The following is a 57,671-nucleotide window of genomic DNA, read 5'->3' on the forward strand; positions in this document are numbered from 1 at the left end:
TTTTACAAAAATAACAAGTATTTTTAAATTATGAGTGCTTGCGGACAATCAGATTCTATAAAAGCACAATGAAAATAAAATATATTTTTTTGATTATTAATTTGGTCTTGTTTTCGTGCAAGGAAATTAAAGAAGAAATTAAAAAAAAAGAGCCTGTTAAAGCGTTCAAAACCGTTAATAAGCCTATTCCTGATTACGATAATGGTGGTTTATTTTTGCCAAATGGTTTTGGAGCATTAGTGGTTGTGGACAGTATTGGTTCTTCAAGACATATAGCCGTAAATAAAAATGGGGATATCTATGTTAAGTTAAAAAAACCCAATGGACCATTAGGGAATATTGCCTTAAGAGATACCACTAATAATGGAAAAGTAGACATTTTAAAACGATTTGGTAATTATCCATATGACGGAGCTTTTGGGACCGAAATGCGTATACATAACGGTTATTTATATTTTAGTTCTGAGCTGGTTATTTACCGTCAAAAATTAAGTGAAACTAACCTTATACCAGATGGGAAATTAGAGGTTATATTAACAGATCAATACCCTATTCGTTGGCATAATGCAAAATCTTTAGCATTTGATGGTAAGGGAGGTATGTACGTTACTTTTAGTGCTCCAACAAATGCATGTGAGGACCCAAATTCTGTAGGTAAAATAAATGGGCTCAATCCATGCCCTATGTTAGATGTCTTAGGAAGTATTTGGCGATTCGATGAAGATAAACTTAACCAAACTCAATATGACGGAGAAAACTATGCTACTGGTATAAGAAGCATTGTAGGAATTTCTTGGAATGATACGGACAATTCTCTTTATGCCGTTCAACATGGTAGAGACTATTTACACAATCATGCTCCTAATATTTATTCTAAATGGGAGAATGCCATTTTGCCTGCTGAAGAGTTTATGAAAATAGAAAAAGGAGATAATTTTGGTTGGCCGTATTCTTATTATGACCCTTTTAAAGAAAAAAGATTAATTGCCCCAGAATATGGCGGAGATGGAAAAACAATTACAGAAGATTACAAAAATCCATTAATGGGTTTACCTGCACATTGGGCTCCAAATGACCTTTTGTTTTACAAAGGTTCAATGTTTCCAAAAAGATATAAAAATGGGGCATTTGTTGCATTTCATGGTTCCACCAATAGAACTCCTTATCCACAAGCAGGTTATATTGTTGCTTTTTTACCTTTTAAAAATGGAACCCCAACCGGTGAATTGGAAGTTTTTGCTGATGGATTTACCGGTACAGATATGGTTGTTGATATGCAAGATGCAAAATACCGACCTATGGGACTTGCAGAAGGGTCTGACGGTTCGTTGTATATTTCAGAATCAAAACAAGGAAAGATATGGAGAATTCTATTTGAAGGTGATAAACTGTCGTTTAACAAAACCAACCTTTTAGAAATGGAAAAAAGAAAAACAAGAAGTTATATTAAGACTCCAAATAAAGAAAATGACCTATTAATCATGAAATAATTTAAAAACTATTGTTATTTTTTATAGTATTTAATTATCTCAACATATTGTTAATCAGCGTATAAAATTTGTAATTGTCATTTTTTTTATTATCTTATTGAGTATGTTAAAGTTAGAAAAATTAGATAATACAGCATTTTTAGAAAAGTCAATTCAACATTTAGAAGCAACAGGTTTCGAGAATATAAAAGCTGATATGGAGGGTTATGAAACTCCAAAATCATATTCAAGAAAAGGTAAAGAAGATTGTATTACCCCAGATATTGTTGCTATTAAAAATGGTAAAAAATACTATTTCGATATTAGCCTTAAATCTCCAAAAACGAGGTTACTCAAATCTAAATGGTTGTTTTTAGATACCTTAAGTCGTATGAATTCTAACCGATTTAGAATTATAACAACCAAAGGGCATTATAAGTTTACGGATAATATGTTAGAGGATATAAATTTGAGCAATAAAACTCCTATTAAAATATAAACATATATAAATGTAAAAATGCATATTATTAGTGTGCATTTTTACTCTTTTAGCATTGCAATATGCGGAATTCCATCTTCTAAATATTCTTTACCAATAGCTTTAAATCCTAGTTCAGTATAAAATTTACCTAGATAGGTCTGTGCTGAAATTTTAATTTGTTGTTCCTTAAATGTTTCTTTAACCGCATTAATTGAAGCTTGCATGATTTCCTTTCCATAACCATACTTTCTGTGATCTTTATCTACGGCAACCCTTCCTATACTTGCTATATCAAAATAATCGCCTGGTTTAAAAATTCGGGTATATGCAACAATTTCATTCTTAGTTATTCCAAGTATATGAAGTGCTTTAGCATCTTTACCATCTAAATCTTGGTACACACAATCTTGTTCAACAACAAAAATTTGACTTCGTAACTTGAGCAAACTATACAGTTCTTGAAGAGTTAATTCGTTAAATTTTTTCACTTTAATATCTAACATAAATTAGTATAATTAAATGGTTATGTTTATAACTAATACAGACTAAATGTTTAAATTCTAATAAGTTACGTAAAGCATATAAAGGTTATTAACATATATATAATAGTTCTTTATTAAAGAGGAATTTTTTCAACTCTGCGCTCATGTCTTCCACCCGAAAATGGGGTATTCAAAAATGTGGATATCATTTCAAGAGCTTGGGGTAAGGATATATACCTTGCAGGTAAGCTTATTATATTAGCATCGTTATGCGCTCTAGCTAGTTGTGTTATTTCCTTAGTCCAACATAAGGCAGCTCTTACATTTTGTTGTTTATTAGCTGTCATACAAGCCCCATTTCCGCTACCACAAATTAAAACACCAAAATCAACTTTACCTTTTTCAATATCTTGGGCAACTGGGTGAGCAAAATCTGGATAATCAACACTATCAATACCATCGGTACCATAATTTGTTACCTCAACTTGCATTGATTTCAGTAAACCAATAATAGCTAATTTATATTCGGTCCCTGCATGGTCATTACCAATAGCTATTTTCATTAGTGTATTCTTTATAGGTTAATTATTCATTATTTATCGTATAGAGGATCTATAAATTAGATGTTAAAGTTACGATAATCAAGCATTCACAACAAAATTTAAGTACTTGACAACAATTGTTTTATACTAAACTATAATAGTTGTTAATTACTATGTTATAAGCTAATTTACTTCTTGCATAAATTGTTTAAAAATAAAGGCTTAAAAATTTGCTTTTTAAAATTAACATCTGCTTACATTTTTAATATTCTAAAGAAGAATTAAAATATTAGAAAGTATGAGTTAATTTTCATCAAATAAACTCCTCTAGTTAACATTAAAATTACATTTAGTTATTAATAAATTCATGTTAATAGAGCTTATGAACCATTTTTGATAACTTCTCAAAATACTGATTTCCAATATCCAATTAGGCTAAAGTTCTGTCAACAACTTTTGGTATCTCATAAAATCAAACAAAAATGAAATAAGTTATACCTGTTATTAACAGACTATAATAATCATCAAAATTTAATTTAATTTAAAAGAAAAATATTAATTATGATATATATGTTGATAACAACTCATTAGCTTAACTTTTCAATAAAAAGTTGATTAATAGGTAGTGGATTATAATTCGTAATTTTCCAACAAATAAAAAGTTTAATGTCGAAGAGAAATAAGAAGGCGAATAATCATAGAAAGAATGAAATAACAAAAGGAATTTTTACTGTTCTTGAAAAGGAACCTAGTAAAAGTTTTAATTATAAGCAGATTGCCGCAAAGTTGGATATAACCGATGCTCAAGATAGAAATATCCTAATTAAAAGATTAACTGAGCTTAAGGAAAAGAAACGTATACAAGAAGTTGACCGAGGTCAATATAAAGTATTAGAAAATACAAAATCGTACCATGAAGGTACTGTAGATATTACAGGTAAGGGAAATGCTTATATCGTTGTGGAAGGCATGGATGATGATATTTTTATTCCATCGAATAAGATAAATAAAGCCTTTCATAAAGATAAAGTAGAGGTTTATATTTACCCAAGAAGTAAAAGTAAAAAATTAGAAGGGGAAATAGTTAGAGTTCTTGAACGATACAAAACAACATTTGTTGGTATTGTTGATATGCAAAAAACATTTGCCTTTGTAAGGCCTACAGATTTTAGAATGTACACAGATATTTTTGTTTCTAAAGATAAATTGGGCGATGCAAAGAATGGTGAGAAGGTTTTGGTTGAAGTTACAGATTGGCCAGATAATGTAGATTCACCTTTTGGTAAAGTGATAGAGGTATTAGGTATACCAGGCGAGCATGATACTGAAATACATTCTATACTTGCGGAATACGGATTACCTTATTCTTTTCCTGCAGAAGTTCAACGTTTTGCAGATGGATTAGATACGAGTATTAAAAGTGAAGAAATTTTTAAACGTAGAGATTTTAGAGATGTTTTAACATTTACTATTGATCCTAAAGACGCTAAGGATTTTGATGATGCCCTTTCGTTTCAAAAATTTGAAAATGGAAATTATGAAATAGGTATTCATATTGCAGATGTTTCCCATTACCTTCAAAAAGATACTATTTTAGATGATGAGGCTTATGAGAGGGCTACATCTGTTTATTTAGTTGATCGTGTGGTTCCTATGTTGCCAGAGGTACTTTCAAATAATGCTTGTTCCTTAAGACCTAATGAAGAAAAGTATACATTTTCTGCCATTTTCGAGCTTGATGATACTTCTATGATAAGGAATCAATGGTTTGGAAGAACTGTAATCAATTCTAATGAACGTTTTTCATATGAAGAAGCTCAACATATCATAGAAACTGGTAAAGGTCTTATTCCTCAAGATATATCTATTAGAGATACGTCTTACACTGTTTCTAATGATGTGGTAGAAGCTACATTGATAATGGACCGATTAGCTAAGGTTATGCGTAATAAACGTATGGATCAAGGTGCGTTATCGTTCGATAAAGTGGAAGTACGTTTTAATCTAGATCAGAATAGTGAACCAATTGGGGTTTATTTTAAAGAATCTAAGGATGCTAATAAACTTATAGAAGAGTTTATGCTTTTAGCAAATAGAAAGGTTGCGGAATTTATTGGTAAACAAAAACCAAAAAAAACTTTTGTATATAGAATTCATGATGATCCAGATCCAGATAAATTGATTGCTTTAAACGGTATTGTGTCTAAATTTGGACATAAATTGGATTTTAAGGATAAGAAATCTATTAGTTCTTCTTTAAATCAATTATTACAAGATGTTAAAGGTAAAAAGGAGCAAAATATGGTCGATACTCTTACCATTCGTAGTATGAGTAAAGCTATTTATACTATTGATAATATTGGTCATTATGGTTTAGCTTTTGATTATTATACACATTTTACCTCCCCTATTCGTAGATATCCTGATGTAATGGTGCATAGGTTATTACAACATTATTTGGATGGTGGTGGTTCTGTTAAGGAAGAAGAATTTGAGAAGAAATGTAAACATTCTTCCGATATGGAATATTTAGCTTCTAGTGCAGAACGTGATTCAATTAAGTATATGCAGATCAAGTTTATGCAGGATCATAAAGATGAGGAGTTTCGCGGTGTAATCAGTGGTGTTACCGAATGGGGTATCTATGTTGAAATTATATCAAACAAATGTGAAGGTATGATTCGTATTCGAGACATAAAAGGAGATTATTATATCTTTGATGAAAAACAATATGCTATAATTGGTGAACGTACCAAGAAGAGATATACACTTGGTGATGAGATAACTGTTATGGTTAAAAATACCGATTTAATAAAGAGGCATTTAGATTTTGCTTTGATTCCTGATGATAATAAATAATTTGGAACAAAATTTGGTATAAGATGAAGGTATTAGAAGGGTAAAATTTTATTTATATGCTTTTCTATAAAACAAATTTATACGTAAAGAATGAAACAAGTTATATTTTTAATGTTTCTCTTCGGTTGTATTTTGGTCATTGGCCAGGATAGTAAGGTTACCCTTAATTTAGAATCCTTTAAGGAATTAAAAGTTTTTGACGGTTTATCTATTAATCTTATAAAATCTACGGAGAACAAAGCAGTTATTTTTGGTGAAAATAATAGCAGTGTAGTTATTGTTAATATTGATGGGATATTAAAAATTCGTATGCAAATAGGTAAAGTATTTAGTGGTTATAAAACTTTTGTTGATGTATATTATTCAGATAGAATTTTAGTTATCGATGTTAATGAAGATGCGCGAATAGTAACTAAAGATATTATTACGCAGGAAGTTTTGGAATTAAAGGCACAAGAAGGTGGTGAACTTATTGTTAATGCTGATGTGGAACAAATGTTAATAAGGTCTGTTTCAGGTGGAGTTATTAAAGCTACTGGTTCGTCTAATTTGCAAGATGTTCAAATCAATACTGGAGGAATTTATGAGGGTAAGAATTTTAGGACTAACTTTTCTACCATAAATGTTAATGCTGGTTCTAGAGCGGAGATTCATGCTAAGGATTACGTAAAGGCTACAGTTAAAGCTGGTGGTGAAGTACTTATCTATGGCAATCCTAAGAAATTAGAAGAAAAAACCGTTTTCGGTGGTACAATAAAAAGAATGTAAGATTTCATGTTAGAAGATATACAAGCAGCGATTCCTTTAGGCTTTTTTTTAAGTTTTATGGTAGGTCCTGTTTTTTTTGTTCTTTTACAAACTAGTGCGGTTAAAGGTTTTAGGGCAGCAATAACCTTTGATATAGGTGTATTATTAGCTGATATACTTTTTATTTTAGTCGCTTATTTTAGTAGTTTTCAGCTTCTTGAAAATTTGAGTAATCAACCGGGATTATATTTTTTTGGTGGTGTTATACTTTTAATTTATGGTTTAGTTACTTTCTTTAAGTTTGATAATAAGGAATTACCTGAAGTTTCTAAAAAAATTAGAAAGTCTGATTTCTTAAGCTTATTTATAAAAGGTTTTTTATTGAATTTTATTAATATTGGGGTGCTAGTTTTCTGGTTGGGAATAATCATTATCGTTGGACCTAGTTTAGACAATTTACCTAATCGATTCTTTACTTTTTTTGCAACGGTACTTCTCTCCTATTTTGTAACGGATATTTTTAAAATTTTATTAGCAAAACAGTTAAAGAAAAAACTTACTGTAAAGAGAATATTTTTGGTTAAAAAGGTGATAGGTATTATTCTTATTATTTGTGGCATAGTGCTTATTATTAAAGGTTTTCTTCCAAAGGATCAGTTTAATATTGAACATGAACTAGAACGTTTTGAACATAATATTATAGAGTAAATTTCCGCAGGGCTAATCTATTGCGTTTATTAAAGTAATAGGTTTTAAAACTATAAATAAATATGTTGGCCTTTGGGCAGATTACTTCTTTGAACAAAAAAAGCCGGCTATTAGCCGGCTTTTTTTATTTTTATTTAAAGTATTATTTTTTATACTTATCATTAAGTAGTTTAACTATTTCATCTGTTAGATTATTTTTTTCGGTTCCGTAAAGAACACTACCACCATCACCACCACCTAATATGTAGGAATAACCGTTAGTTTTACCATATAATTTTATTTCTTCCTTAACTTTAGAAACAATGCTATCCATCTCAGTTTGTCCAGCTAATTGAAGTTGTTGGTCTTGTTGTTGTAATTGTTGACCTATGATCTGTCCTTTTTGTTGCATTGCTGCATACTCTTCTTGTGCTTTACTTTGAGACATTGACTGTGCTTTAGCTTGAAAAGCTTGTGCTTCAATTTGAAAGGCTTGAGAAATACTATCTCTTTTTGAAGCTAGTGCGTCAGCTTGAATTTTAAATTTTGACTCAACATCAATTTTTTGTTGATATTCATCCATCAATTTTATATTATCTACATATCCAATTTTTTCTTGTTGACATGAAGTTAAAACAGCAATTGCTAATAATACTATAAGGTTTTTCATTTTTTCATTTTTAAGTTGTGCAAAAGTAGTAAAGCTTTTGATATTGAATTTAGTTTTAAATAGTAATATAATGTTGTTTATTATAAGTATTGATTTTTTTTATATAAATGTGTTATTATATAAATAATCCTTATTTTGTTTACTTGTTTTAAGCTTATTTAAGAAGAGATTAAAATTCTTTAAGCACTTAGATAATAAAATTATTTAAAACCTCCCATATCTTCTTAATTCTCTTTTTACTCTTTTTTTAGTACATAAATTAGAGAAGAATACTCAGTTGTACGTTTTGCTTTATAATTTGACAACCATCCGCGGTAAATTGCTTTTAAGTAATTTTGTTTCCCATTTTTATATTTTTCTGATAAAAGTGAAACATAGTATGAATCGAATTTCATTGGTATCGTTTTGATTACTTTGAAATTTTTTTCTTTGAATAAGTTAATAATGGATTGTTGTGAAAAATGCCATAGGTGTCGTGGAGTATCATATGCAGCCCAATGTTCTTTGTAATATTTCGCATCATATGATTTGAAATTTGGAACTGCTATTATTAGCGTTCCTTTTGTTTCTAATAGATTAGTTATTTTTTTTATTTGATTCGGTAAATCTGGTAGATGTTCTAAAACATGCCATAAGGTAATTACATTAAATTTTTGTTGATTTAATTCTTCGAAGTTAGCTGTTACATCTATATTTTTTAATTTAGCTTTTCTTCGTGCATTTTCATTTGGTTCTATACCGAATGATGTCCAATTTTGATTTTTGGTTAGAGCTAAAAATTCACCTGTTCCACATCCAATATCTAAAATTGATTTTCCTTTTTTAGAATATTCATTTAATAATTTTATTTTTTTTGTTAGGGTATATTTTTTTACTGTTTGATAAATTTTATCAATAAAGGTTTTAGCTTGGTCTGTATGTGAAATGTAATTTATTGTTTGGTAATATTTATCTAAATTTTTTGGTTGTGGTTTTGTAATTAACATGTCATAATTATTATCTATTTCAAGTGAAAACTCTTCTTTGGTAATCAGATAATCTTTAGTGGTAAGATGTATTTTTTTTTCGGTCATACTAAAATTTAATAGTTTAGATATAGTATAGTTACATTGTTCCACGTGGAACAATTTCCCCTACCTTCCAAGATAAACTAAAAGAACACTGATGTCGCTCGGAGTAACACCACTAATTCTCGATGCTTGTGAAATAGTTATAGGTTGAATTTTACTTAGTTTTTCTCTAGCTTCGAAGGATAGTGATTTTAGTTTTGAGTAGTCAAAGTTTGTTGGGATTTTTACGGCTTCAAGTCTGTGTAATTTATCGGCATTAACCTTTTCCTTAGCTATATACCCTGAGTATTTAATTTGAACTTCTGCTTGTTCTAAAATTTCACTATCAAAATTATTTTCTTTAATGAAACAAGAAACTTTTTCAAGTTGTAACATGTGGTCCATAGTTACATTTGGTCTTGAAAATGCTTTATACATTTTATCAGATTGTTTTACTAAAGCAGATTCTACACTTTTTAATATTGGGTTTATTTCTTTTGGTAGTACACTTGTTTCTCTAAAGAAATTAACAAGTGAATCAGATTGTTTTAGTTTGTGTTCCATTCTTTTTACACGTTGTTCACTTGCTAAACCTATGGAATAACTTAGCGGAGTTAATCTTAAGTCCGCATTATCTTGTCGAAGCAGTGTTCTATATTCTGCTCTGGAAGTGAACATTCTGTAAGGTTCTTCCGTTCCTTTTGTTATTAGGTCATCTATTAAAACACCGATGTAAGCTTCGTCCCTTTTTAAAATTAATGGATCTTTTTCGTTTAATTTTAAGTGTGCATTAATCCCGGCCATTAATCCTTGTGAAGCTGCTTCTTCATAACCTGTAGTTCCATTAATTTGTCCCGCGAAGTATAAATTTTCTACTAGTTTTGTTTCTAAGGTGTGTTTCAATTGTGTTGGTGGAAAGTAATCATATTCTATAGCATAACCTGGTCTAAAAAATTTAACTTTTTCAAAACCGACAACAGATCGTAGTGCTTTAAATTGTATATCTTCAGGTAATGAAGTCGAGAATCCGTTTACATAAACTTCTACCGTATCCCATCCTTCAGGTTCTATAAACATTTGGTGACTGTTTTTATCAGCGAATCTATTTATTTTATCTTCTATTGATGGGCAATATCTAGGGCCATTACTTTTTATTCTACCATTGAACATTGGGGATCTATCAAATCCTTCTCTTAATAGATTATGAACTAATGCACTTGTGTGAGTCATATGACAATCACGTTGATGAGATAAAGGTTTTGTATTGGTGTATGAAAATTTTTCTGGAATTGCATCTCCAGGTTGAACAATCATTTTAGAATAATCTAGAGACCTACCATCTACTCTTGGAGGTGTGCCAGTTTTCATTCTTCCACTTTGAAAACCATAATGGAGTAATTGTTCTGTTATTCCGGTTGCAGCTTTTTCGCCAGCTCTACCTCCTCCAAATTGTTTTTCACCAATGTGAATTAGTCCATTTAAAAATGTTCCGTTGGTTAAAATAACTGCTTTTGATTTTATTTCAATACCTAAAGATGTTTTTACTCCAATAATTTTGTGCTCTTGGACTAATAGTCCAGACACCATTTCTTGATAAAAATCTACGTTTGGTGTGCGCTCTAACATTAATCGCCATTCTTCGGCAAACCGCATTCTGTCGTTTTGTGTTCTTGGACTCCACATTGCTGGACCTTTTGATTTGTTCAGCATTTTAAATTGTATAGCCGATTTATCGGAGACAATACCACTATATCCGCCAAGGGCATCTATCTCTCTAACAATTTGTCCTTTTGCAATTCCACCCATGGCGGGATTGCAAGACATTTGACCTATAGTTTGTAAGTTCATGGTGATCAAAAGTGTTTTTGACCCCAAATTTGCTGCTGCTGCTGCAGCCTCTGCGCCGGCGTGACCTCCACCAACTACGATAACATCATATTCTTCTCCAAACATATCTTCTATTGTTCCACGTGGAACAGCTTTATTTTTTCTTCTTCTTTAGCGCGCATTTCGGCAGTAGCTGCTTCCGTTTTATCCGAATAACCCATAAGATGTAAAACCCCATGAATCATTACGCGCTTTAATTCATTGTCAAAGGAGACATTAAATTCCTCTGCATTTTCTTTTATACGTTCTATTGAAATGTATAAATCTCCAGATATATTTTTTCCTGACACATAATCAAATGTGATAATATCAGTTAAATAATCATGTTGAAGATAATCTTGATTGATTTTAAGTAAGTAATCATCATCACAAAAAATGTAGTTTAATTCATTTATAAAGAAACCTTCAGTTTTACAAGTTTCTGTAATCCACGAACTATAAGTGGTTTCTGTGGGTAATTTGAAATCAATTAGGTAATTGTAGTTAATCATTTGCTTTAAAGTACTCTTTAACCTTGTTTTGGAAATTTTGGCGCAAAGGTAAGCTTTGCCTATTTAAAATTTCAACTTCATTATGATAATTATCTAATAATGAGGGTTTAGTAGTGATTGGATTGGAAAAATCCTTTTGATTTGCCTTGCTTTCTCTTTCAGATTTCTTTCCTTGTTTTAAAGCTGCGTTTTCTAATTTCAATAATTCGTATTGTATAGTGTTGGCTTTGTTGATAGTACGTTGTGTAATTCCATTTTCTAACAAGTCATTTTCAAAATCTTCCATCTGCTTAATCAACTTTTCACCAAGCTTTTGGTCGTCAGAATTAATCATATTTTTAAGCTGATTTTCTAGCTCTTGTCTAATTTTCTGTTGACTTTGGTAGATTTCGTATATTTCTTTTAGCTCTGCTTCACTCAATCGTCCTTGTCCTTCTTCACCGTTTGCACCACCTTGACCTTCTCCCTTAGTGCTCGATTTTCCACTATTTCCACTAGAACCCTGACCTCCTTCTGCGTTTTCACCATTTTCACCATTTTTGCCTTTAGAACCTTTTTTTCCACTTTCCCCTTGCCCCCCATCTTTTCCCTGTTCTCCTTTTTGACCTTGACCACTATCACCTTCTTTACCTTCACTACCCGGTTTACCTTGGCTACCCATTTTTTCCCCTAATTGTTGTTGCCCCTTAATTATATCTGGTAATTGAAAACCAGCCTCACTTTCACCTGAACCTTTACCCATTTGCATACTTTGTTGCATATTATCCATAACTTCAGCTAGAAAATCTGCTAAACTATTGGCGGCTGTAAGAACAAATTTTTGGTGTGAAATTCCTTGGTAGATTTGGCCATCGGCCATGGTTTCTAAAGATTTATCAATGTTATAGTATACTTCGGTTATTTGCTCATTTACAAATTCTGATAGTTCAGCTTGTCTTAATGATAATGCAAAAAGACTATCGTCAACATGTTCAAAAAGACCTCTTAACTCATTTTGGTCACGAACTGTTTCAGAATATTGCATGGCATCCTGATCTTCTTTTGTAGCTAACTTATCAAAAAGTGATTCTTGTTTAAAAGAGAAGATGATAAGATTATCCAATATTTGTCTTAGCATCTCTGCATCTTCCGCAACCGAAGATCCACCGTCACTACTTGATGAAGATTCACTCAGTTGTTCGCTCATTTCTTTCATTTTATCTGCAGCAGATTTTTGTTTTTTGCTTGCTTTGGCATTTGAGTCCGTTTTTTCATTGCCAATATCTTTTTTCTTTAGTTCTTCTAAAGCATCTTGCTGGTCTTCTTTTATACCTTCTTTTTTAGTGGTATCAATTTTTAAATCTAGCGGTTTTTTAAGCTTTTCATTGTCCTTTATTAAAGTATTGAGGTCACTTGAAATCTCATTGAATTTTTCATTCAATTCTTTTTGTTTTTCCAGGTTATTTTCTGTCTTTTCTATCGTAGAAAGATTTTCTTGTCTTTTAGCTAATTCTTCTAAATCCTTTGCTAATTGTGAAGCTTTTTCTGTAACATAATACCGTTTGGTCAATTCTAATAATTGTTCTAAACTTCGCTCACTATTTTGTTGCTTTTTTCCAAGCTCTTCAAGGCGTTTGGTTAAATCTTCTTTGTTTATTTTATCTGCTATTTTATTTAGTTTTTCAAGAAGTTTTTCATTTTTCTTAGCTTCTAACTCTTGTCGCTCTAATCGTTCTTGTAACAATTGGTTTAATTTGTTATTATTGTCTTCCTTAGCTAAATTTTCTTTAAGTTCTCTACTAAATTTTTGCATGAATTCCTCTTGGCGTTCTTGCTTCTGTAAAAAGTCTTTTATTTGATTTTGATCATTGAAGTTTAAGCTGCTTTTTTCTTTTTGATTTTGATTTAATTCTTCTAATGTTTCTTTCTGTTCTTTTGCTCTTTCTAAAGATTTATCTAAATCTTTAATTAACGATTGTTGTGATTCTAAGTCTTTATTTTTTAACTCATTCTCATTTAGTATTATGTGTCGAAATACCCGGCTTTTTACAGACTTACCATTATGTATAGCATCGTTGTCAGTAATTTTAAAATAGAACCCATAGTCCTTACCTATTTCTAGATTTAAACCTGAAGGAAATGTATAATAGAAAAGTTCATAATTTGATGATGGTTTTACCAAAGAAATTGTGCGTTCTTCTTTCTCATTATTTACATCGAAATAGACGACCTCTATTTTTTGTAGTCCGTAGTCATCTGTAGCACTGCCACTGAAATAAGAAATATTAGGATTTAGAGTATCAAGGACTTGATTTACTTTAACCGTTGGATATCCATCTTTTATTACTTTAAAATCATATGCTAAACGTTCGTAATTGGCAACGTTTTTATTTGTAGTAGTCAGTTGATAATTCAAATCATTATAAATTTTCTTCTCTAACCTAAACGCATTTTCTTCTTTTAAAAAGGGAAATGATGTGTCTTTTTGAATAAGATTAATCTTATCGGTATGTTTTCCTATAATTCTCCAAGTTACTTTTGTTCCTTCAGGAATTACAGCGTTCCCCGTACTATTTATGGTTTCGTTTGGTTTGTTTAAATAGGTAGGATATTTCAAATTCATAGTAAAAGCTACTATGGACGGAGTTTCTAATGCCACTAGGGTATATTCACGAGAATTGACTTCGTTGGCGGTAAAACTAAATTGTGTAGTTTTTATAGGAGGCGTAAAAGTGTGGACATAGAAACCATTTTCTTTTTGTAGTAAAATGGATTGACCATTTATTTCTATAAATACATTTTCTGGTTTAACATTTCCTTTTGTAGCAACTTGAACAGTGAATGATTCATCTTGTAAAATAGTAAGATTTGAAGACAATAATTGGAAACGAAAAGGGGCCGGTTTCTCAAAAGCTATTTCATAATTAACTACGCGCTCATAGGTGCCGAAAAAGGAATTCCAATTACCAGTAATGTAAAGTGTAGAAATTATCAAAAAAGGTATAAGTGCATATTTAATATATTTTGTTACGTCTTTATAATTAATTGCGTTTGAAAATGGTATATGAACCATTTGCTTTGAACGCTGCAAAATACTTGCAAGTAAAAGCTCAGATTGTTGTGGGTCTTCCACTAAATCCAGCAGATTCGTTAGTTTGTCTTCTACTTCTGGAAAATGTTTTCCAATCATGGAAGCCGCATCTTTAGTACTTATCCCCTTTTTGAGTTTTAAGAGGTAAAAAATCGGAACTATAATATATCGGAAGAGTAAATAAAGCTCTGTTGCTATAAATACACAAAACAATATCATTCTACCAAGTGTGTTAAGCCATAAAAAATATTCTACACCTAATACAATTAAGAAAAATAATAGACCAAAGGCAAAAAACAACAAAACTCCCTTAAGCAAAACTTGGGAGTAATGCTTTTGAATGAATTTATCTAAACGGTCAATAATGTGATTAATATCTTGCAATTTTTGATTTTTATACCAAGATAATGGTTATCACGAATGAATATTGGGAATAATTTGTTAAAACGAAAGTATGTTCAATTGTTATAACTATTACAATCAGGTAATTTTTATAGTATAAGATACAAATTCGTGTTTCTGATATTCGGTATAAAAACGACTGGTTATGTATCTTTGCGTCTTCAAAATAAGAATATGTCGAAAAAAGTACGCGTTCGTTTTGCACCTAGTCCTACGGGACCTTTACATATTGGTGGTGTTCGTACCGCGCTGTTCAATTATTTATTTGCTAAAAAACATGGTGGTGATTTTATACTGCGTATAGAAGACACTGACCAGAATAGATATGTTGAAGGTGCAGAACAGTATATAATTGATTCGCTGAATTGGTGCGGTATTCCTTTTGACGAAGGTATTGGTAAGGATGGTGATTTTGGCCCATATAGACAGAGTGAGCGTAAATCTATATATAAAAAATATGCAGACGAACTTATAAAAACTGGAAAGGCATATTATGCGTTCGATAGCGCAGAAAGTCTTGATGGACATCGAAAAAACCATGAAGAAAAAGGAAAAACTTTTATTTATAACTGGCATAATAGATTAAAGCTAGATAACTCGTTGTCTTTAACGCCAGAAATGGTTCAACAACGATTAGATAATGGTGATGATTTTGTCATACGATTTTTAACCCCGCCAAATGAAAAATTAGAATTAACCGATATTATTCGTGGTTCAATGCAAATTGATACGAATGTTCTCGATGATAAGGTTTTATTTAAAAGTGATGGCATGCCTACATATCACTTAGCAAATATTGTTGATGATCACTTAATGGAAATTACCCATGTAATTCGTGGAGAAGAATGGTTACCTTCTTTGGCATTGCATAAACAACTTTATGATGCTTTTGGATGGGAATCTCCAGAATTTGCTCATCTTCCACTGATTATGAAACCTGTTGGAAAAGGAAAATTAAGTAAGCGTGACGGAGAAAAATTAGGCTTTCCTGTTTTTCCACTTTCTTGGAACGAATCTGTAGGTTATAAGGAATCTGGTTATTTCCCTGAAGCGGTTATTAATTTCTTGGCTTTATTAGGGTGGAATCCAGGAACGGAACAAGAATTATTTTCTTTAGATGAATTAGTTAAGGCTTTTACCTTAGGACGGGTTAATAAATCAGGCGCACGTTTTGACCCGGAAAAAACCAAATGGTACAATCAACATTATTTACAACAAACCGCAGATGTTAAGTTAGCAAAAAGCTTTATGCCTATTGTAAAAGAGCATACTTCTAAAGAATTATATTCTAATTTGGAATATGTGACGAAAGTTGTTTCGCTTATAAAAGAACGCGCGGTATTTGTTTCTGATTTTTGGAATCTAAGTGATTATTTCTTTGTTGCCCCTAAAGAGTACAATGAAAAGGCGGCTAAAAAGCAGTGGAAAGAGGATACTGCAGATATCATGAATGAATTAATCGTTGCGTTAAAAACTATTGAGGATTTTTCTTCAGAAAACACGGAATCCGTAGTAAAGGCATGGATTTCCGATAAAGAATTGTCCTTTGGAAAAGTGATGCCACCTCTACGGTTATTTTTGGTAGGTGATATGAAAGGACCTCATATTTTTGATATTATGGCTATGATCGGTAAGGATGAAAGTATATTTCGTATAAAAAAGGCACTTGAAAAATTGGGTTAAATTTAATTCAACAAGAAAAAAGACCTCGGTTTATTTTCTTGAGAACTCGCCCAAGACTTCCATTGCTTTTTCAGTGTCTTTTATAGAAACAAAAATATGATCGTGATAATACGCAGCAACTACATTGCAGCTAATATTATGTTTAGTTAACGCGGTAGAAACCGCGGCTGTAAGACCTACGGCATTTAATGCAGAATGAATTGTTAAGGTGATCCAAGAAGCTACGAAGTCATAATCAAGATTATAGTTATCCGCTTTCTCTTTAGATAGAATAATTGTAATTCCCTCTGCTTCTTTAAATTCAAACAGAATATCTTCTCTTGAAAGTTTTGTAATGTCGTTAAGAGATATAAAAACATAACTACCCACGTTTAAACTAGGTTTTAAACCCTTTAATAGTTTATTAAGTTTAATTTCTCCTGCCATATAAGCGGTTTTACTAGCCTTAAAATAAAAATCGACCCTTCGGGTCTATAACACATTAGAACGGCTTAAATCAAGGCCCGATTAATCAAAATTATTCTTTAAGGAAAGAGATTATTTACTTCCCCATCGTTCATTGGACCAAGAGTTCATTTCTGTTGGAGATAGAAATGTCCACGCAATAATTCTGCTCATTTTATTACCTTGCCCCATTGGTATAGTCTTATGTTCTACAACACCCACTTTTTCCAACCTGTCATAAAAAGTACGTAAATTTGATTGTTTAGATACCAATGTTGAAAACCATGCCGAATTTTTTGAGAATTGCGCGCTTTCATTAATCATATTTAAAACAAAACGTTTTTCGCCTCCATCCGTCCATAATTCTCCACCTTGTCCGCTGAAATTTAGTTCCGCTTTCTTAACTCTCTTTTTCTTAAGATTACTCAACTTTCTTAAAGTTCCTGCTTCAGCTTCTGCTTGTGTAGCATGAAATGGTGGGTTGCATATTGTAAAATCTACTTTTTCTTCAGCTTTTAAAACTCCGGAAAATATATGCTCAGGTTTTGGCTGAAGTCGAAATTCAACCTTTCCTATTAATGATGGGTTAGTATCAACTATTTTTTTTGCAACTTCAATTCCTTTTTTGTCGATATCTGTTCCAATAAAGGACCATCCATACGCACTATTTCCAATAATTGGATAAACACAATTTGCGCCGACGCCAATATCCAAAGAAGTAATCTGCTCGCCTTTAACAAAAACTCCTTTATTACTTGCGGTTAAAATATCTGCAATATGATGTATATAATCTGCTCGCCCAGGTATTGGCGGACATAAAAAACCATCTGGTATATCCCAATAGTTTAATCCGTAATTTGAGATTAAAAGGGCTTTATTTAAAGCCTTAACCGCTTTAGGATTAAAAAAATCAATAGAAAGATTACCATACTTGTTTTTGGCAACAAATTCTTTAAGGTCGGGATTTTCAAGGCGTAGTGCTCTTAAATCATAACGTCCAGTATGTTTGTTACGTGGGTGTAAACTTGGCTTTTCTAAATGTTCTTTTTTCTTCGGGTCTAACATAATGTGGAAATGAATACTATAGGGCCCAAAGCTAAAGCTAATTTTTAAGTGGCACTATTATTTCTTCGCATGCGTTTAGGACCATACCAAAGCCAAAAGCCGGTAATTGTAAAAACCAAAAGGGAAACACCCATAACCGAGGTATAAAAAACCTTTATCTGATTGTCACTTGTACCCAAATATTTATCTAAAATTGAACCATCATGTATGTTTTCAATAAGATCAGAATAACGACGGTCAACGTGTAATAATCTTCCAGTTGCACCATCTAATTGAATTCCCCAAAGGTGTTCGGCATATATAAATTTTACCATTCCTTTATCTTTTCGAATATCGATACGGTCGATATCTGTTGAAAGATTTGGTGAAATTGTTTTCAAAAGATAAGAGTTGGCCAAAGTGTTAAGACTGTCAATATGTAGCCAATCTTTAAGTTCAGTGGAAGTGCCAGGATAAGATTTTGATAAAATTACTCCCCCACTATGCTTTTTCCACCCTAAAAGTATACCTGTAATAGCGATGAAAAAGAAAAAGATAAATAATGCAGCCCCGGTAGCTCGGTGAATTTTTCTAAAAACGCGTAATAATTTAGCTTGTCTTTGTCTTTTGTTATCCTGACGCATTCTTTTGGTTGAGAATTTTTGCAATATAGTCAGTTTTGAAAAAGACTTAATAGAAGATAGTGTTAAAAGAAAATGACCAAACTAAGTTTTAAAATACGTCTTAAAAAGCATTTTTTTAGCTATCTACTTTTAAATACATTGCAATGTCTTGCTTGTGAGCAGTATAGTGTCATTTACTTTGCATTGGGGTAAATAATGTTTTCAAAAATGCGTATTTTTAAGATATAATTTCGCAGTAACTGAAAAAATTAAGCCATAGATTTTATCTATTAAATTTTAATTTTTGATAAATCAATTATCGATAATTTTACTAGATACGATAAAAAACAACTTTTAAAACTAATATAATCATGAGTAGTACTAACGAAAAAGGCGAAGCTTGGGGTGTGAATGAGTCCTCAGCAGCAGATTGCCCATTTTTAAATGGTGAATTAAATCAAGCAGCAGGGGGTGGTACAACCAATAAAGATTGGTGGCCAAATATGTTGAACTTAAACATTCTAAGGTTGCATTCTAAAATGGCCGACCCAATGGATGATGATTTTAATTATGCGGAGGAATTTAAATCCTTGGATTTAGCCGCTATTAAAAAGGATTTGTCCGAATTAATGACTACAAGTCAAGATTGGTGGCCAGCAGATTATGGACATTATGGGCCATTCTTTATACGAATGGCTTGGCATAGTGCAGGTACCTATCGTATTGCTGACGGTAGAGGAGGTGCAGGTGCGGGAAACCAAAGATTTGCACCATTAAATAGTTGGCCAGATAATGCAAACCTAGATAAGGCTCGGCTATTATTATGGCCTATTAAGCAAAAATATGGGAAAAAGATTTCTTGGGCAGATTTAATGATATTGACAGGTAATGTTGCTCATGAAAGTATGGGCTTACCAATGTTCGGTTTTGGTGGAGGTCGTGAAGATATATGGCAACCTCAAGAAGATATTTACTGGGGTTCTGAAACGGAATGGTTAGGAAATAAACAGCGATATGACGAAGATGGAAACGAATTAGAAAATCCGCTTGGTGCTGCGCATATGGGATTGATTTATGTAAATCCAGAAGGACACAATGCAAACCCTGATCCTTTAGAAGCGGCACATTATATTAGACAGACATTCAAAAGAATGGCAATGGATGATTATGAAACCGTAGCCTTAATAGCTGGCGGTCATACGTTTGGAAAAACGCATGGTGCTGCAGACCCTGAGGAATATGTAGGTGTGGAACCTGCCGCTGCCGATATTACAGAACAAGGACTTGGATGGAAGAGTAGTTACGGTTCAGGTTTTGGTGCCGATACAATTACTAGTGGACTTGAGGGAGCATGGACTCAGACCCCAACCAAATGGAGTCATAAATATTTTGAAAACCTATTTGGTTTTGAATGGGAATTAACAAAAAGTCCCGCTGGAGCATGGCAATTTAAACCAATTGGTGATGCTGGTTCAGGAACAGTGCCAGATGCTCATATTGCAGGAAAAACGCACCAGCCATTTATGCTGGTTACTGATATGTCTTTACGAATGGACCCTGCTTATGAAAAAATTTCTAGAAATTTTTTAGAAAACCCAGATGAGTTCAAAGATGCATATGCGCGTGCTTGGTTTAAATTAACACACCGTGATATGGGACCTGTAGAACGTTATTTAGGACCAGAAGTACCACAAGAGGAATTAATATGGCAAGACCCTGTACCTACTGTGGATTTTGAACTTGTTAACGATAGTGATATTCAAGAATTAAAGAAGAGTATTTTATCTTCTGGCTTATCAACTTCAGAATTGGTTTCTGCTGCTTGGGCATCAGCCTCAACGTTTAGAGGTTCGGATAAACGAGGCGGCGCTAATGGTGGTCGCATTCGTTTAGCGCCTCAGAAAGACTGGAAGGTCAATAATCCAGCACAGTTGGCCAAGGTTATAGCAACATTAGAAAAAATTCAGAAAGATTTCAATGATAAGCAAACGGGCAATAAGAAAGTTTCTTTTGCAGATTTAATTGTATTGGGTGGGACTGCCGCAGTTGAAAATGCAGCTAAAGTTGCAGGGTATAATGTAAATGTTGGTTTTAATGCGGGTCGTACTGATGCAACCCAAGAAATGACAGATGTTGAAGCTTTTGATGCATTGGAGCCAATTGCTGATGGATTTAGAAACTTTACAAAACAAAAACTCTCAGTAAAAGCTGAAGAACTTCTAGTTGATAGAGCAAATCTTCTAACATTGACTGCACCAGAAATGACCGTCTTAGTTGGTGGCCTTCGTGTATTAGGAGCTAATTATGATGGATCTAAGAATGGTGTGTTTACCGATAAACCTGGTATGTTAACAAACGATTTTTTTGTTAATCTATTAGATATGGGAACTACTTGGAAAGCAACTTCTAATGATGACACTGTTTTTGAAGGAAGTAACCGGAAAACAGGTAGCGTTAATTGGACTGGCACACGAGCAGATTTAATATTTGGTTCTAACTCAGAATTAAGGGCACTGGCCGAAGTATATGGAACAGAAGACGCAAAACAAAAATTCGTTCGTGACTTTGCAAAAACTTGGACCAAAGTAATGAACCTGGATCGTTTTGATATTTAATTTATAAAGTAAACTTAACCCCTCAAAAAAAGCAGCTCTTTAGAGCTGCCTTTTTATTTTAGAAGGGTAGATTCACCGAGTTTTGCCTCGACTGTTAATTTTAAAGTTTGAAAACATATTCATTTAAAATGTCCCATGGGTATGTCCCTTGGGAAATTTATTTACTATAATTTGGAAAGGAGAATTATTAATCAATAGCTTGACCAAATGTTAATAAATTCTGGTCAGGATCCAATAAAGAAAATTCCTTTTGTCCCCAAGGCCGCATTCCTAATTTACCATTGGGATGAATTGGCACATTGCTATTTAATAACACTTGGTATAAAGCACTTATATCATTTGTTCTTATATATACTTGACTATAATTCTCTTTTGGATTTAGGGCTTCAAAAAGAAAGAAGTGTAATTGTATTTCATCTTTCTCTATCATTAAATATTCTGGATATTCATTAGTTCCATATTCTCTGAACCCTAAGAAATCGATATAATATTCCTTTGTTTTCGTTTTGTTTCGCATGGGTAATTTTGGATGTATTGAAACTAACATTACTATTATATGTTTTAAAAAGTTATAATTTAAAGATAGCCCTAATACTTCAATCATGAAGCTGAGTATGATAGTTAGAACTTTTGAATAGGATATTATAATTTAGTTTTAGTAGTTGCTATGTTATTATATAATCTTATTGATGTAACAATTACTGACTAAGTACTACTAATAACAAGAAGGTATTTAGTATCTTATCAGTATTAACTATAAACATAAAAAATTATGGGCTCATTTATTTTGATTCCGATAGCGTTTTTGGTGATTTTCACTATTCTATCGGGCGTATTTATTGTAAAACAGCAGACCGCAGTTTTAATTGAAACTTTTGGAAAATTTACCAGTGTGAGACAATCTGGTATACAATTTAAAATCCCTTTTGTACAACGCATATCAGCTCGAATCGGTTTAAAAATTCAGCAGTTGGATGTTATTATCGAAACAAAAACTCTTGATGATGTTTTTGTTAAGCTAAAAGTATCGGTGCAATATGTAGTGATTAAAGAAAAAGTGTATGATGCATATTATAAATTAGAATATCCGCACGAGCAAATTACTTCGTATGTATTTGATGTGGTTAGGGCTGAGGTGCCTAAAATGAAATTGGATGATGTTTTTGTTAAGAAAGATGATATTGCGATAGCCGTAAAATCTGAATTACAAGATGCTATGTTAGATTATGGCTTCGATATCATTAAGACATTGGTTACCGATATTGATCCAGATGCTCAGGTTAAAGAAGCTATGAATCGTATTAATGCATCTGAAAGACAAAAAACTGCTGCACAATTCGAAGGAGATGCCGCTCGTATTTTAATTGTGGAAAAAGCAAAGGCAGAAGCAGAAAGCAAGAGATTACAAGGGCAAGGTATCGCAGATCAGAGAAGAGAGATTGCTCGAGGATTAGAAGAATCTGTAGAAGTATTGAATAAAGTTGGTATAAATTCTCAGGAAGCTTCAGCTTTAATTGTAGTAACACAACATTATGATACTTTACAGAGTATTGGTGAGGCGACGAATACAAATTTAATACTATTACCAAATTCTCCCCAAGCAGGTAGTGATATGTTGAATAATATGGTTGCTAGCTTTACGGCCAGTAATATGATCGGTGAAAGTATGAAGAAGACCAACAAGCCAAAGTTCGAAAAATAGTTTTTATAAAAAACAGAAACAGAAATCAAAAAACCCAAAAACTTAATTGTTTTTGGGTTTTTTGATGGTTTTAAATCGTGAATAATTAAAACAAACACATTAGCTCTCATTTTTGTTTTTAACAGTCGAAAACATCTATTTAATAGAATTCCACCATTATAATTAAACAATCATACCAATAGGTCTATAAAATCAAAAAAGCCCTTAGAAAGCAATTCTAAGGGCTTTTTTACATCATGATTTTCAATTCTATATGGCTTATTCGATAAGCATTTCTTATGCCGTTATTTTTCTTGAATTTTGGCCCAAGAATCACGTAAACCCACGGTTCTATTAAATACAAGATTCTCTGGTGAAGTATCTGGATCAACACAGAAATATCCAATACGTTGAAATTGAAAACGTTCACCTGGCAGGGCATTTTTTAGTGCAGGCTCTACATATCCTGTAATTACACTCAAAGAATCTGGATTAATAAAATCTAGAAAATCCTTGTCTTTATGTGTATCTGGACTTTCATCTGTAAAAAGGCGGTCGTATAATCGAATTTCTGTTGGCACAGCATGTGCTATAGATACCCAATGTAATGTTCCTTTCACCTTTCGTAAACTTTCCTCAGTTCCGCTACCACTCCTACTTTTAGGGTCATAAGTACACTGCACCTCTGTAATATTCCCTTCGGTATCTTTTGTACAGCTCTCTGCTCTAATGATATAGCCATTCTTTAAACGAACTTCACCACCTAATTTTAAACGAAAGAACTTTTTATTCGCCTCTTCTTTAAAATCTTCTTGTTCAATATATATTTCTCTAGAAAAAGGTACTTGACGGGTTCCGGCAGCATTGTCTTCAGGTGAATTTTCAGCTTCTAACCATTCGGTTTTACCTTCGGGATAGTTGGTAATTACCAGTTTTAAAGGATTTAAAACACCCATTACTCTATGGGTTATTTTGTTTAAATGTTCTCTAATATTAAATTCAAGTAAAGAAACATCGATAAGATTATCTCGTTTGGCAATACCAATGGTATCTACAAAATTGCGAATAGACTCTGGCGTATAGCCTCTTCTGCGTAAACCTGATATGGTGGGCATTCTAGGATCATCCCATCCGGTAACAAATCCCTGTTCAACCAATTGTAACAATTTACGTTTGCTTACAACGGTATGACTAAGATTACGGCGCGCAAATTCTCTTTGTTTCGGACGAATTTTATTAGGGTCATAAACTTGGTCTAAAAACCAATCATACAATTCGCGATGCATTGCAAATTCTAAGGTACAGAATGAATGTGATACTTGCTCAATATAGTCACTCTCACCATGTGTCCAATCATACATCGGATAAATGCACCAATTGGTATTTGTGCGATGATGTGCCTTATGAAGAATACGGTACATGATTGGGTCTCTCATTAACATATTGGAAGAGGCCATATCTATCTTAGCTCTTAACACATGAGTTCCTTCTTGAAACTCCCCGTTTTTCATCTTTTTAAAAAGCTCAAGATTTTCTTCTATCGATCTATTTCTGTTTGGACTATTTACACCCGGTTCTGTAGGTGATCCTTTTTGGGATGCTATTTCTTCAGAAGATTGATCATCCACATAAGCTTTACCATCTTTAATTAATTGAACTGCCCAATCGTATAATTGTTGGAAATAATCTGACGCATACCGTTCGGTATCCCATTTATAACCCAGCCATTCCACATCTTTTTTGATGGCGTCTACAAACTCTTGCTCTTCTTTAGCAGGGTTGGTGTCATCGAATCTAAGATTTACTGGTGCATTATACCGCAGTCCTAGCCCGAAGTTTAAGCAAATAGAACTAGCATGGCCAATGTGCAAATATCCATTAGGTTCAGGTGGAAAACGAAAACGAAGATTTTCTTTGGTATACCCATTTACCAAGTCTTCTTCCACAATTTGCTCAATAAAATTTAAAGACTTTGGTGTCTCGCTCATGTCATGATATTTCAGTCTACAAAAGTAGCAAAAATGCCTTAATTTGCGAGTTTAAATTAAACACACCTTATATAAAATGAGTTTCACAACAGAAATCTTCCTTCCGACAACATTAAATTCCAGTTCATCGGTATAAATAACATATTTGTCTATGAATAGGTATATTAGTGAATTTTTTTATTAATGATCTTTTCAACCGTAGTGGCCCCATAACTACAAATACTTATGAAAACCTTGACCAAAAAATCAATTTTTAGCGCATTAACAGTGCTTTTCAGTGTCTTTCAATTATCGGCACAAGCAATAGTAATCAATGCACCTGAACCGGCTGACAATCCAAATTTGTCAGGAAGCACACCATGGTCCGCCATTTGTGCTGGTAATGGTGGATTTAATGAATACTTTGTTAACATCAGTTGGATAGGAACCGCAAATGTAGGTAACGAGTTTATTCTTGAACTTTCTGATGCCTATGGAAGTTTCGATAATGCGCAAACACTAAAGACAATTACTGATAAAAATACAGTAAAGGATTTTGATACAAGCTTTCCTATCCCGACCGATACTCGTGGTCAAGGATATAAAATGCGTGTGCGAAGTACTGATCCTGTAAAAACGGGTGCAGCTTCATCTGCTTATAATATGTATTACATGGATGTAACTTCTAATTTAAACATTAGTGAAATTGGTGATGGTGTTCCTCCCGGCAGTGTTTGTAGCACTGGTGCTATTACCCTTAAGGTTGATAATATAGCCAATCCTGAAACATATCAGTATATTTGGTTTCGAAGCGGAACTGAACTTACAGGAGAAAAAGGACATACATTGAATGTAACTCAAACCGGTATGTATAATGTGTATGTTGATTATGGCCCTTCATGTACTGGTTCGGGAAATACCGATTCAAATATTGTGGATGTTAATATCGGTGGCACAGGAACAGGAATTGCTATTAACACCCCAACGAAAACATCTCTTTGTAGTACCGATACAGAAGTATTGAGTATAGATCAAACAAATGCTTCTTGGAACTATCAGTGGTATAAGGATGGCAATGCAATTCTTGGCGCTACAGGAACTAGCTATACGGTTAATGCTGTAATTGCAGGATTTGAAGCTGATTATGCTGTTGAAATTGCTGGCACAGGAATATGCAATGAACTTTCTGAAGTGGTTACTATCACGAATGCAGAGTCCTACACCGTAACTGTTGATAATGAACTGAACATGGTTCTTTTGCCGACACAAAATCAAGTTTTGACAGTTAGTACAACTGCAAACACACCAAGTTATAAATGGTTTAGAAATTCTATCGAAGTAGCAGGAGAAACAAATAGCTCATTAATAATTTCTGAAGATGGAGAATATTATGCAGAAGTCACCCAAACAGGTGGTGCATGTTCTGTTTCGTCTAAAAATTCGGAGATTACTTCCGTTGTATCTCCCGCGTCATTCGAGATTACAATAAATTATACCGATTTGTATACTGCGTGTGAAACGACCAGTATTACAATGGGTGTGGAGTTAATTAATGCTGTTGCCGACAATGGTACTAAAACAGATGTTACTAGTTCTTTAATTGATGCTTTTACATATCAATGGCAAAGAGATGGTATAGATGTTACTGGAGCTACTAGTAAAAATATTAGTCTAGCCTCTAATTTAGAAAATGGCAATTACCATTTAAATGCAATTATTCAAACTTTTGATATAATATCAAATACACTTTCAGCTCAATTATTAACTAGTGAAACCTTAAATATTACAAGTTCTGGAATTGTTTTGTGTAGTGGAGGAGAAACAATAACAATTAGTACTTCAATCGATTTAAGCTCATCAAATTTTGATTGGCAATTAAATGGTTCGTCGATAAATACTACAGATGCTATATTGACAGTGTCAACCCCAGGCACCTATAAATTAATGTTAGACAGAGATGGTTGTTCTTTAAATTCAAATGAAATTACAATTACGCCTTTAGATGAAAATCTGATAACGCTAGACCCAGGTACTGAAATAGTAATTCCTCAAGGAACTACAAAAACAGTAACCGCGAACGGAGGTACTGCATATCGTTGGGTAGATGCTAATTCAACAGAAATAGGTAATTCTGATAGTGTATCTTTTTCTGAAGAAGGTACCTATACGTTAATTGCTTCTATAGATAATTGTGAGATTATTAAGCAATTGGAAGTGACCTTTTTAGACACGTTCAAAGTACCTAATGTAATTACCGTAAACGGAGATGGTATAAATGACCAATGGGTAATTCCAAATTCATATTCAAATAAAGAAGATGTAAACGTGATTATTTATAACGAACAAGGACAAGAAATTATAAATGAATTCGATTATAAAAATAATTGGCCACAGTCGACGACTGCTTTCACCAAACAAAATATGGTGTTCTATTATAAAATAAGGAACGCCAGTGAGGTACTCAAACAGGGTACTATCACCGTAATACGATAAGCTAAAGCTCACCATGCTAAAGAAAAGTGTTTTATATCTATTGTTATTTGTGTTTGCTACCATAAAGGTTAGCGGGCAAGAGGAGAATCCGTTCGTAGCGTATGATGTTCCTGCTCAGAACCTTTTAAAGTATAACCGATTTTTAATCAACCCAACATTTTCAACGGTTAGGGAAGATAAATCTTATATCAACTTGTTGCACCGAAACCAATCGGTACAATTTGATGATAATAATCAAAACTATTTCTTAAGTTATAGTGGTCGTATTAGTGACAGAACAGGTCTTGGGTTAAGTTTATATTCACAACAATCAGGTACGCTAAGTAATTTTGGTGTACTAGCAAATTATGCCTATGGTGTAAAGCTTAACGATAAAAGTAACCTAACCTTTGGCGCAAATGTATCTTATTATAATAGTGGGTTCGACCTAGGAAGAGCTTCAACGGTAGAAGAGGATCCTTTTTTGGCGGGACTACAAGATCAGAACTTATTATCTTTTCAACCTGGATTAAATCTTTCTTATGGAAAGTTTGACGTTGGTGTTTTTGCAGAAAACTTATTTGACTATAACCTTAAATCTAGTGAGTCTCTAACTGAATTCAAGGATAAAACCTTTTCAGGACATTTACAATATACCCATCAGTTTGAAAATCAAACAGGCATATTTGAGGAAGGACGACTGATGCCATTGGCAAGAGTTAGAAAAATTGGTGAAGAAGATGTAACCTTAGGAGGAAGTTTAATAGTAGACCTTCCAAAATTAGGTTGGATTCAAGCGGGGTATGATAGCTTTTATGGTGCTGCAGCTGGGGTAGGTTTCAACCTTAATCGTAGAATCTCTTTAGGGTATACCATTGAAAAGGGATTGTCTAATAATTTTGACAATTTCGGACTTACTCACGAAATCTCTTTTGCATATTCTTTCTCACCTAATCTTACTGAAGATAGGGTAATGTTAGAAGATGATTACGAAGATGATATAGTAGAGAATGATCTAGAACCAGAAAATATTGCAACTAACGAAGAAATTGAAGAGCTTAAACAAAAATTGGCAGAAAATGATGCCATTATAGAAGAGTTGATGTTTCGCCAAGATTCATTGGAGGCTACTCGCCAAACAGATTTAGAACGCCGTTTTGAAATGGTTATGCGAATGGTGAGAAATGAAACAAACGGTGATAGACCAGATTTAGAAAAAAGAGCGAAAGAGCTTTTTATGGATGATGACACTAGAACCGGAGTTGTATCGGCCCAAAACCCAAGCAATAGACAAGATCCTTCAACTTTAGACATTTTAAATAATGAGAGTCGACAAGATGGGGTAGCTGCATCAGATAATAGTAATAAAACTAAAGTTGAAAGACAAGAAGTAGCTGAGTCGAACACTATCCCAAATGATATGATCGACAAAAAGGCAAAAGAACTTGTACAACCAAAAGATGCGGTTGTGGCGAATAAACTAAGAAAAGAAGTTCATCCTGTTACTAAACCAGAAGTTGTTCAAGACGGGGTAAAAAGTAGAAAATTCAAAAACTTACCTAATGTTACTGATGGTTATTATGTAGTTGCCAATGTGTATAAAGGCGGTAAGTATATGGACAATTTCTTAACTACATTAAACAACAAAGGTATAAATGCAGATTACATTGATAATACAAATAACGGACTTAAATATGTATATCTTCAACGTTATGAAACCTTTAAGGATGCCGTAGCTGCCCATGATTCTAAGTTAAATGGCATGTACGATGGAGCAATGTGGATTATGAATGTAGATAATAAATATACCAATGAAGCTTACGCAAATAACGTAAATAAAATCAAGGAGAAATCTTCTAAATATGATTCTGATGTGCTAACCTCAAATGTGGTAGTGAAGGATAATGTTGCTTTTACTGATACCGACACTAAGTCTTATGTTATTGAAGGAGCAGGATCGGGTTATTACTTAATTGCTAATGTGTTCGCTAATCCGAAAAATGCCAAGAAATTTGTTGCCTTGTTAAACTCATTCGGTTTAAGTGCTAGTTACTTTATTAACCCAAAAAATAATTTAAGATACGTGTATCTTAAAAAGCACGACTCTTGGACCAACGCTCTTATATCGTATTATTCTAAGCTAAATGACGCTTATAATGACAAGATGTGGATAATGCGCGTGAATCAAGAACAGATGGCTTAGAAGGGTTTAAAAGCATCTAACGTAACACCAAACTATGTCGGTTTAAAATCTGTTATTAACGCAGAGGTTTTATAAAGTGGAAGGGAATTATTCTACACTTGCTTTTGAATAAAACGTATTTATCTATTATTTCCTTTTCTTTAAAGAAACCTACTGCTATGTTTCTATTTAAGATTTCTAAAACCCTCTTTCCCATATCTTCAATTACTTCATATTAATATTTAAGTGCTACTATTAAATAGTCCGCATGAAATGCCCTACTAAGGATTGATTTATTTTTGCAGGCCTTCATTATTCTGACACTTGATTAATATTCTAATTAAAATATTCCTACTAACAAGTCATATTCGAAATGGTTTGAGACTAGGGGATTATTTGCGGCCCTTAAGCTCCATATAAACGAAAACGACCATTAATGGTTATAAGATATTTAATTCGGCTTTATTGTGTTTTCATATCCCTTACTGAAGGTTCAGTATAAGCTGATTTTTAATCGAGATAGAAAGATAGGTAACGCCTGTTCTCTTTTGATGCCTCAAGCTTTAAAAGAAGGGCGGAGCCTAATATAATAAAACCTGCAGGGGGAGTTCTTAAAAGCGTTTTATTGGGTATAGTGAACCTAAGAGACGCCCGTTTTAGGATGAATTAAATTTGGAATATCACCTTTTCAAATAACCATCATAAACGCTGACTTTGACGAATATAGATTTATAAGGAGAATTTTCTTTTGTAGTATACACAGCCTAACTAATGAGTTCTGCGATGGTAGCTAAATACGTTAATGATAATTAAAGCCCTTCCTCATAAATTGCCAACCCCAAACCTTATTACATTTTTAATAGTTAATTAAAAAGATTGACATTTAACAATTCCGTTTCTGTTCAGAGTTTCAAGTTTTGTAATGCCATGTATTATATCTTTTCTCAGAACTTATTATTAAGAACAAACTTCTATACTACGCATTAATTCTGATAAATTAAATGGACTTAGAGTTAGAAATAAGGTAAGTATCTAAAACTAATAAATTTCTTAAAGAAATGAAGCGGCAAGTTTTTGTAAAATAAAAACGGCGAATAAATCAGTATATTATGTTTCTATTAAACTCAAAGAGAGTCTAATAAAAACATAATAATTGGACTATAAGAATCTTAATAAATATTCAATAAATCAGGTAAGTTAAAAGGTTACAAAATAATAAATTTTGTTCCTTATTAAGTTCAATAAACCTGTTGATTTTGATGTTTTTAATTCTAAGAAAACATCTTAAATCAGCTATTTTTTATAAGTAAAAGCTATGGCTGGAAGATCAAATCATTGGCACCCACCCCTTCATTTAAAAATAAATAGCTACTTAAATGAGATTTTAAGTGAATAAAATTTAGCTAATATTTTGAAAATAATCTGCTAGATTTTTTTGGCACTTATTTTCCGAAATATCGGCAATAATTTAGGTCTTATTTCCGAAGGTTTTAAGCTTATTTTTTATTCAAATTACCTTTGCTAAAATGGTATTTCTAACCCAAATTTACTGCCAGTTTATTTAGATAAATTAAGCAATTTTAGCACAAAAGAAGAAATGTCTGTTCTTCTGAAATGCGGCTGAAGGTATTAAAAAAATGGACTTTTTTAAGAAATCAAACCCATTCAAATTGCTGTTTCACAACAGAAACCGATCATACCACAACAATAAATTCTTCACTTTGTCACTATAGTGAATATTTGTTATTGGAGAGATTTTTATAGAACGATTTAAATTTTAAATCGATTGCATGTTTTTCTTCAATAAGCATATAACATGACCAAACTGACTAGATTTTTAGATTTTACCAAATACATTTCTCTAATGGGAAAACGTTACTCCAAATTTTTCTTATTTATTCTCTTTGTTTTTTTAGGTTCAAAAAATGTCTTATCACAAGTTAAAGTACCTTTTCAAGTACGTTATGAGGCTGATATTCGTGGTGAATTAACCTTCATTGCAAATAATATCGTTAACCGAAATATTCCAGAAACAACACAACGTCAATGGGTTTATAGAAATGGAAGATGGAGAAGGGAATATGTTACTATACCTGCGGTATCGCCTAACCAACCCCTTAATGATACGGGTGGTTCCTCTGATTACAACGATAATTACGACATGCAATATATAGATGTTGATAATGATAATACCACATTTAGTTCAAGTAGCGCAACTTTGACTGTTCCAAATATTGATTGCGCACTAGTAAGGTATGCTGGTTTATATTGGTCTGCTGTTTACGTAAATAATGATAGAAGTAATATAGACGATATTAAATTCAGAACACCAGGGGGGGCATATCAAAATCTTACTGCTGATGAAATTATATTTGATGGAAATGGAGATGCGGATTTTGGGTATTACAGTCCTTATGCCGCTTACAAGGATGTAACTTCAATAGTTGCAGGTATGCCGAACCCAAATGGAGAATATTTTGTAGCCAACGTTAGAGCTAGTTCGGGTAGCAATATTTCAGGGGGTATTTCAGGTGGTTGGAAAATGGTCGTTGTTTACGAAGACCCGAATCTACCAGGCGATAAGTTTATTACCACTTTCGACGGTTATGCCGGTGTTAAATCTGGTGAGAGTGTTGATATCCCAATCAATGGGTTTACTACGTTACCCACACCTTTTCCTGTTTATGCCAATATGGGTGTTGCTGCTTTAGAAGGAGACAATAGAATTGGTGGCGATGGACTACAAATAAATGCAAACGGAACATTTTATACATTGTCAAATGGAGAAAACCCGGCAAATAATTTTTTCAATTCTAGTATAACACTTAATGATGCTCAATTTACCGATAGAAACCCTAATAGTGTTAACACCTTAGGTTGGGATGTAGATTATTTTGAAATACCAAATGGAGGAGCCAGTAATACGATTATTCCAAATGGAGCTACAAGTGCTATTTTAAGGGCTAGTTCATCTCAAGATAAGTATGATATCTTTTTCACTTCTTTTGATGTTGATATAATTGCCCCGAATATAATATTGGAAAAAAGAGTGAATACACCTGGTGGTGTTGATATTACCGGTCAAGGTGTTCACTTGGGCCAAACATTGGATTATGTACTTACTTTCGAAAACATAGGTAACGATGATGGGGTTAATTACACAATTAGAGATGTGCTACCAATTAACGTATCTCCGCCAGATGGGCGTAGTTTTTTTAACGCATCTGATTTTTCATATCCTGCTGGAGTAACGTATGTTTATAATCCTCTTTCCCGTGAGATTATATTTTCAATTCCAGATAATTATGTAGAAGATGAAGATTCTGAATATTCAATTCGTTTTAGAGTACAAGTAGCAGAGAACTGTTTCGATTTTATAAATGCATGTTCAGATTTAATTCAAAATATCGCATATGGTACATATCGTGGCGAAGACAATTCAGCTCAGGTTACCGACGACCCAAGTGTTACTGATTTTAACTCTTGTGGTTTTACTGTACCAGGAGCAACAAACTTTCTTTTAGATGACCTATCTGATTGTACTTTTAATAGAACTATTGAGCTTTGTGGTACAAGTGCTGTTTTGAATGCTGGAGATGGTTTTGATTCTTATGTTTGGTATCGCGATACCAACGCTAATGGAACAATAGATGCAACTGATATTGAAGTTAATGACGGTGACCCGGATAATGACCCTAGCACACTAGTTGTTACAGCTGTAGGCACCTATATCGTAGATAAAATTGTAGCAGATCCCTGTAAAGGCTTTCTAGAAGTGATTACGGTTGAGCCATTTGGTTCAGGAAGCTTACCTAACCCGGTAACGGAATACTTCAACGAAGTAAATGGGGACACAGATCCTTCTAATGATATACCAGGAGAAATAGTTTTCTGTAGTATTGATAATTCTTTTATACCAAAGATATTCTTATGTGGTATTAACGATTCTCAACCTTTAGCAGTAAATATTGTAGATGCGCAAAGTGTTACATGGGAAATATTAGATGAAGGTAGTTGTGCTCCTGTCGGTGAAGATTGCGCCAATAAAGCACTTACATGTTCTTGGAGCGAAGTTGGTAACGGTAGTAATTACCTTTTAAATGCTCCTGGTGAGTATAGACTATCTGTTGTTTATCAGAACGGGTGTACAAGCCGTTTTTATTTTAAAGGTTTTCAAAATAATTTAGACATAGATTTTAGTAATAGAGATATTGTTTGTGCTACAGATGGTAATATTACTATTACAAACTTAGGAAACGGGTATGGATATCAACTTGTAGATAATGATACCGATAATATTATTGTTCCTTTTAGTTCGAACAACGGCCCTAGTTTTGATTTTGCAACTGGTGAAAATGGATCATATAGAATAGAGGTTACTCAGCTTGATATAAATGGAGATCCAATACAAGACGCTTGTATTTTTACGACCCCTGTTATTGGTGTTTTAGAGCGCGATATAGCTTATAATATAAATGTAACTCCAGAAACTTGCTTTTCCCTAGGCACAATAAACTTACAAGTAAATAATGCTGATGCTGTTTATGAGTATGAGATAAGACTTGATGATGGTACAAATGGAGGTTCTGGCACTTTACTTGATAGTGAAAATGGCCAAATAGATAACAACTTTACTTTTAATGATTTAAGCGCAGGAGATTATATTGCTATAATTAGAACTGCAGATGGTTGTTCTTATAGCGAAAATGTTACTATAATTGATGAAAACGATCTAGAACTAACGGCAAGGGTTTCTCAACATATTACCTGCAGAGAAGGTAATATTTTAATGGAGTCCGTAGGGGGCAAGACGCCTCATACTTATGCTATTTGGACATATGTTGATGAATCTGGCACTACCGTTACTTCTTATCCAACCTATGCGGATATACCGCCGACCAATTTTCAAACTAGTCAAATATTTGACATTTTTGACCCAGGTGATTACACCTTTGTGGTTTTGGATAGGAATGGTTGTTATAAAGAATCTAATACGGTATCTATAGAGTTTCAGCCTGCTGCAGAATTTAATGCAATAACCATAGTGGATGTTAGCTGTTTTGGTGAATCTAGCGGTAGAATTCAATTTAATTTGGTTGATGACAACGGTTACCAATTAACATTTTCTTTATTCGATTCAGATGATCAACCATTAGGTGAGAACGGGTCAGGGTTTTTCCCAAATTTAACTGAAGGCGATTATAGAGTGGTTATTAACCAAAGAAAAGGAAGTGCCTCTTGTGACTACGAAGAAAATTATTTTATTAGTGCCCCATCTGCAGTAATACAAGGCAATACAGTTTTAATTCAAGACTATACTTGCTTGCAAGAAGGTATTATTGAAGCCCAAAATGTTGCTGGCGGTACTGCACCCTATGAATATAGTATTGATGGAATTAACTTTATTCCTGATACGACTGCAAATGCACATCGTTTTGAAAACTTAACTGATGGTACATATACCATTACCATTAGAGATGCTAACGACTGTACTTTTATTACAAATCAAATTGTAATTGACAGACCAAATCCACCAACGGATTTAACTATTATAGAATCTCAAATTTCGTGCCCGGCACAAACGGCAAATTTAACAGTGAACGTTATAAATGGGACTGCACCATATACGTATTCAATTATTGCACCTTCTACCATTGGACCAACAAGCACCACAGGTAATGAGGCGGCTTTTAACGGTTTAGCGCCTGACACGTATACTGTAAGGGTTACCGATGCCGATGGTTGTTTTTATGATGAAAACTATACCATAAATGTTATTAACCCAATATCAGCTAGTGGTACAACAGTACAACCCATAAGTTGTTTTGGTGCTGCCGATGGTAGTATTCGTTTTAATGTAAATTTCCAAGCTGGTCAAAACTTCACATACACAGTAACAGGTCCAACGGGAGTTGTTAGAACTGGAGGAACTCAAGCCGTAATAGATAATATTACAGGTTTAGTTGCTGGCGATTACACTTTAGATATTGTAGATACCGATACAAATTGTACATATACCGTTACACATGAATTAGAGGGACCAACTTCTGCCTTAACTATTTCAAGTTTAACAGAAACACAACCAAGTTGTTTAATAGATGGTGGTGTAAGTATTAGTGCTACTGGAGGATGGGGAAGTTATACCTATACCTTGAACAATCCAGATACTTCGCCATTTGGAAATAACACTACAGGTTCGTTTAGTGGATTAACACAAACAGGAATTTATAATGGTACTATTACTGACGCCAATAATTGTAGTATACCCTTTTCTTTTGATTTGAATCCGGCAACCGCTCCAGTTTTAGAAATAACTCCAAACCAAGATTGTTTCGATGATGCTGTTTTATTGACCTTGACAGCAAGTGTAACTTCTGGTGGTGATGGTAATTTTGAATACAGCTTAAATGGAGGACCTTTTAGTGGATCTAATGTTTTTTCCGGACTTTCATCTGGCACTTATACTATCGATGTAAGAGATGGTAAAGATTGTACAGGATCTAATAGCATAACAATAGAACCAGAGTTAACCGTTATCTCGAGTGCGAGCGCAATTACGGCTTGTGGTACGGATACCGATATCGATATTACCGCTGCAGGTGGGGATGGCAATTATGTGTATGCGGTTGTTGTCGATGGCGCAATACCTACAGCTGGTGATTTCGCAACGGCGAACCCTGTGACCGTTACCGGTGCAGGCGACTATGACGTATATGTAAGGGACAATAACGGCAATGCGGGTTACTGTGAGTCCTCCTATGATATCACCATTGTCCAGGACGCTCCAGTGGCAGCAACACCGACGGTCGTTGACGTTACCTGTTTTGGAGGCAACAATGGTAGTATTTCATTGGCACCTTCTGGTGGCGAGGCCCCATATACTTTTAGTATTGATGGCGGTACAACTTTTGGGTCTATAGGTACGTTCAACAATCTTACGGCCGGTACTTACGATGTCAGGGTAAGGGACGTCAATAATTGTGAACTGACATTATCCGTTCCTGTTGACGAATTGCCTGAATTGATCGCTGAGAGCGTTCAAACGGAAGATTATACCTGTAATCAACTAGGAGAGATTACCGTTGGCAGTGTAGCCCCTACAACAGGTGGTTCAAATAGTTATCAGTATAGTTTAAATGGAGGGACCTGGACGGCAGCGACCGCCGCAGGAGCGGTTTTCGCGAATTTGACCGACGGTACCTATACCGTTCAAGTAAGGGATGCCAATAATATCGGGTGTGTGGTAAGCCTTCCCAATATTGTGATCGCGCCTTTACCTATAGAACCTGCCTTAAGCAGCAGTGTTGCTTACAATTGTGACGGATCTGGAAATATTACGATACTTCCTAGCGATCCATCGTATACGTACAGTATCGATGGCAATGTCCCACAGGCGAGCAATGTGTTCAACAATGCGATTGTTGGCCAACATACGGTTACTGTAAATTACGGTAGTGAATGTACGTCCGACATCATCATAGACGTTGAGCCGGGCAATGCCTTCGAGGCCTCTATTTTATCATATAAGGATTTGGATTGTAATGCCGACAATTCGGGATCCATTACTTTCGAAGTGGATAATTTTGGACCTGGCGGTTATGAGTATAGCCTGGATAATTTCTCCAGTATACTTGGAAACACGACCGTTTCTCCACAGACCATTTCTGGACTTTCCGCAGGTAACTATACCATATATGTTAGGGACGTGGACAACCCGATTGCCGGTTGCACCGTAATATTAACTCAAACAATATTGGAGCCTACGGTTGTTGTTGCCGATGCGAGCATCACCCAACAATATACCTGTGACAATGGCGGGGCCACCATTACGGCAAGCGCCTTGGGCGGTACCCCAGGGTACGAATACCAATTGGAGGACAATGTTGGCGGAATCATAGCTGCATATCAGGGCAGCACAACATTTGGCGGATTACCAGCGGGCGATTACATCGTACGTGTTATGGACGCAAATGGATGTATAGACCCTATAGACAGTGCAATTACAATAAATGCCCCGGTCATACCTGTTTTCACTTTAACGGAAACTATGTGTTATAGTGGAAGCAACGATGCGACCATTCAAGTAGATGTAACTGCCGGGAACGGAAATTATCTTTTCAGGATAAACGGAGGAACTTATGTGGCTCCAAGTCCGGTAAGCGCAACAACGTATACCTTCACGGGGCTATCAAGTGGGCCATATACGATAGAGGTAACCGACCAATATGGTTGCGATACCGCATCCCAGACGGTAACAATAGAACCAGAGTTAACCGTTATCTCGAGTGCGAGCGCAATTACGGCTTGTGGTACGGATACCGATATCGATATTACCGCTGCAGGTGGGGATGGCAATTATGTGTATGCGGTTGTTGTCGATGGCGCAATACCTACAGCTGGTGATTTCGCAACGGCGAACCCTGTGACCGTTACCGGTGCAGGCGACTATGACGTATATGTAAGGGACAATAACGGCAATGCGGGTTACTGTGAGTCCTCCTATGATATCACCATTGTCCAGGACGCTCCAGTGGCAGCAACACCGACGGTCGTTGACGTTACCTGTTTTGGAGGCAACAATGGTAGTATTTCATTGGCACCTTCTGGTGGCGAGGCCCCATATACTTTTAGTATTGATGGCGGTACAACTTTTGGGTCTATAGGTACGTTCAACAATCTTACGGCCGGTACTTACGATGTCAGGGTAAGGGACGTCAATAATTGTGAACTGACATTATCCGTTCCTGTTGACGAATTGCCTGAATTGATCGCTGAGAGCGTTCAAACGGAAGATTATACCTGTAATCAACTAGGAGAGATTACCGTTGGCAGTGTAGCCCCTACAACAGGTGGTTCAAATAGTTATCAGTATAGTTTAAATGGAGGGACCTGGACGGCAGCGACCGCCGCAGGAGCGGTTTTCGCGAATTTGACCGACGGTACCTATACCGTTCAAGTAAGGGATGCCAATAATATCGGGTGTGTGGTAAGCCTTCCCAATATTGTGATCGCGCCTTTACCTATAGAACCTGCCTTAAGCAGCAGTGTTGCTTACAATTGTGACGGATCTGGAAATATTACGATACTTCCTAGCGATCCATCGTATACGTACAGTATCGATGGCAATGTCCCACAGGCGAGCAATGTGTTCAACAATGCGATTGTTGGCCAACATACGGTTACTGTAAATTACGGTAGTGAATGTACGTCCGACATCATCATAGACGTTGAGCCGGGCAATGCCTTCGAGGCCTCTATTTTATCATATAAGGATTTGGATTGTAATGCCGACAATTCGGGATCCATTACTTTCGAAGTGGATAATTTTGGACCTGGCGGTTATGAGTATAGCCTGGATAATTTCTCCAGTATACTTGGAAACACGACCGTTTCTCCACAGACCATTTCTGGACTTTCCGCAGGTAACTATACCATATATGTTAGGGACGTGGACAACCCGATTGCCGGTTGCACCGTAATATTAACTCAAACAATATTGGAGCCAAACATTATTTCTGTTAGTAACGTAGAAACTCAACCTAGTTGTGTTGATCATGGTTCAGTTATAATAACTGCTTCAGGTGGTACAGGAGCATTTTCATATGAAATTGAATTGCCTGATACTTCCACTACGGGTGCACAAGGCAGTAACTTGTTTACTGGTTTAAATCAATTAGGGTTGCATATAATAACTGTTACTGATGCAAATGGATGTATGGCTACCGATACTTTTACTTTGGTTGCGCCATCTTTACCTACAGCTAGTATTGACCCAACTTCAGATTTGTGCTATGATTCATCTAACCCTGGATCAGCAACTGTTGTCATCGGAGTTTCTGGTGGTTCGGCGCCATATGTATACAGAATGAATACTGGCGCATATAAAACATCGAATGATTTTGCAAACCTTATACCAGGTAATTATACTTTTGAGATTAGAGATGCAAATGGTTGTACGGACAATTTATCATTTACTATTGAACCACAATTAACCGCTAATGTGGTGTTAACGAAAGATATCGACTGTTCGATTTCACCAGATGCAATTTTAGATTTGCAGGTTAATGGAGGTTATTCGCCCTTTACCTATGAATTGCAAATTGATGGAGGTAGTTATATTGCATACATTGGTTCTTTCCCTTACTCAACGCCAACACCTGGTTTATATAGATTTAGAGTAACAGATGCCCAAGGTTGTAGTGCAGAATCAAATGAAATAACGGTAACCGGAACAGTCAATCCTTTTGCTACCACTACAATAACTCAACCAACTTGTTTTGGGGATACTAATGGTATTGTAGAAATAAATATTGACCCTAGCTTTGGATCGTCACCATACGAAGTAAGTTTTGATGGTGGTCCATTTTCAAATCAAAAAATTTACCCAGGATTAGCTGCTGGATCTTATACCTATATTGTTAGGGATAATAAAAGCTGTACGTTTACAGACACAGTAATTGTAATCGATTCAGTATTATTCGATGCAAATGTAGTAGCTACAGATGTTAGTTGTGGCGTATCGGGAGATATACCAGGTAAAATAGATATTACTATTACTAGTGGAGGGGCGCCGAATTTTACCTATACCTTATACGATAATCAAAATAATGTTGTAATAACTACAGGACCAAATCCTATTGTAAATACTTCAGCCACAACTGCAACTTTTGATGGTTTGGCATTCGGCGATTACTATGTTAGGGTTTTAGATGCAAATGGGTGTGAGTATTATGAAAATCCAGTGAGGGTTCTTTCAAATCCATACCTTTCTGTTGACGCCATTGTACCTGCGGTTAGTTGTTTAACAGGCGGAACTGTAGATTTATTGGCAAGTGGAGGTTCAGGAAATTATGTCTTTACTATTTACGGGTCAGGAACTACTCCGAATACAGAAACTTCTGGTCCATTGGTTGGTGAAGAAAGCGCTACCTATACTGGCCTAAATCCTGGTCAAACTTATGTTTTTCAAGTTATAGATACCGATACAAACTGTTCAAGTTATTTGGAGGTTGAAATTCCAACATTATCTTCAATTGATGTTGTTGCTAACCCAACGATTACAGACGTAGCTTGTTACGGGGATACAGACGGTTCAATTGCTTTTCAATTTGAAGGGTACGACGCTTCCGTTACCGCAATTAATTATGAAATTAGAGAATCTATAACAAATACTCCTTTAGGAGGCACTTACTCTGGAACAGTGACGGGTCCTAACGGCCCAGGGCCTACTCCAACCGAGACGGTAGGCAATATTCCTCCTGGTGATTATGTTTTATTTTTTAAAGAAGCATCTAGTCCAGATTGTACCAATACATTTGAATTTAGAATATTAGAACCAAATCCTGTTTCCTTATCTATTGTTGATCAAAATAATGGGTACTGTACTGAGTATGCCAACATAACTGTTATTGCCAGCGGTGGTAATGGATCTTACACCTATGCTTTTGTGGAAGATGGGGTATCACCCGTATCAGGCGATTATGGCATTAGTAATTATGCCGAACTGGATCCTTCCGTGAATACAGATTGGGATGTCTATGTAATGGATGGTAATGGCTGTTTAACAGCCAGTCCTTTGAGTTTCGTTATTTCAGAAGACCCCTCTCCGGTAATTTCAGCGGTAGTTACTAACCAATGTGCTGCTAATGAAGGTGAATTTGTAATAGAGGTTACATTGGATGGAGTGGGAATTCAACCTTATACTTTAAGTGTTAACGGAGGTTCGTACCAGTCTTCTATGCTTACGACTCTAGGCACTACACACCAGTTTAATAATTTAAGTTCAGGTAATTATACAGTTGAAGTACGAGATTTTAATGGTTGTGGTAATCTTGAGACCTTAGAAATTTATAAGCCAACTTCAATTACAACCGAAGTAACTACACAACCTTCTTGTATAGGTTTCGATGGCGAGGCTTTGATAACTGCATATGGTGGTTCAGGTGTTTATATGTATGAATTATTCGATGCAGGTGTAAGTGTAAATGGATCACCTCAAGCATCTCCGATTTTTACAGGTTTAGAGCCAAAGACATATCAAGCATTCGTATACGATCAAATTCTAACAGGTTGTGACAAATCTGTAGATCTCGTATTAGAAGTACCAACGGCTGTTTTATTTACTACTTCTGCAACAGATGTAAGTTGTTTCGGCGGTAATGATGGTAGTATTGTTGCTGTGCTTAACCCAACAATGGACAACCCTCCATATACATATCAATTATTCACCGACCCTACGCCATTATTACCATACAACCCATTAAGGATGTTACCTGAAGGGCTAGTACAGAATACCAATATATTTTCAAATTTATCGGCTAATGATAATTACGTAGTCAGAGTTTATTCAGATAGAGGATGTTTCTTAGATGTATATGAAGTAGTATCAGCACCATTGGAGATATTGAACATTAATGCTGATGTTGTCGAATTCGGTTGTACCGTTGGCAACAATACAAACAATGCTACGATAACCATAGATGGTTCTTCCATTACGGGGGGTAGCGGCAATTATGTGATCTATGAGTTCGTGGATGGCAGTTCGGCCATAGTGCAATCAGGGGCATCTAACGTGTTGATCGTTACGGACAGGACTGGCGACACGTACACCATCAATGTATATGACGACAAAGGATGTTCTGGCAGCACAACGGCTACCGTACTTCCTTATGATGAGATGACAGGTGCTACGGCAGCAGTGACCACTACGGTTACCTGTGCGCCAGGTAGTGACGGTGTAATTACGGTTACGGCGACATCTACGGCTAGCGACAATACTAAATATGAGTACAGTATCGATAATGGTACAACGTATGTATCAACCAATGTGTTTAGTGGATTGTCCGCCGGAAACTATAATTTCTTGGTAAGACATACCGATACGGGCTGTACCGTTACGGCTTCGGCAAGAATCGAGGAGCCGAACACGTTTACCATCGATGTGGTTAAGACGAGCGATGTAGTTTGTTTCGGAACGGCTACGGGCGAAGTGACCTTTGAATTGATCGATGCTACATATGCAACAGGGTTTGATTGGGAAGTTTTCTTAACAGATGGTACGTCTGTTACCAGTGGTTCGGAAGCTGCCAACGGCCCAACACCAATTGTTAACTTGGGTGTGGGCGAATATTACGTTTCTATATCACAAGCAAATAATCCATTCTGTACAAATGTTGAATATTTCAATATTGCAGGACCCGATGCTGATATCAGTGGAGCAACTGCGGTAACCGATATTACTTGTGTACCAGGCAATGATGGAACCATAACGATCATCGATGTTGTCGGCGGATGGGGCGGATACACGTATTTTGTGGATACCGTAGCACCTACCTTACCAACGGATTATGTGGCTGGCGCTTCGTTCACGGGACTTGTTGCCGGTACGTACCAGGCATGGGCACGTGATGCACAGGGTTGTGAAAGATTAATTCAGGACAACATTGTACTTGATGTACCAACCGCAATAGCGGCAACGTTACAAGTGAACCAAGAAAATTGTACGAACCTACAAGGTGAAATAGAAGTGTCTTTACCAACTGGCGGACAGGGAAGCAACTATACCTACCAATTGATTATGGACGGAACCGATTTCCGTGCACCACAGAACACGAGAGTATTCTCTGGATTGGGAGCTGGTAGTTATGAAGTACTTGTTACGGATCAATGGGGTTGTAGTTTTACAACGCCTGCAGAAGTGTTATACGAACAATTAAGCGCCACTACTTCAGTGGATAAAGCTATCGATTGTACGTTGACCCCCGGTGGAACGATAACGGTGAACGTAACCGGTGGTTCAACCAACCTTGAGTTTGTGATGACTGCTCCAACGGGTCCAACTGTTACCCAGGCGAACAACCCGACCTTTACAGGTCTAGTTGATGATGGCACCTACAGTTTCTTGGTTAGGGATTTAGATACTACAAACCCGGTTTGTGAATTAATGGTAACGCAAGAGTTGGTTCCTGCTATATTACCGGTATTTGCAGAAACCCATATTGATATTACATGTTTTGGATCTAACGATGGTTCTATTACCTTGACACAAACTGAAAATGGGGTAAATCCATTAACGTTTACGATATCTCCTGCAGCGGGCACGTTTAACGCAAGCAGTAATACGTTCGAGAATTTACCACCTAACACATATAGTATTACTGCAACGGGAACGAATGGTTGTTCAACAACCATTACAGGTATAATCATCGTTGAACCATTGGAGATATTGAACATTAATGCTGATGTTGTCGAATTCGGTTGTACCGTTGGCAACAATACAAACAATGCTACGATAACCATAGATGGTTCTTCCATTACGGGGGGTAGCGGCAATTATGTGATCTATGAGTTCGTGGATGGCAGTTCGGCCATAGTGCAATCAGGGGCATCTAACGTGTTGATCGTTACGGACAGGACTGGCGACACGTACACCATCAATGTATATGACGACAAAGGATGTTCTGGCAGCACAACGGCTACCGTACTTCCTTATGATGAGATGACAGGTGCTACGGCAGCAGTGACCACTACGGTTACCTGTGCGCCAGGTAGTGACGGTGTAATTACGGTTACGGCGACATCTACGGCTAGCGACAATACTAAATATGAGTACAGTATCGATAATGGTACAACGTATGTATCAACCAATGTGTTTAGTGGATTGTCCGCCGGAAACTATAATTTCTTGGTAAGACATACCGATACGGGCTGTACCGTTACGGCTTCGGCAAGAATCGAGGAGCCGAACACGTTTACCATCGATGTGGTTAAGACGAGCGATGTAGTTTGTTTCGGAACGGCTACGGGCGAAGTGACCTTTGAATTGATCGATGCTACATATGCAACAGGGTTTGATTGGGAAGTTTTCTTAACAGATGGTACGTCTGTTACCAGTGGTTCGGAAGCTGCCAACGGCCCAACACCAATTGTTAACTTGGGTGTGGGCGAATATTACGTTTCTATATCACAAGCAAATAATCCATTCTGTACAAATGTTGAATATTTCAATATTGCAGGACCCGATGCTGATATCAGTGGAGCAACTGCGGTAACCGATATTACTTGTGTACCAGGCAATGATGGAACCATAACGATCATCGATGTTGTCGGCGGATGGGGCGGATACACGTATTTTGTGGATACCGTAGCACCTACCTTACCAACGGATTATGTGGCTGGCGCTTCGTTCACGGGACTTGTTGCCGGTACGTACCAGGCATGGGCACGTGATGCACAGGGTTGTGAAAGATTAATTCAGGACAACATTGTACTTGATGTACCAACCGCAATAGCGGCAACGTTACAAGTGAACCAAGAAAATTGTACGAACCTACAAGGTGAAATAGAAGTGTCTTTACCAACTGGCGGACAGGGAAGCAACTATACCTACCAATTGATTATGGACGGAACCGATTTCCGTGCACCACAGAACACGAGAGTATTCTCTGGATTGGGAGCTGGTAGTTATGAAGTACTTGTTACGGATCAATGGGGTTGTAGTTTTACAACGCCTGCAGAAGTGTTATACGAACAATTAAGCGCCACTACTTCAGTGGATAAAGCTATCGATTGTACGTTGACCCCCGGTGGAACGATAACGGTGAACGTAACCGGTGGTTCAACCAACCTTGAGTTTGTGATGACTGCTCCAACGGGTCCAACTGTTACCCAGGCGAACAACCCGACCTTTACAGGTCTAGTTGATGATGGCACCTACAGTTTCTTGGTTAGGGATTTAGATACTACAAACCCGGTTTGTGAATTAATGGTAACGCAAGTATTAGATGCTCCGATAAATCCGGTTTTATTAGATGCCACACTAGTAAATGTGAGTTGTTTTGGGGGTAACGATGGTAGTATTAGGGCGAATATTGACCCAGTTACTAATGTGAATCCTGCATACCAATATGAATTATATGAAATCAGTGATTTAGTTACTCCGATTGTTCCTGCTCAAACAAACCCTTTATTCACTGGCTTAGTAGAAGGAGATTATCAAGTAAGAGTAATTTCAAGTAGAGGTTGTGAGGGTATTAGGAATGAAACCATTACTCAACCCATCGAATTAACGGTTAGTGCGGTTGCAACAGAATTCAGTTGTTCACCAAGTAACAGTGTTAACACCGCAAGAGTTACGGCAACTGCTGGTGTAGGTACTGGAACAGCACCATATTTATATAGTATTGATAATGTAATTTTCCAATCATTAAATACATTTAACATTACAGATAACGGTAGTGCGCAAACTATTGATGTATATGTGAAAGATGCAAAGGGATGTACAACGTTTGATACCGTAACAGTTCAACCTTTAAATACATTCACAGCAACTGTAACACAAGATGTTGAAATAACGTGTACTAATGATGAAACTGTTATCATTACCGTAACAGATAATGGCTTAGCACATAACTATGGGTATGAGTTATTACCAATTGGTAATGGCACAGGTACTTTGGTTAGTTCGACAGCAATATCTGCAACATTTTTATTAAATGCGGTTGGGTCGTATGTATTTAGAGTTACTGATTTAGATACAGGTTGTTATGTAAATACAGCTAGTTATACCATTGCACCGTTTGACTTTATTACGGCTTCGGCTTCGGCTACATCAGCAGTAACCTGTTTCGGTGAGTTAAACGGAAGCTTGTCAATTGATATAGATGGATATAATGGGGATTATAATTACGAAGTTTTTGATACAGCGGGAAACATAGTTATACCTTCAACTGCATCCAATACCAGTGTAAACCCAAGAACAATAAATGGCCTTTCTGGTGGAAATTACTTTGTTCGAATTACGGAAACAGCGGTTCCATTATGTTCGGAAGACACAAATATTGTCACTATTTCATCTCCGGACAGACCTTTAAGTGGAGCGGTTACAGTAGTAGCAGAAGCAACTTGTTCAGATGATATGGGTGAAATAAGAGTAGTGCCACAAGGTGGTTACAAGCCATATGATATTGTGTTAACCAATACCACAACTGGAGATAGTTATTCTATGGATGATGTTCAAGAAGGGTTATTTACCATACTTTCAGCGGGTGATTATTCAATTAGCATTACCGACAACTCAGGTTGTATCGTTAATTATACAGAAACAATGACTCCAGCAACGCCAATTGTAGCTAATGCTACACCATTGGTTACTGACTTAGTTTGTTTCGGTGATACAGGTGCTACAGTATCTGCAATTGTAACAGGTGGTGGTAGTGGCACTTATAGATATCAGTTAAATTATTACGACGCAACTGGGTCAACGATAACATCAACTACAGGAGCACAAAACAACTCTAATTTTAATGATTTAGGAGTTGGTATTTACAGTATTACAGTTGTTGATGGTTGGGATTGTGATACGGTTACAAATACTGTTGAAATTACTCAACCTACAGAAGTACAGGCTAGCTTGTTAAGAACGGATCCTTTAACCTGTTCAACAGGCGCTGAATTTGAACTTACGGCAACTGGCGGAAGCGGTACATATGAATATAGTATTGATAATATTAACTTCTTGCCAATGACAAGTAATCCATTAGGATTGCCTGAAACAGGAATATTTCAAGAAGGTACATATCAATATTATGTTCGAGATGCAATTAATGGTTGTGAGGCTGTAATTTCAAATGCAATAACTGAAACAGAAATAGCACCATTGATTTTAACTGTTGATAATACTGCTGCTTCAGTGAACTGTACCGGTGAAAACACAGCAATTATCTTTGCAACGGCACAAGGTGGATTAGGAAACTATCAATATGAATTGTTCACAGATAGTTCTTTAGATGTGGCATCACGTATTGCAGGTCCTCAGTCACAAGGTGTATTTAGAGACTTAGGTGCAGGAACATATTATGTAACAGTAATAAGTCAAGATTGTACAACAGCTGCTGAAGAATTAGTTATTGTTGAGCCTACTCCTCTTTCTTATACTGAGAATGTAATAGATGTGACTTGTGCAGGCGAGAATGATGGTGAAATTACAGTAACATTATCAGGTGGTTCTGGAGGTTACCAATATGCGATCTCTCCTAACTTGAACCAGTTCTTTAATAATAATACATTCACAGATCTAGAACCTGGTGAGTATACGATAATCGCACAAGACCAAAATGGTTGTTTCGAATATCTAAATTACACTATTTCAGAACCGGCAAGTTTAGTGGTGTCTGCAGAAACTACACCAGAAATTTGTGTAGATAGTCAAGATGGCACGATAGTTCTTGAAATTAGTGGCGGAACAGCTCCTTATAGTACAGCGTTGAATTCTAGTGATGATGCAGATTTTGTACTTAATAGAACTGATTTCTTCGATATGGCCTCAGGAGAGTATATAATTATTGTAAAGGACGCAAATGGTTGCGATACTAACGTAGTGGTTGAAATTGAGAGAGGTGTTAACCTAAATGCTACTATTGAACCGATTTATGAATGTTCAGGTAATACTCCAAGTAATTATGTGAATATAACGCTAGAAGATGATAGTGTTATAGGTGAGGTATTATATGCTATAGACTCTGTCGACCCTGCCGACCTACAATTGAATCCTGATTTCAGAAACACAACACCTGGCAACCACTATATTACAATAGCTCATGCAAATGGCTGTATACAGACAATTGACTTTGTAATAGAGGCGTTTGACCCGTTAGTTCTAAGTTTAGAACAACATAACTTGAATGAGATAACGGCTATTGCAGAAGGAGGAAGAGAAGAGTATACCTATTACTTCGATGGCATCGATAATGGAAATAAGAATACTTTTTATGTTACCAGAACAGACACGTACGAAGTTCGGGTTGTAGATCAAAATGGTTGTGAGTCAATTGCATATATTTTTATGGAATTCATTGACATTGAATTGCCTAATTTCTTTACCCCTGACGGCGATGGACAGAACGATTTTTGGATACCAAGAAACATGGAACAATTTCCAGAAATACTAATAAAAATATTTGATCGTTATGGTAGAGTAGTTTCAGAACAATCGGCAGATTCAGAAGGTTGGGATGGTTTATACTCTGGTAAAGAATTACCTACAGGAGACTATTGGTATGTAATCAAATTGAATGGAGAAAGAGATGAAAGAGAATTTGTTGGTCACTTTACCCTATATCGTTAATATTTAACCTAAAAAGATGATGCGAAACAGTCTATTGACCTTAGCATTTTTTATTAGTGCCTTTGCTGCTAAAGCGCAGGAGCTTACCATACCCCAATTATCGCAATACCTTGCAGATAACCCTTTTGTGATGTCGCCAACATATGCCGGTATAGGGGATCATGTGAAAATTCGTCTTAATGGTCTTACACAATGGGTAGGCATTAAAGATGCGCCCGATACCCAGTCGCTTGCAGCTGATATGAGAATAGGTGAGAAGTCTGGTATAGGAACCTTATTATATAACGACAGTAACGGTGAAACAAAACAACGCGGAGCACGACTTTCTTTTGCGCATCACCTTACTTTAGATCGTTATGATGACGAGTTTTTATCTTTCGGACTTTCCTATAATTTTAATCAGTTTCGAATTGATATTCAGAATTTTGATGCCTTAGATCCATCGGTAACTGATGATAGGGCAACTACGAATCATAACTTTGATGTTGGTATGCTTTATCGGTTCGATAAGTTTTACTTCAGCGTAAATGCTTCGAATATATTAGATAAGGATTTAAGTAATTTCAACCCTATTTTTGAGCCAAATAGACTTAGAAATTACTATGTATATACCGGGTATAGGTATATGAAGAAAAGAACGAGCAAGGTAGAAGTAGAACCTTCTATTTTCTTCCAATTATTTGAAAGTGATGGTCGTTCGGTAACCGATTTGAACTTGAAATTTAGGTTTTACGATTTTGAAGATTATTATTATGCAGGTATTAACTATCGTTTTCTAAATGATCAAATAGGAAACCCACTCTATATAGCCCCTATTGCTGGTTTAAAGAAGAGTAATTTTTACTTCGGATACTCTTATCAAGTTATTCTTAATGAGATTTTAGGCTACAGTTCAGGAACCCATGTGGTTACTATAGGCGTAGATTTGTTTCAAGGTATTAGTAATTGCCGTTGTACCTATTAAACCTTCAACGAGATTGATTAAGTTTGTTCTCCAGAACATGAATAATGGGTAAAGTACAATTAGAAAATATAAAGGCATACGCACATCATGGTTGTTTGCCGCAAGAAACCAATATTGGCAGTGATTATTTGGTTAATGTGTCGGTAGATACGAATTTATTGAAAGCTTCGATATCTGATCAGTTGAAAGATACGGTTGATTATGTTCACATCAACAAAATTGTCAAACAGGAAATGGCGATACCTTCTAAATTATTGGAACACGTAGCCAAAAGAATTATTGATCGAATATTTTTAGAACTTCCATCCGTAGAAAATTCAATGGTTTCCGTTTCAAAAATCAATCCACCTATAAACGGAGATGTTGAAAAAGTAACGGTATCATTAAATTTAAGCAGAGAGTAATTGGTTTTTAAATCTTAAATAAGCAGTATTCCTTTATTTTCTTGGTTCTGTATGGCATTTGGAAAAGGATAATTGTTTATTTTTGCTATCGCTTAAAAAAATGGCATCGTGGCCGAGTGGCTAGGCGCAGCTCTGCAAAAGCTTGTACAGCGGTTCGAATCCGCTCGATGCCTCAAAAAAAACCCTCCTTATTAAGAGGGTTTTTTATTTATAATTAATTTGTTCAGGTAGTCTTTAACAAATTTAACGACTATTAAACTGCAATTTTCCTAATGACTAAGACTACAAAATAAAGACCAATAGAATAGCTGGTATAAAATATACCGCAATGGTTTTAGCCCCTTCGTAATCTTTAGCAACACGTTGCCCAAACAATAACAAGAGTAAGGTTATACATGATAGTATTGCACCATAAAGTGCAAAGAGGGTATCACCTGTACTTAAGAGTTGGTATATACCGATTAAGCAAAGTATACCTGCAAATACTTCGGCAACTAAAATTATACCGACCATTAAGGGTACGATGTTTCTAAGTGGTGTTTTAGAAAAATGTTCTTTCAGCCATGAGACATTTCCATTCCAATCAGATATTTTGTCAAAACCACTTTGTAGAAAAGTAATTATTAAAAATAATAAAAGTAAAATTTCTGTTGCATGGTCTAAAATGTTTTTCATAAAAGTTTATTTAAGTTCGGTTTTTTTTCTGTGCAATAATCGCGTTAGTTTGATTGACAGGTCAGTGAAAATTATCTTTGAATTACCATTTCGTTCAATATGATATATTGCATCTTCAAGTTCTTTGGTTATATCTAGAATATTGTTTTCATGCACAAATGGCGCAAATTTCTTCAGTTGAAATCCTTCCGCATGTATCTTTAAATAAGCAAGTTCCTCTGCACCGTAATTTATCATTAAAGCTTGCCGCATTACCGTAATGCAATAAAGCAGAAAATTTTTCTGCGTTTCTCTACCTGTCTTCGCAACTTCTTCGCTCCAAAGTAATAATTCATGAATTGCGGCCTTATTACCTTTTGCCTTAAAGGCACTTCGAACCCATTGTACAAACCAATTCTCAAAGACTAAATCTTCAGAGTCATTATTCAATAGATCTAAAGCTTTATTGAAATTACCGTTCGCTTCGTGTGCCAATCTCATAGCTTCGGGCTTTGCGGCTCCTTTTTCAATTAAAGCATTTGCTATTGCATCTTCCGTCAAAGGGGGAAAATGAACTACTTGGCATCTCGATTTAATAGTTTGTATTATTTGTTCTTCATCTTCACATAAAAGAAGAAAGATAGTTTTATCGGGTGGCTCCTCGATCAGCTTCAATAATTTGTTAGAAGCGGCGGTATTCATTTTTTCGGCCATCCAAATCAACATTACCTTATAGCCACCTTCATAAGATTTTAAATAGAGTTTTTTTACAATTTCCTGTGCTTCATCAACACCAATTTGACCTTGCTTTTTTTCAATTTCAATATGACGATACCAGTCAAACAAATTGCCATAAGGCTGTTCTATTATGAATTCGCGCCATTCTTTCATGTAATGGTTGCTAACCGCATGAGATTTAACCTTGTCTGAATTGGCAACAGGAAAAGCAAAATGAACGTCTGGGTGGGCAAAAGAATTAAACTTTAGGTTACAGGCTTCATTGGCCCCAATATTTTCTCCATTTGTATTTTGGCAGATTATATATTGGGCATACGCCAATGCCATAGGTAAAAGTCCACAGCCTTCTGGTCCAACAAAAAGTTGCGCATGGGGTATACGACCGGCATCAGCACTTAAAGCCAAGTGATTTTTAATATGGGAAAGACCTAAAATATCTTTGAATAACATGGTTTCAAATATAGTTGTTTTAAAGCATAACAAAATTAATGGAATTGAGGATAAATTAACCTGTTTAGCACTTTATCGCAAGGGTATTAATCTTTACATTTGTTATCTAACAAAAGGAAAATAGCATGAAAGTATTGAATGACTTTAATTTTGAAAATAAGAAAGCGTTAATAAGAGTGGACTTTAATGTTCCCTTAAATGATAAATTTGAAGTAACGGATACCAATAGAATTGAAGCTGCAAAACCTACAATCATCAAGATTTTGGAAGATGGTGGTAGTGCTGTATTGATGAGTCATTTGGGGAGACCTAAAGGCGAACGCAATCCAGACTTATCTTTAAAGCATATTTGTGCTGCTGTTTCCGATGTCATTGGTGTTTCTGTGAAATTTGTGGATGATTGTGTTGGTGGAAAAGCAGAACAAGCTGTAGCAGAACTCAAGAATGGAGAAGTACTTTTATTAGAAAATCTTAGATATTATGACGAAGAGGAAAATGGAGACGAGTCTTTTGCAGAAAAACTTTCAAAACTAGGGGATATATACGTTAATGATGCTTTTGGAACAGCACACCGTGCACATGCATCTACTACTGTTGTGGCAAAGTTTTTTCCGAATGCTAAGTGTTTCGGATTGTTAATGGCTAAAGAAATAGAAGCGATAGAAAAAGTTATGGCTACTGGTGAAAAGCCAGTATTAGCTATTCTTGGCGGGGCAAAAGTATCTTCGAAAATTACTATTATTGAAAATATTCTTGATAAAGTAGACGACTTGATTATAGGAGGCGGAATGACCTATACTTTTATTAAGGCTCAAGGTGGAAAGGTAGGTGATTCGATTTGTGAAGATGACAAAATGGATCTTGCGATGGAAATCCTTGAAAAGGCAAAGCAAAAAGGTGTAAATGTTCATATACCTGTAGATGTTATAGCGGCAGATGATTTTGACGCGAATGCAAATACACAAGTGTTAGAAGTGGATAAAATACCAGATGGTTGGCAAGGATTGGATGCCGGCCCAGATACGTTGCAAAATTTTAAAAAGGTCATTTTAGCTTCTAAAACCATTCTTTGGAACGGACCTATTGGCGTTTTTGAAATGGAAAAATTTGCTAAGGGAACTATAGCAGTTGGCAACTATATTAATGAGGCAACAAAAAATGGTGCTTTTTCATTAGTCGGCGGTGGGGATTCTGTTGCTGCTGTGAAACAGTTTGGTTTTGAAAACAAAGTAAGTTATGTATCAACAGGCGGAGGCGCAATGTTAGAAAGTTTAGAGGGCAAAACCTTGCCTGGTATCGCTGCGATATTAGCCTAGTAAAGGCGTTATCGATAATCGGGTTACAACGAAAAATTGTGCATTTTAAGAGAATTTATTTTATTCTCATTAAAAAATGTACGATTTTCGTTAGTTCCGTATTAAATTTCGCCTCTTATGAAGCAATTAGCCTACAAATGTTTTTATTTCTTGGGATTAATCTTAGTTCCAATTTTGGGCTCTGCCCAAAATAAAGACTCAAATACTACGGTGAAAGATTCGATAAGTGATGTCTTAATTATTGACATTGATTCTTTAGATAATAGTGCGTTTACGGCATTACCTATGAATCAAAAAGGGAATTTAACCAATACTCCAAAAGAAAAGTTAGTATTATTTAAGCCAACAGAATCATCATCTTACAATCTTGAGGATAATAAATTGGCTGCAAAGTTTGATAGTCTTTGGATGAAAGAACTTGTGGAAGCAGCCCCTCTTTTTGATGAAATGTATCAAGAAGTAATGGAGCTTGACACAATCTCCAATTTCGTTTTAGACCTGCCTACAGATACTTTAAAAATTCGTTTGGCAAGGTTAAATGAAAAGACCCCTTTTAATGTAGAATATAATGCATCTTTAGAGAATGTAATTAAATCATTTCTAACAAGAAAAAGAGATTTAATGGAGCGTATGCTTACCTTAAGTCAATTCTATTTTCCTTTATTCGAGCAGCAATTAGATAATCATGATATTCCATTAGAAATGAAATATCTATCTATAGTAGAATCGGCTTTGAATCCCAAAGCAAGATCTCGCGTAGGCGCAACAGGGTTATGGCAGTTTATGTACGGTACTGGTAGAGAAATGAATTTGAATATCAACAGTTATGTTGATGATCGTAGTGATCCAATTAAATCAACTGAGGCAGCGTGTAACTATTTGAATAGATTATATAGAATTTATAATGATTGGGATTTGGCGCTAGCTGCGTATAATTCTGGACCTGGAAATGTAAATAAAGCAATACGTAGAAGCGGAGGTCAAAGAAACTATTGGAATATTAGACGAAACCTACCAAGGGAAACGGCAGGCTATGTGCCAGCTTTTCAAGCTACCATGTACATTTTTGAATATGCCGAGGAACATGGATTAAAAACGAAAAGAGCAGAACGCGCTTATTTCGAAACAGACACAATACATGTAAAAAGCTTAATTACATTTGACCAAATTTCAGATCTAACCGGCATCGATAAGGAGGAATTAAAAATATTAAATCCGTCCTATAAGTTAGATGTTATTCCTTTCGTTAAGGGCAAAACTCATGCATTGAGATTACCTGTGCATAAAATGGGAAAATTTGTGGCAAATGAAGAGGCAATTTATGCCCATGTAGAGGAAGAATTAAAAAGCAAGGAAAGTCTGCTTGCAGAAATCACAAAACAAGCGGAACAAAATAGTATACGTTATAGAGTAAAGGACGGTGATTTTCTGGGGAAGATAGCAGAACGTTACGGAGTAGGGGTTAGCCAACTTAAACAGTGGAATGGTTTACGGAGTAATAATTTACGTATCGGACAACGATTAACAATTTATCCAAGAAAAAATGGAGTTACCGTAATTAAGCCGCGGGAAGCACCATCCAGATCTAGTGTGGCAGGTAATTCAAAAACGCACGAAGTAAGAAGAGGAGACTCATTGTGGACCATTTCTAGAAAATATCCTGGAGTTAGTATAGAAAATTTGCGAAAGTGGAACGGTATTAGCGGTAATAATTTAAAACTAGGCACAAAACTTAAATTGTGTGACTGTTCTTCGTAAATTAAAACACCAATGAAAAAAAGAATTTTACTTTATTTTTTGGCAATTTTAGGATTGTCAATTGCCTGTAAGGAAGAGGGCAAAGCCGATTATTTGCCAGAATCTGTAGGCGCAATGAATACGCTTACGGTAGTAATCGATAATGAGTTATGGAAAAGTAGTGTTGGTGATGCAATTAGAGAAAATTATACTGCAGCAGCACAAGGCCTAACTTGGGACGAAGCACTATTTAGCGTTACCCAAATCCCACAGCAAATTTTTTCAGGATCTATTAGAAATACGAGCTCTGTTCTATATGTAATGGAAGATTCGTTAAATGTGGCCCATATGAAATCCAATATGTACGCTAAGCCACAAAAGGTTGGAGTAATTAAAGGACGAAACAAGCAAGAACTCATCGAAAACATCAAAAAAACTTCGGTAGAATTCATTAAGAACTTTAAAACACTTGAAATTTCAAAAGCGCAAAAACGATTTGAAAAATCTTTAAATAAGGAGAAGGCTTTAGTAGATAAGTTTAAAATTTCGATGAAAATACCTTCAATTTATAGAGTAGGCCGAGAAGAAGACAATTTTGTTTGGATTTCGCGTGAAATCCAAAAAGGGAACATGAATATTATTGCCTATACCATGCCAGAGAATGGTTTTCAGAACGATTCCACTTTTGCACAAGACATCATTAGAATGCGCGATTCTATAGGTGATCTTTATATTAAAGGAAGTGATGTTGCAGGTAAAAATAATCACATGATTACAGAAAAGGCATTTACACCATATGTCTTTCCTGCCGAGGTTTCGGGCAAAAAAGCAGCAGAAGTAAGGGGAATATGGGAAATGTCCGCATACCCAATGGCAGGCCCATTTTTAACCTATATTATAAACGATAAAGAAAACAATCGTAAACTAATATTAGAGGGCTTTGTATTTGCACCAGCGACTAAGAAGAGAGACTATATGTTCGAATTGGAAGCGATACTTAAGTCTGTTCAATTTAACGTAGAAGAGAAGAAATAATTAATTCAATTAACTGAAAAAATAAAGGCCCAGGATATTCCTGGGCCTTTTCATATTTTAACCTTTAAGTGTTGCAAAGTTGTTCTAGGAACTTGGCATAGTAATAGTAAAGTAAAAATGCTACTCTAAAAATAATCTATATGTTACTAAAAGTAAACCCAGTAGATATTCTAAAAACTATAGCATATATTGCCAAGCCAATTAACACAAAGCATAACCAAGAGAAGATCTTAAAATAATTCTCAAGAATAAAGCTTCTCCAATTTCTAAACGCTTCTGTGTATAATTCTTTAACTAAAGTAATTTTTTCCATATCCTATATTTTAGGGGTTCCTGAAATATAAAGTTGGCTTTTAATTCTTCGTTTATTGAAAAGATTAGTTAAAAGGGGAATTAATACTTCGAAAAGCATCTACATTAAAACTATTTCTATGAACTGTAAAATATGGCGGATTAAATACAAGAGTGGAGAAAGTGTCGTATTCGGTAAAAGGTATAAAACTAAGGGCTAATGGCTAAATAAAGATGACAAAAAGGACTGTTTAGAAGTGATTATTAGAGTTTATGTATAACACCATACTTCCTTTGTCAAAGGCAGAATTTATTAGTAAAAAAAACACCGCCAAAGGCGGTGTTTTTAAAGTTTACATATCTACAATAATAAATTCTGACCTTCGGTTAAGATAGTGCTGTTCTTCTGTACAGCGAACAGAGCCATCACAGCCATTAAGTAATTTTTCTTCGCCATATCCAATTGCACTTTCAATTCGTGATGGGTCTATACCTTTTGCTATAATATACTCCCTTGTTGATTTGGCGCGTTTATCAGAAAGGTATTTGTTATATACCGCATCACCTCGTGAATCGGTATGTGATTCAATTTTAATAATCATGTTTGGTGTATCATTCATGACAGCAATCAATTTATCAAGTTCTAAAGAGGCATCTTTTCGAATATATGATTTGTCGAAATTAAAGTGAATCATCTCTGTCTTCAGCTTTCTAATTCCGTTTTCAACTGCAATCATATCATTAAGTTTTCTCATTGAAACATCAACGTTTACGATTTCGTTATTTTTTGTTGCTGCATCTCTGGTGTCATCAAAGTAAGAGCCTTTTGTAGTTTTCAGCACATATCTTTTATCCGATTCTAGATCTTCAAAAACGAAACTTCCATTTTCGTCGGTCTCCATTTCTTTAAGTTTGATGTTGTTCTCATCTAATAGTTGTACCAATGCATTTGGCATGATATCACCACCTAACAATTCTGTAACTATGCCGGAAATGGCGTTTGTATTCGCTGGAATTTCCTCAATTTGTAATGTTTTGAACGAGTAAATATCATCATCACCTTTACCGCCCGCACGATTAGATGCAAAGTATCCTTTTTGTGTATCCTCATCTACTATAAATGAAAAATCATCCTTTTTACTATTTATAGGTTTTCCAACATTTCTTACTTCTAGAAAGCCAACTTCATCATCGAAGGCAACTTCAAAAATATCTAAACCTCCTAATCCAACATGACCATCTGAAGAAAAGTAAAGTTTCTTTTCATTTATAAAAGGAAACATTTCTTTATGTTCTGTATTGATTTCAGGACCTAGGTTTCTTGGTGTAGAGAAAGAACCATCTTCTAAAACGTCTACCACGAAAATATCTGTTTCACCTATACTACCTGGCATATCTGAAACAAAATAAAG

The 57,671-nt window shown here is 35.3% G+C and carries 32 protein-coding genes and 1 tRNA gene (1 of these 33 running past the window's edge); 17 read left to right on the top strand and 16 right to left on the bottom strand.

The annotated features are described in order from the left end of the window. Positions 1-68 precede the first annotated feature (68 nt). Both AACZ49_RS06245 and AACZ49_RS06250 read left to right on the top strand, forming a co-directional pair. Positions 69-1,490: a PQQ-dependent sugar dehydrogenase gene (locus tag AACZ49_RS06245; protein ID WP_339652728.1), complete on the top strand. Its 1,422-nt coding sequence runs from the start codon at positions 69-71 to the stop codon at positions 1,488-1,490. Positions 1,491-1,593: 103 nt separating this feature from the next. Continuing rightward, positions 1,594-1,968 carry a hypothetical protein gene (locus AACZ49_RS06250; protein ID WP_339652729.1) on the top strand — a complete coding sequence of 125 codons (375 nt, stop codon included), beginning with the start codon at positions 1,594-1,596 and terminating at the stop codon, positions 1,966-1,968. Between the two features lie 41 nt (positions 1,969-2,009). Here AACZ49_RS06250 and AACZ49_RS06255 read toward each other — a convergent pair whose 3' ends face one another. Next, positions 2,010-2,453 carry a GNAT family N-acetyltransferase gene (locus AACZ49_RS06255; RefSeq protein WP_339652730.1) on the bottom strand — a complete coding sequence of 148 codons (444 nt, stop codon included), beginning with the start codon at positions 2,451-2,453 and terminating at the stop codon, positions 2,010-2,012. Between the two features lie 113 nt (positions 2,454-2,566). Next, on the bottom strand, positions 2,567-2,995 hold the full coding sequence (locus AACZ49_RS06260; RefSeq protein WP_339652731.1) for an RpiB/LacA/LacB family sugar-phosphate isomerase: 429 nt from the start codon (positions 2,993-2,995) through the stop codon (positions 2,567-2,569). Positions 2,996-3,640: 645 nt separating this feature from the next. Here AACZ49_RS06260 and rnr point away from each other — a divergent pair. The 3 genes from rnr (at position 3,641) to AACZ49_RS06275 (ending at position 7,288) form a co-directional block, all read left to right on the top strand. Then, the gene (gene rnr, locus AACZ49_RS06265) at positions 3,641-5,833 is read left to right on the top strand and encodes a ribonuclease R (protein WP_339652732.1); all 2,193 of its coding nucleotides are present in this window, start codon (positions 3,641-3,643) and stop codon (positions 5,831-5,833) included. 90 nt (positions 5,834-5,923) lie between these two features. After that, positions 5,924-6,601, top strand: a complete 678-nt coding sequence (locus AACZ49_RS06270; RefSeq protein WP_339652734.1) for a head GIN domain-containing protein — start codon at positions 5,924-5,926, stop codon at positions 6,599-6,601. 6 nt (positions 6,602-6,607) lie between these two features. After that, the gene (locus tag AACZ49_RS06275; RefSeq protein ID WP_339652735.1) at positions 6,608-7,288 is read left to right on the top strand and encodes a LysE family transporter; all 681 of its coding nucleotides are present in this window, start codon (positions 6,608-6,610) and stop codon (positions 7,286-7,288) included. 142 nt (positions 7,289-7,430) lie between these two features. Here AACZ49_RS06275 and AACZ49_RS06280 read toward each other — a convergent pair whose 3' ends face one another. From AACZ49_RS06280 to AACZ49_RS06300, 5 genes are all read right to left on the bottom strand, one after another. Next, entirely contained in the window at positions 7,431-7,937 is a 507-nt protein-coding gene (locus tag AACZ49_RS06280; RefSeq protein WP_339652736.1) for an OmpH family outer membrane protein, read from the bottom strand. A gap of 236 nt (positions 7,938-8,173) precedes the next feature. After that, the gene (locus AACZ49_RS06285) at positions 8,174-9,010 is read right to left on the bottom strand and encodes a class I SAM-dependent methyltransferase (RefSeq protein WP_339652737.1); all 837 of its coding nucleotides are present in this window, start codon (positions 9,008-9,010) and stop codon (positions 8,174-8,176) included. Between the two features lie 60 nt (positions 9,011-9,070). Next, complete coding sequence (mnmG, locus tag AACZ49_RS06290) at positions 9,071-10,939, bottom strand: tRNA uridine-5-carboxymethylaminomethyl(34) synthesis enzyme MnmG (RefSeq protein ID WP_339652738.1); 1,869 nt, start codon at positions 10,937-10,939, stop codon at positions 9,071-9,073. Between the two features lie 5 nt (positions 10,940-10,944). Further along, on the bottom strand, positions 10,945-11,364 hold the full coding sequence (gene ybeY, locus AACZ49_RS06295) for an rRNA maturation RNase YbeY (protein WP_339652739.1): 420 nt from the start codon (positions 11,362-11,364) through the stop codon (positions 10,945-10,947). After that, positions 11,357-14,818 carry a DUF4175 family protein gene (locus AACZ49_RS06300; RefSeq protein WP_339652741.1) on the bottom strand — a complete coding sequence of 1,154 codons (3,462 nt, stop codon included), beginning with the start codon at positions 14,816-14,818 and terminating at the stop codon, positions 11,357-11,359. The genes ybeY and AACZ49_RS06300 overlap by 8 nt, the downstream gene beginning before the upstream one ends. Before the next feature lie 192 nt (positions 14,819-15,010). Here AACZ49_RS06300 and gltX point away from each other — a divergent pair, with 192 nt between their 5' ends. Then, the gene (gltX, locus tag AACZ49_RS06305; protein WP_339652743.1) at positions 15,011-16,519 is read left to right on the top strand and encodes a glutamate--tRNA ligase; all 1,509 of its coding nucleotides are present in this window, start codon (positions 15,011-15,013) and stop codon (positions 16,517-16,519) included. A 30-nt stretch (positions 16,520-16,549) separates the two neighbouring features. Here gltX and AACZ49_RS06310 read toward each other — a convergent pair whose 3' ends face one another. From AACZ49_RS06310 to AACZ49_RS06320, 3 genes are all read right to left on the bottom strand, one after another. After that, positions 16,550-16,945 (bottom strand): ACT domain-containing protein, encoded by a 396-nt coding sequence (locus AACZ49_RS06310; protein WP_339652744.1) that lies wholly within the window; start codon positions 16,943-16,945, stop codon positions 16,550-16,552. Positions 16,946-17,056: 111 nt separating this feature from the next. Further along, positions 17,057-18,028, bottom strand: coding sequence for a 23S rRNA (adenine(1618)-N(6))-methyltransferase RlmF (rlmF, locus tag AACZ49_RS06315; RefSeq protein WP_339652745.1), 972 nt, complete (start codon positions 18,026-18,028; stop codon positions 17,057-17,059). Positions 18,029-18,072: 44 nt separating this feature from the next. Continuing rightward, on the bottom strand, positions 18,073-18,651 hold the full coding sequence (locus AACZ49_RS06320; protein ID WP_339653089.1) for a PepSY domain-containing protein: 579 nt from the start codon (positions 18,649-18,651) through the stop codon (positions 18,073-18,075). A gap of 350 nt (positions 18,652-19,001) precedes the next feature. On the opposite strand from AACZ49_RS06320, the gene katG reads away from it, so the two are divergent. Continuing rightward, positions 19,002-21,245 (top strand): catalase/peroxidase HPI, encoded by a 2,244-nt coding sequence (katG, locus tag AACZ49_RS06325; protein WP_339652746.1) that lies wholly within the window; start codon positions 19,002-19,004, stop codon positions 21,243-21,245. 187 nt (positions 21,246-21,432) lie between these two features. Here katG and AACZ49_RS06330 read toward each other — a convergent pair whose 3' ends face one another. Continuing rightward, complete coding sequence (locus AACZ49_RS06330) at positions 21,433-21,792, bottom strand: VOC family protein (RefSeq protein WP_339652747.1); 360 nt, start codon at positions 21,790-21,792, stop codon at positions 21,433-21,435. A gap of 225 nt (positions 21,793-22,017) precedes the next feature. Here AACZ49_RS06330 and AACZ49_RS06335 point away from each other — a divergent pair, with 225 nt between their 5' ends. After that, entirely contained in the window at positions 22,018-22,947 is a 930-nt protein-coding gene (locus AACZ49_RS06335) for an SPFH domain-containing protein (protein WP_339652748.1), read from the top strand. 284 nt (positions 22,948-23,231) lie between these two features. Here AACZ49_RS06335 and AACZ49_RS06340 read toward each other — a convergent pair whose 3' ends face one another. Continuing rightward, a complete protein-coding gene (locus tag AACZ49_RS06340) occupies positions 23,232-24,914 on the bottom strand; it encodes a glutamine--tRNA ligase/YqeY domain fusion protein (protein WP_339652749.1) in 1,683 nt (560 codons plus the stop codon). A 225-nt stretch (positions 24,915-25,139) separates the two neighbouring features. Here AACZ49_RS06340 and AACZ49_RS06345 point away from each other — a divergent pair, with 225 nt between their 5' ends. From AACZ49_RS06345 to AACZ49_RS06370, 6 genes are all read left to right on the top strand, one after another. After that, positions 25,140-27,386: a gliding motility-associated C-terminal domain-containing protein gene (locus AACZ49_RS06345; protein ID WP_339652750.1), complete on the top strand. Its 2,247-nt coding sequence runs from the start codon at positions 25,140-25,142 to the stop codon at positions 27,384-27,386. A 13-nt stretch (positions 27,387-27,399) separates the two neighbouring features. Further along, positions 27,400-29,568: a type IX secretion system membrane protein PorP/SprF gene (locus AACZ49_RS06350; protein WP_339652751.1), complete on the top strand. Its 2,169-nt coding sequence runs from the start codon at positions 27,400-27,402 to the stop codon at positions 29,566-29,568. 1,795 nt (positions 29,569-31,363) lie between these two features. Then, the gene (locus AACZ49_RS06355; RefSeq protein WP_339652752.1) at positions 31,364-48,670 is read left to right on the top strand and encodes a T9SS type B sorting domain-containing protein; all 17,307 of its coding nucleotides are present in this window, start codon (positions 31,364-31,366) and stop codon (positions 48,668-48,670) included. 16 nt (positions 48,671-48,686) lie between these two features. Further along, positions 48,687-49,634, top strand: coding sequence for a type IX secretion system membrane protein PorP/SprF (locus AACZ49_RS06360; protein ID WP_339652753.1), 948 nt, complete (start codon positions 48,687-48,689; stop codon positions 49,632-49,634). A 44-nt stretch (positions 49,635-49,678) separates the two neighbouring features. Further along, positions 49,679-50,038 carry a dihydroneopterin aldolase gene (gene folB / locus AACZ49_RS06365; protein ID WP_339652754.1) on the top strand — a complete coding sequence of 120 codons (360 nt, stop codon included), beginning with the start codon at positions 49,679-49,681 and terminating at the stop codon, positions 50,036-50,038. A 102-nt stretch (positions 50,039-50,140) separates the two neighbouring features. Further along, positions 50,141-50,211: transfer RNA gene (locus AACZ49_RS06370), tRNA-Cys, on the top strand. 109 nt (positions 50,212-50,320) lie between these two features. Here the strand turns inward: AACZ49_RS06370 and AACZ49_RS06375 are convergent. Both AACZ49_RS06375 and AACZ49_RS06380 read right to left on the bottom strand, forming a co-directional pair. Further along, positions 50,321-50,713, bottom strand: a complete 393-nt coding sequence (locus tag AACZ49_RS06375) for a DoxX family membrane protein (RefSeq protein ID WP_339652755.1) — start codon at positions 50,711-50,713, stop codon at positions 50,321-50,323. 6 nt (positions 50,714-50,719) lie between these two features. Continuing rightward, positions 50,720-51,880 carry a DNA polymerase III subunit delta' gene (locus AACZ49_RS06380; RefSeq protein WP_339652757.1) on the bottom strand — a complete coding sequence of 387 codons (1,161 nt, stop codon included), beginning with the start codon at positions 51,878-51,880 and terminating at the stop codon, positions 50,720-50,722. Between the two features lie 125 nt (positions 51,881-52,005). On the opposite strand from AACZ49_RS06380, the gene AACZ49_RS06385 reads away from it, so the two are divergent. The 3 genes from AACZ49_RS06385 (at position 52,006) to AACZ49_RS06395 (ending at position 55,968) form a co-directional block, all read left to right on the top strand. Further along, the gene (locus tag AACZ49_RS06385) at positions 52,006-53,196 is read left to right on the top strand and encodes a phosphoglycerate kinase (protein WP_339652758.1); all 1,191 of its coding nucleotides are present in this window, start codon (positions 52,006-52,008) and stop codon (positions 53,194-53,196) included. 117 nt (positions 53,197-53,313) lie between these two features. Beyond that, on the top strand, positions 53,314-54,954 hold the full coding sequence (locus tag AACZ49_RS06390) for a LysM peptidoglycan-binding domain-containing protein (protein ID WP_339652760.1): 1,641 nt from the start codon (positions 53,314-53,316) through the stop codon (positions 54,952-54,954). Between the two features lie 12 nt (positions 54,955-54,966). After that, the gene (locus AACZ49_RS06395; RefSeq protein ID WP_339652761.1) at positions 54,967-55,968 is read left to right on the top strand and encodes a DUF4837 family protein; all 1,002 of its coding nucleotides are present in this window, start codon (positions 54,967-54,969) and stop codon (positions 55,966-55,968) included. 136 nt (positions 55,969-56,104) lie between these two features. Here the strand turns inward: AACZ49_RS06395 and AACZ49_RS06400 are convergent, their stop codons facing one another. Continuing rightward, entirely contained in the window at positions 56,105-56,281 is a 177-nt protein-coding gene (locus AACZ49_RS06400; RefSeq protein ID WP_317040627.1) for a DUF6747 family protein, read from the bottom strand. 331 nt (positions 56,282-56,612) lie between these two features. Beyond that, positions 56,613-57,671, bottom strand: the end of a protein-coding gene (locus tag AACZ49_RS06405; RefSeq protein WP_339652763.1) for an OmpA family protein. 1,398 nt of this gene lie beyond the right edge of the window; 1,059 of the gene's 2,457 nt are visible here — the last part of the coding sequence; the start codon falls outside the window, past its right edge; its stop codon occupies positions 56,613-56,615.

The sequence above is a fragment of the uncultured Maribacter sp. genome (assembly GCF_963975365.1).
In the GTDB taxonomy this organism is placed as follows: domain Bacteria; phylum Bacteroidota; class Bacteroidia; order Flavobacteriales; family Flavobacteriaceae; genus Maribacter.

Bases quoted from the DNA above. Each gene is read 5' to 3' on its own strand.
- folB (WP_339652754.1), top strand. From the start codon at position 49,679: ATGGGTAAAGTACAATTAGAAAATATAAAGGCATACGCACATCATGGT.
- AACZ49_RS06260 (WP_339652731.1), bottom strand. From the start codon at position 2,995: ATGAAAATAGCTATTGGTAATGACCATGCAGGGACCGAATATAAATTA.
- rlmF (WP_339652745.1), bottom strand. From the start codon at position 18,028: ATGTTAGACCCGAAGAAAAAAGAACATTTAGAAAAGCCAAGTTTACAC.
- AACZ49_RS06250 (WP_339652729.1), top strand. From the start codon at position 1,594: ATGTTAAAGTTAGAAAAATTAGATAATACAGCATTTTTAGAAAAGTCA.
- AACZ49_RS06380 (WP_339652757.1), bottom strand. From the start codon at position 51,880: ATGTTATTCAAAGATATTTTAGGTCTTTCCCATATTAAAAATCACTTG.
- mnmG (WP_339652738.1), bottom strand. From the start codon at position 10,939: ATGTTTGGAGAAGAATATGATGTTATCGTAGTTGGTGGAGGTCACGCC.
- AACZ49_RS06255 (WP_339652730.1), bottom strand. From the start codon at position 2,453: ATGTTAGATATTAAAGTGAAAAAATTTAACGAATTAACTCTTCAAGAA.
- AACZ49_RS06245 (WP_339652728.1), top strand. From the start codon at position 69: ATGAAAATAAAATATATTTTTTTGATTATTAATTTGGTCTTGTTTTCG.
- AACZ49_RS06390 (WP_339652760.1), top strand. From the start codon at position 53,314: ATGAAGCAATTAGCCTACAAATGTTTTTATTTCTTGGGATTAATCTTA.
- AACZ49_RS06395 (WP_339652761.1), top strand. From the start codon at position 54,967: ATGAAAAAAAGAATTTTACTTTATTTTTTGGCAATTTTAGGATTGTCA.
- gltX (WP_339652743.1), top strand. From the start codon at position 15,011: ATGTCGAAAAAAGTACGCGTTCGTTTTGCACCTAGTCCTACGGGACCT.
- AACZ49_RS06345 (WP_339652750.1), top strand. From the start codon at position 25,140: ATGAAAACCTTGACCAAAAAATCAATTTTTAGCGCATTAACAGTGCTT.
- AACZ49_RS06270 (WP_339652734.1), top strand. From the start codon at position 5,924: ATGAAACAAGTTATATTTTTAATGTTTCTCTTCGGTTGTATTTTGGTC.
- ybeY (WP_339652739.1), bottom strand. From the start codon at position 11,364: ATGATTAACTACAATTACCTAATTGATTTCAAATTACCCACAGAAACC.
- AACZ49_RS06360 (WP_339652753.1), top strand. From the start codon at position 48,687: ATGATGCGAAACAGTCTATTGACCTTAGCATTTTTTATTAGTGCCTTT.
- AACZ49_RS06375 (WP_339652755.1), bottom strand. From the start codon at position 50,713: ATGAAAAACATTTTAGACCATGCAACAGAAATTTTACTTTTATTATTT.
- AACZ49_RS06285 (WP_339652737.1), bottom strand. From the start codon at position 9,010: ATGACCGAAAAAAAAATACATCTTACCACTAAAGATTATCTGATTACC.
- AACZ49_RS06350 (WP_339652751.1), top strand. From the start codon at position 27,400: ATGCTAAAGAAAAGTGTTTTATATCTATTGTTATTTGTGTTTGCTACC.
- AACZ49_RS06330 (WP_339652747.1), bottom strand. From the start codon at position 21,792: ATGTTAGTTTCAATACATCCAAAATTACCCATGCGAAACAAAACGAAA.
- AACZ49_RS06280 (WP_339652736.1), bottom strand. From the start codon at position 7,937: ATGAAAAACCTTATAGTATTATTAGCAATTGCTGTTTTAACTTCATGT.
- AACZ49_RS06335 (WP_339652748.1), top strand. From the start codon at position 22,018: ATGGGCTCATTTATTTTGATTCCGATAGCGTTTTTGGTGATTTTCACT.
- rnr (WP_339652732.1), top strand. From the start codon at position 3,641: ATGTCGAAGAGAAATAAGAAGGCGAATAATCATAGAAAGAATGAAATA.
- AACZ49_RS06275 (WP_339652735.1), top strand. From the start codon at position 6,608: ATGTTAGAAGATATACAAGCAGCGATTCCTTTAGGCTTTTTTTTAAGT.
- AACZ49_RS06340 (WP_339652749.1), bottom strand. From the start codon at position 24,914: ATGAGCGAGACACCAAAGTCTTTAAATTTTATTGAGCAAATTGTGGAA.
- AACZ49_RS06385 (WP_339652758.1), top strand. From the start codon at position 52,006: ATGAAAGTATTGAATGACTTTAATTTTGAAAATAAGAAAGCGTTAATA.
- katG (WP_339652746.1), top strand. From the start codon at position 19,002: ATGAGTAGTACTAACGAAAAAGGCGAAGCTTGGGGTGTGAATGAGTCC.
- AACZ49_RS06355 (WP_339652752.1), top strand. From the start codon at position 31,364: ATGACCAAACTGACTAGATTTTTAGATTTTACCAAATACATTTCTCTA.
- AACZ49_RS06320 (WP_339653089.1), bottom strand. From the start codon at position 18,651: ATGCGTCAGGATAACAAAAGACAAAGACAAGCTAAATTATTACGCGTT.
- AACZ49_RS06310 (WP_339652744.1), bottom strand. From the start codon at position 16,945: ATGGCAGGAGAAATTAAACTTAATAAACTATTAAAGGGTTTAAAACCT.
- AACZ49_RS06400 (WP_317040627.1), bottom strand. From the start codon at position 56,281: ATGGAAAAAATTACTTTAGTTAAAGAATTATACACAGAAGCGTTTAGA.